Here is a 57671-nt window from a genome sequence, read left to right as displayed (position 1 = left end):
TCAAAAGGAACAGTTTGTGCCATTGCGTACATAATGTTAGATAAATCTTCAAATGAAACTGTGTCTTTTTCTTCTATATGTAATCGTGCGAAAAATTGTTTTTGAAAGTCTGTCATCGAAATCCCTCCGTTAAGCTTTTATAGGTAAATTGTAAACAATCTTGAATAGGATGTGAAATTAAAACTACGTTGAATATTTGAAATTAGATTAAAAATAATATGAGAGAGTGAGAGATTGCTACTTTACTAACGGTGGGACGAATATTATAATAATTCTGATAAACTATGCAAACGCTTTCTTGGAAGGGGATGGTGTACAGATGTTTAAAAGAATAACAATAGTCGGATTGTCAGTTGTTATGTTTTTACCTAGTATATATGAGGGGAGTAAAGCATATGCAGACACAGTTAACAATGGAACGTTAATGCAGTATTTTGAGTGGTATGCTCCGAATGATGGGAATCATTGGAATCGTTTGCGTACTGATGCTGAAAATTTAGCGGAAAAAGGAATTACATCTGTTTGGATACCACCTGCATATAAAGGAACTACGCAAAATGACGTAGGATATGGAGCATATGATTTATATGATCTGGGGGAATTCAATCAAAAGGGAACAGTGCGGACGAAATATGGGACGAAAGCACAATTGAAATCTGCAATTGACGCTTTACATAAGAAAAACATCGATGTATACGGTGATGTAGTTATGAATCATAAAGGTGGGGCTGATTATACAGAAACTGTCACAGCAGTTGAGGTAGACCCGAGCAATCGGAATATTGAAGTATCAGGTGATTATGAAATTAGTGCGTGGACGGGATTTAACTTTCCAAGGCGTGGAGATTCTTATTCTAATTTCAAATGGAAATGGTATCATTTTGACGGAACGGATTGGGATGAAGGAAGGAAATTAAACCGAATTTATAAATTTAGGGGCATAGGTAAAGCATGGGACTGGGAAGTGTCTAGCGAGAATGGGAATTATGATTATTTGATGTATGCGGATCTTGATTTTGATCATCCAGATGTTGCGAATGAAATGAAAAAATGGGGAACGTGGTATGCGAATGAATTAAATTTAGATGGTTTTCGTTTAGATGCTGTTAAACATATTGATCATGAATATTTGCGCGATTGGGTAAATCACGTTAGACAGCAAACAGGGAAAGAAATGTTTACAGTAGCTGAATATTGGCAAAATGATATCCAGACTTTAAATAATTATTTAGCGAAGGTTAATTATAATCAATCTGTGTTCGATGCACCACTTCATTATAATTTTCATTATGCTTCAACAGGAAATGGAAATTATGATATGAGAAATATTTTAAAAGGAACGGTAGTTGCGAATCATCCTACACTTGCGGTTACTCTAGTTGAAAATCATGATTCACAGCCTGGTCAGTCATTGGAATCTGTAGTGAGCCCTTGGTTCAAGCCGCTGGCATATGCATTTATTTTAACGCGTGCAGAGGGGTATCCTTCTGTTTTCTATGGTGATTACTATGGTACAAAAGGAAATAGTAACTATGAAATTCCAGCGTTAAAGGACAAAATTGATCCGATTTTGACGGCACGAAAAAACTTTGCATATGGTACGCAGCGTGATTATTTTGATCATCCAGATGTGATTGGCTGGACAAGAGAAGGTGATAGTGTACATGCTAATTCTGGTTTAGCGACGTTAATCTCTGATGGACCAGGAGGGACAAAGTGGATGGATGTTGGAAAGAATAACGCAGGGGAAGTATGGCACGATATTACGGGTAATCAAACAAATACTGTAACAATTAATAAGGATGGGTGGGGGCAGTTCCAAGTAAGTGGAGGATCAGTTTCTATATATGTTCAGCAGTAATTTGGTGATGAAAAAGAAGAGGTAGACTGAAATATAAGTCTTCCTCTCCTTTTATATTGCGCATATTAATTTTTTCTGAATCTTTATTGTAATAAAAGAGCTAGTCGACCTTTATTACAACAAGAGAGGCATTGGAATATATAATGTCACCCGTGGCTTCTCTTATTCGTACTCGAAGAACATCCCCTTGATTTAAAGATAGTAAATCAGTTCTGGCGGATGTAGCTCTTACCCCAGAACCACCACCAACTCGCGTTTCAATTGCGAATTGAATGGAATCGTTTATTGTAAGATTTAATATACTAGACGATACAGCTTCTATAATTTTTCCTCAGCAAATATAGGTCTAGTTTAAGTGATATTGAAGCGTATAGTTACGTACTACTTAAGTATGACACCTTTACTTCTCACGTAACATATAGTATGATGATTTCAATAAATTAGATTTCAATGACTATAATATAAATTAATGAGAGGTGCTTTTTGTGAGTGCGGTAGGTACTAAATAGGAAAAATTTAATGAAATAAGTCAGATAAGAACAGGGGATTTTTATGTATACCATACCCCTAACTTTGTCATGGATTTATTTCGATACCTATGAAGATACCTACAATACTTTATAAAGCGTGTAATAAGGGACTGCCATCTATTTTTTATGGCTTATTTCCTCATATGTTATTACACATGCCTTATAAATGTAAAAGCTGCGGTATCCCCGCAGCTTTTTTGTATATATTTTTAATGTATAAAAATGGTAATTGAATAATGTAGAACTCATTGGAATCTAATGGGTAGGTATCTTCATTTATGATAAAAATCAATCATAGTGAGGAGAAACAAAATGAATACGATGACTTTTGAAAAGTTACAATATAATGAATTAAAGGATATAGTGAAATCTTATTGTGTAAGTGGATTAGGTAAGGAATTATTAAACAAATTAGAGCCGAGTACGAGTCTAAAAGTAGTGAGAAATCGCTTGAATGAAACGACAGAAGCACGAGCTATATTAGATGCAGAAGGGCATGTTCCTTTCTTCGGTATTTCTAATATTGCTAGTACAATTCAAAAATTAGAAAAAGGGATGATTTTAGATCCAGAAGAATTAGTAAGTGTTTCAGACTTTTTACGTGGATGTAGAAAGATTAAAAAGTTTATGTTAGATAAAGAATTTTTTGCACCAGTATTAGCTTCTTATGCAAATTCAATGACTGAATTTAAAAGTATTGAAGAGGAAATTAACTTTTCAATTAAAGGAAATGGTATTGATGTAGCTGCAAGTAAAGAGCTAAAACGAATTCGAAATAATATCGATTCTGTAGATGGGAAAATAAAAGAACGTTTAACGAAGTTTTTAAATAGTAGTGCAAATAAGAAATTTATTCAGGAATTCTTTATTAGTAAAAAGGATGACCGTTATACGATTCCAATTAAATCTTCCTATAAAAACCAAGTTGCTGGAAGTATTATTGAAGCCTCGGCAAAAGGCTCTACTGTATTTATAGAACCGCATACGGTTACGAAATTGAATGCAGAATTAGCAGGTTTGAAAGCAGAAGAAGCTGTTGAAGAGTATCAGATTTTAGCGACTTTATCAGGAATGGTGTTAGAAAACATTTATAGTATAAAGATTAACATGGAGCTAATTAGTCAGTATGATATGGTATTTGCGAAGGCGAAGTTTAGTAAATCGATTGATGGAATAGAGCCGAAGTTAAACGATCATGGCTACATTCATTTAGTGAATTGTAAGCATCCGCTTTTAACAGGGCAAGTTGTACCGTTACATTTTAAAATTGGTCAAGAGTATCGTAGTTTAATTATTACAGGGCCGAATGCGGGCGGAAAGACAATTGTGTTAAAAACGATTGGATTGTTAACATTAGCTACAATGTCAGGCCTTCATATTGCAGGAGATAGAGGTACAGAAATCGCTATTTTCGAAAATGTATTCGTAGATATTGGTGATAATCAAAGTATTGAAAATGCATTAAGTACATTTTCGTCTCATATGAAAAACCTTTCTGAAATTATGAGAATGTCAAATAATAATACGTTACTATTATTTGATGAAATAGGGAGCGGTACAGAACCGAATGAAGGTGCAGCACTTGCAATATCTATTTTAGAAGAGTTGTACCTTGCGGGATGTATTACCGTTGCGAGTACGCATTACGGAGAAATTAAACGATTCTCAGAAATGCACGATGACTTTATGAATGCAGCGATGCAATTTAATAGTGAAACGTTAGAGCCGCTTTATAAATTAGTTATCGGAAAATCAGGAGAAAGTAATGCACTTTGGATTGCGAATAAAATGAGCGTAAAAGAACATGTACTGAAAAGGGCGAAAGAGTACATGGGAAATAAAGAGTACGCTTTAGAAAAAGTGAATGAAAGTAAAATTAGAAAACCGAAATTCGTACAAGAAAAAAGAGAATATCATTATGAGTACAAAATCGGCGATCGTGTGAATTTATTGGATTATGATGATTTTGGTATCATCTATAAGGAAAAAGATAATTTTTATAACGTTGTTGTATATTACAACGGTGAATTCGTTGAAGTGAATGTAAAACGTATTACTTTAGAGGTAGCAGCGAAGGAGTTATATCCAGAAGGATACGATTTAAATACACTATTTGTTGATTATAAAGAAAGAAAAATGCAACACGATATTGAGCGCGGATCGAAAAAAGCACTTCGTAAAATTCAAAAAGAAATAAGAAAGAATAGAGGATAAGTTAAAATGGTAACGATTAGACAAGAACAAAAAAACGATTATAGAAAAACAGAAGAAGTCGTAAAAGAAGCATTTTTAAAGGAAGAATTTAGTGATGAAACAGAACATGAACTTGTAAAACGTATTAGAGAATGTGATGCGTTTGTTCCGGAGTTATCAATTGTTGCGGTAGATGAAGATATAGTTGGTCACGTTATGTTATCGAAAATTACAATAGAACAAGGTGGAACTTCTGTGGAGTCATTGGCACTTGCGCCAGTTTCAGTTGCTAGGGGCCATCAGAAGAAAGGAATTGGTGGAAAACTAATCACGGCTGCTTTAGAAAAAGCGAAAGAACTTGGATACGGATCAGTTGTAGTGTTAGGACATCCAGAGTACTATCCGAAATTTGGTTTTAAGAAAGCGAGTAAGTGGAATATAAAAGCACCATTTGAAGTGCCTGAAGAGGTGTTTATGGTGATGGAATTAAGGGAGAATGCTCTTGAAGGTGTAGAAGGAGTTGTTCAGTATTCGAGTGCATTTGCTGAGTAGGAGTATCGGTTAAGGAATAATCATAAAAGATGCTATCTTTTTGTAGAGATATACAGAAAGATAGCTTTTTTTATTAAGCAAATTCACTTACGTATATTTTGCTCAATGAATAATTAAGATGGTAAAATTGATATAGAAATGTAAAAGGAGAGAAAAGGATGAAGAATAGAGAAACAGATAGCAATGAGAATGTAGTTACGTTATATGTTACAAGACACGGAAAAACAATATTAAATACGAATCATCGCGCGCAAGGCTGGGCAGACTCTCCGTTAGTGGAAAAAGGTGTTGAAGTTGCCTCTAATTTAGGAACAGGATTAAAAGATGTTCATTTTACGAATGCGTATAGTAGTGATAGCGGCCGAGCGATTGAAACTGCTAATTTAGTATTAAAATATAGTGAGCAATCAAAGTTAAAACTTGAGAAAAGAAAAAAATTACGAGAATTAAATTTTGGTATTTTTGAAGGTGAAAAACTTGAAAATATGTGGGATGTGGTTGGAAAAGCTGCGGGCGTTGCATCGCCAGAAGAACTTATGAAGTTTTCTATTCAAGAAGTGATTAATCTTATTAGAGCAGCAGACCCTACGAAACAGGCGGAAGATTGGGAATTATTTTCTACTCGTATAAAAGCAGAGATTGATAAGATTAGTGAAGAAGCTGCTGCAAATGGTGGCGGTAATGTTTTAGTTGTCGTTCATGGGCTCTTGATTACTACCTTAATCGAAATGTTAGACAGTAGCAAAACAAAACTTGGAGTAGAAAATGCTAGTGTGACGAAGATTGTATATCAAGATGGAACATACACAGTCGAGTCTGTTGGAGATATGAGTTACGTTGCAAAAGGGAAAGAAAGTGTGGAAATATAAAAATAAGAAAGGGAAGGTAGAGAAATCTAGCTTCCTTTTCATTTTGTGAATTACGGGATTAATAAAATCTTCCCTGTGCTTTTTCTGCTCTCTAATAATTTATGTGCAAGAGCACCATCTTGTAAGGCGAATGTAGTAGGATTCGCAATGTTTAATTTTCCAGTAGCGATCCAATCAAATAATTGAGTAGAGCGCTGCTTACGTTCTTCAAAAGTAGTAAGCACATTCCAAAGGTCTCCGCCAGTTAAAGTTTTCGAAGTATCCATAAGCATACGCGGATCAACGGGCGCAGGATTACCACCAGCCATTCCGTAAAATACGACAGTACCACCAGTTTTAGTTGCGCTAAAACTTGCCTCTAATGTAGAACCTACTGATTCATATACAACATTTACTCCATCACCGTTTGTTGTTTCAAGTACTTTCGCAGGCCATGCTTCAGTATATAAAAATACGTGATCAGCACCAGCTAACGTGGCTATCTGTGCTTTTTCTTTTGATGACGTTAGGCCGATTACTTTTCCGCCTAGTAGTTTAATGATTTGAATAAGAAGTTGCCCAACACCACCAGCTGCGGCATGTACTAAAGCTATATCACCTTGTTTTATTTCATAGCTATCTTTCGTTAAATAATGTGCTGTTAATCCTTGTAATAAGACAGAAGCGGCTGTTTCAAAAGAAATAAAATTTGGAAGTGTAATTGCTTTTTCAGATGGAACGGCAACTAATTCTGCATTTGAGAATGGAACGTCAGCAAATGCAATACGGTCTCCGGGATTGATAGTAGTAACGTTAGCTCCTACTTTTTCAACAATACCAGCACCTTCATAACCTAATATATAAGGAGGGTTACCAGCGAGATGATATTCACCGCGGCGTCTATAAATGTCGGCGAAATTTAAACCGATTGCTTTCGTGCGGACAAGAATTTCATTTGGATTTATGATTGGATTATTGAGTTCTTTATATTGTAGTACATCCGGATTTCCGAACTGTTCGAAACAAAGTGCTTTCATATGGAATACCTCCATTTTATTGTTTGTCGATGCTCTTTATCATACAATACAAATATCGATAGACAAAGAAGATTATTTCGATGAAATCAATCGGAAATATCGATTGAAAAGAGGGACGATAAATGGAGATAAAACAATTAATTACATTTAAAATAGCCGCGGACATTTTGAATTTTACGCAAACTGCGAAGAAATTAAACTTTGCTCAATCGAGCGTAACAGCACAAATTAAAACGTTAGAAGCTGAGCTAGGTACGCCGTTATTTGAAAGATTAGGAAAACGCCTTTTCTTAACTGAAGCGGGCAGAAAGTTTCAATTATATGCCGACAAGATGATTGCACTCAGTAACGAAGCGAAAATGGCTGTGAAAGATGATGAAGAAATAGCAGGTACGTTAATAATCGGTGCGCAAGAAAGCCAATGTACATATAGACTTCCTTCTATATTAAAGAGGTTTAAAGCACAATTTCCTCAAATAAAGCTTATATTTAAACCAGCGCATTCCAATAAAGATGCGAAGGAACAATTGATGGAGGGAAAAGTCGATCTTGCCTTTATTTTGGACGAATGTAAAACAGAAGATGTTTTACATGTGGAGCCCCTTATGAAAGAAGAATTAAAAGTAGTAGCTGCTCCAGGGCATCATTTACTCGAGCAAACTTCTGTTTCTACAAAAGATTTAGAAAGTGAGACGCTGTTGCTAACAGAGCTAGGGTGCTCGTACCGAACTTTATTTGAAGAGCTATTTCGTACAGAAGATGTGTATCCAGCAAATAAAATTGAGTTTGTTAGTGTAGAGGCAATTAAACAATGTGTTATTGCAGATTTAGGTATAGCCGTGTTGCCAGCAATAGTAGTAGAAAAAGATATACGAGAGGGAACGATAAAAGAGTTACATCTAGAAAATACTATCAATCCAATTTTTACGCAAATTGCTTGGCATAAAGATAAGTGGATGACAGCACCGTTACAGCAATTTATTGATGTGACGAGGGAGTTTTTTATAACAGATTAAGTGGAGAAATATTTATTTATATAAAAGAAAAAATGGCACTTTTGTATAAAGAACCGATGCTTGCATGTAACAAGTATCGGTTCTTTTATATTTTAAATAAAGAATGATATAAAATGTGTATTTCTCAACTTTTTTTCTTACAAGGATAAGTAAAATTCTTCGTATATTCCAATAATCATAAGGAAATTTACAACGTTTATTCATTTCTGTAAGATGCCTCTAGGAAGTATGAAAGGAGGGGCGTACATAGGGGGGATTGTCTTTATTAAACGTACTTATTTTGAGGGAGGAGATTGAAAATGTTTAAAAAGTTAATGAAAGTATGTGTATTAAGCGTGGCCAGTGTAGGGGTATTATTTAGTTTCCAAGGAAGTACATTTGCGGCTACTGATTTAAGTAGTTATTATGACGGGAAAAATCCGGCTACAACAAAAGTATACGGGGGAAGTACGACGTGTGATGCAGATGGATTTAATGCCAAATCTACAGCGGTGTATGAGGGTAGTAAAAAAGTAGGGACAGTGTATTTACGTTACAGTAATAAATGTCACGCAGCATGGTCTAAGCTTGTTTTAGATCAACCAGCACCTTCCGTTTCTGGAGGGATATATGCTTACGCTGTTATTAATAAATATAAAAACGGTGTATTTCAAAAATCAGTAGACTCTAATAGTGGTAATGGAGCAATTAAAACAGGGCAAACGAGTACGTATACAGGAATGGTATTTGATTTAACTGCTGATTTCGGATATACAGCTGATGCTGAAGCGGTTACGTTTAATAACGGTTATGGAAAAACAGGACGCTATTAAGAAGGAGTGGAATACTTTGAAACTTTTGAAAAAGCTAAGTGCATGTTTTTGTCTGTCGTTGCTCGTTTTAACTAGTATGTTTAGTACGACTGGTAATGATAAAGCGTATGCAGAAGATCATTCGTATGATGGGAAAAGTCCGTATTACAATAGCTGTGATCAATCAGCAGTAACGAAAGAAAAGAAGTGGATTGATTCCAATTCTTATGTGGAATTAAAATTTAGCACAACGTGTAAGACAGCATGGGCAAAAGTTACAGTAACTCGTGCAGCAGTATATAATAACGAAGCTGATGCAAGAATTGTAAGAAAAACAGATGGAAAGGCATACACTTGCGGAAGTGCTGGAGGAAATGGTGTTGTGAATAAAGGGCAAACATCATGTTTTACGCCAATGGTATATGATTTAGATCCAAGAAAGGCACAAGCGCAGGGGAAACATGCCATTCCGAATAGTGATGCATATAATTATGCGGAGACTATTTGGTATTGATGAGGATATGGAGATTGTAAGATAGAATATTTTAAGAGCATGTTTTGATTGGATTTCAAAACATGCTCGATTTGTATTCATTCTAATTTTTTTAGTAATTATGGACCATTGAATTAACTAAGGTCTGTATCAGGAGGAGTATATCCAAGATGACGAGCTATTGATACAATTTGTCCTTTATGATGAAACTCATGAGTCTCCGTATGAGTTAAAAGCCATAGCGGTGTTGTGCTCCAAGGTTCTTTTTGCCATTTCACTTCATTTGCTATGTTTTCAAGCCAACGATCATTGTATTCATCTAAAAAACGTTGTACAGTCTCATCTACTAATTTAAATCTAGCACGGACTTTCGCGACATCTGCATGCTCAATTTCGTAATCGCTAGCAAATGAAAAATCTGCTCTTTTTTGCTTGAATGCGAATGACCCAAGCCAGTATCGATAGCAATCGGCTACATGAATATGTGTCTTTATAATGCTACCGCTCCCGAAATTCGGAACAGTGCTATGTAATTTTTCTAATGGGATTTCTTCTAAAAATGTGAATAGAGTTTCTCTTGTAGAGCTAATAAGATTATATTGCTGTTTTAAAATATGTAACATGCAAGTACACTCCTCTTTTATTTACATAGTAAGTAATTCTATATTTACGAGGAGTGAACCTTTTTATTATTCTTAATAAGCATATTAGATGTATTTCTTATTTGTTTCTGATAGATTAAACAAGGTGAAACTTTAATAAGTTGAACATTATTAGTTCATAATAAATTGTACATCAAGAAGGGGAACGATAAAATGAATAGACTAGTGGGTTTAAAACAATTTGAAATAACGCGCGGGGCGTTACTTAAATTTATGGAAACGTTAGATGATAAAACTGCGGATACGCAGCCAGAGGGTTTTAACAATACAATTCGTTGGCATATCGGTCACGTGTTAACAGCAGCAGAAGTTTTCATGTTTGGAAAAGAATTTAAACAATTACCAACTGAATATCCAGGTATGTTTGGGTATGGATCACGACCATCTAAATGGAAAACAGAAGGACCATCGTTAGAAATGTTAACGGCTCAATTAAAAGAACAAGCAAAACGTATTAACGAAATTCCAGCAGAAGCATTTGAAAATAAACTGCCAGAGCCATTCCTAGGATTGGAAACAGTAGGAGAGCTATACGGTATGATGCTTTATCATGAAGCAGATCATATTGGTCAAATGAAAGCGATGGAACGCATTATTAAAGCTCTTTAGTCTTAATTGCATATAACAAGCAATACAGATGTAATGTTAAATAATATATACAAAAAAGGTAGATAAATTATTATCTACCTTTTTTGTATAACTTCTTGAAGGATTAGGGATTATCATCGTGATGCTGATGAAGAAAGATAAAAAACAATATATAGAGATAAGAGAATTTTATAATTTTTATGGTGTAATTATTAATTATAGTATTCCTAAATATGGAATATACGTATAATAATAGAGAAGAACTAGAAATAGGGGTGAATACTATGATTACATTAGAACAGAAGTTGGAACAATATACACATACATATGGACAGTTAAAGGGAGAACTAAAATGGAAAACGAGTGATTCTCGAACAGGAATGATGATTGCTGCTATGTATGCAGGTAGTGATAAATTGTTTGATCTCGGACGTTTTTTAGAAATTAGTAGTTATATTAAGAATCAGGTAGGGATGTTTTCATACTTAAAGTCTTATCATCGTTTTGTAGTGGCCGCAACATTAGATATTCACTTTACAGATTACAAGAAAGCTTTTAGGAAGTTTTTAGATTTATATGAAAAATTGGTCACTGGTGGCTTTAGCCGAAGTATATTTACTTATCTCGCAGCAGCTGTGCTTTTAACAGAAGAAGATGAACAGCATGGCGCGCACATTCAGCGTTCGATGCAAGTATATAAACGCATGAAAAAGGATCACCTCTTTCTTACAAGTACAAATGATTATCCGCTCGCGGTTTTATTAGCAGGACAATCAGAGGATGTAGAAACACTTATGGACCGAGTGGAACGCCTTTATCAGAAACTAGCGACAGCTGGCTTGCGTAAAGGGAATGATCTTCAATTTTTAAGTCATATTCTCTCACTAAAGAAGGATGTCAGGGAAGATCTATTAGTTGCAAAATGCACAAATATATGGAATTTGTTAAAGCAAGAAAAGGTAAAAGTAAAACAGATGCATTACCCAGCTATCGGGCTACTAGCGTTACTCGAGGACGGAGAAAAAGAGATTCATTCTATTCGAGCATTTATCGAAAAATTGCAGGGGGATAAATTATTCCGTTGGCATACAGATACAAATATTCTTATTGCTATTCAACTGTTCGTAAGTCAGAAAGGTGAGGAAAGTAAAGCTACCAACACAGGTTTACAAACAATGATAGAAGTCCTCATACAAGCACAACAGGCAGCCATGATGGCAACCATTGCCGCTTCATCTGCAGCAACATCTTCTGCTAGTAGTGGTTCATAATGTGCAACTGCTTATGCTCTTGTAAATTATAACTCCTTTGATTAGGACGGTTTAAAAAATATTTTTAAAAAAAGCCCATCACTCTCTAATGAGTGATGGGCTAACTGTTTTTACATAATCAGCATTATCTTTTTGATTCCTTTAAATGTTTGAGTTGCGTAACAATCATAATGCTAATAACAACGAGTAAAAACCATGAACTAATTTTGCTTAAGTGAACGAGATTCCATGCTTCCCGTTGATTTGGATATTGCCATGCTCCGAAAAATGTTGCGATATTCTCTGCAATCCAAATGAAGAAACCGATAAGGAAAAAGGAGAGAACGAGTGGCATTTTATATGTAACGCCTTGTAATGAAAATTGTACAAATGTGCGAGAGAAAACAATGAATAGTAGTAAAGTTAATAGCCATCTAAAGTCGTATGTAAAGTGGTGTGTGAAAAAATTGAAGTAAATCATAGCTCCTAACGGCACGGCAAAAATAGCTTTCGGCCAATGATGCATTTGTAAATGCAACCTTCTCCACGCTTGGCAAATGTAACTTGCGACACTAGCATACATAAAACCGCTGTAAAGCGGGACCCCAAAAATCTTTGAATATGCCTCTTCAGGATAACTCCATGAACCGAAATGAACTTTATATATTTCTAGAAAGAGTCCGATGAGGTGAAAGACAGTAATTACTTTTAATTCGTCTTTTGTCTCAAGTCCAGTCTTGTACATAATCCACTGCATAAGAAGGCATACGATGAGTATGAAATCATAACGATATAACCCTGGGATTGAAACAATTTTTGAAAGGGCTAGTGTTAAGAAAATAACGACTGGGAATAAGCAAGATAATGCTTGCTCGTAAGTGAAATGTAGTAGTTGTTTTATATAGAACATTGTGTCACCTTCGATGTTTTTGTTGGAAAAATCAAAATAATTAATAAGTATACTACAATTTTAAAAATAATCCAGTAGTCTATTTTGCATGTATTTGTAAGTTTTAGAAGGGAATTGTAATGAGTATTTTAATATTGTAGCAAAGTAAAAAAATAGTTTGCTATTTAAAAAAAGTGGGGATATAATATCTAAATGAAAATGATAATTATTATCAATAATAATTACAAATAAAAAATAATTATAAAAAACAACTGAATATAAAGGATGAAATGAAACATGTTACATAAGTCTACTGTACATGCTGGTAGTAACCGCTGGATACATATTAAGTTCATATGTTTCATGAGCTTAACAATTTTATGTTTAATTGGATCTATATTTTTAGCCATTTCATTTGGTGCAAAGGATATTCATTTACAAACGGTGTGGGCAGCGGTTTTGGATTACAATCCGAAATTAACGCAGCATCAAATTATTTATGAATTAAGGCTCCCGAGAGTGATTGGAGCAGCAGTTGTAGGAGCAGCTTTTGCAGTTGCTGGTGCTGTTATGCAAGGAGTAACACGAAATCCTTTAGCTGATGCAGGTGTACTCGGAATAAATGCAGGTGCGATGTTTGTAGTAGCACTTAGTTTTGCTTTTTTTCCGCATATGCCGTATTCCTATTTAATGATTGTTTCCTTTATTGGAGCTGTCTTAAGTACAGTACTTATTTTTGTTATTGGATCAGCAACATCAGGCGGATTAACACCAATGAGGTTAACGATTGCTGGAGCGGTTATGGCAGCGCTTTTACATTCATTAAGTTCAGGTGTTGCGATTTATTATGATTTAAGCCAAGATTTAGCGTTTTGGTACGCTGGTGGTGTTGCAGGCGTTAAGTGGGAACAATTGAAATTTTTAGTTCCTATTATTCTTATAACGATTGTTTTTGCAATAGTGTTAGGGCGATCTATTTCACTCATATCAATGGGGGATGATGTTGCTACAAATTTAGGAGTGAAAACGAACCGAACGAGAATACTAGGGATGATTATAGTAGTTATTCTGGCAGGTGTTTCTGTTTCGACTGTTGGTTCTATTGGATTTGTAGGACTAGTTATCCCGCACATTGCTAGAAAATTAGTTGGTGTTAATTATAGACTCATTATTCCTATGTCAGCATTATTAGGAGCTATGTTATTAGTTGTAGCTGATTTAGGGGCAAGAACAGTAAATCCTCCTAAGGAACTTGCGATAGGGATTATGGTAGCTCTTGTTGGAGTTCCGTTCTTCCTCTATATAGCACGTAAAGTTGGGAGGGAGTTATAAGTGAAGGATCTTTTTAACACGGATAAAAAGAGAGCTATTGCTGTAACTACAATCTTCGGATGTATAAGTATCGCTGTAATTTTAATTAGTTTAAATACAGGGACACTGAGTATAGCGCCACTTAAAGTAATTGAAACACTTTTTGGTTATGGTGATTTTGAGAGTGCAACCGTGCTATATGATTATCGTATGCCAAGAATTATAATCACAATGTTAGCCGGTATTGGCCTTGGGATTTCCGGTGCGATTTTGCAAGGATTATCACGTAATGCACTTGCAGACCCTGGTATTCTTGGACTGCATTCAGGTGCATCTTTCGGGCTAATTATATTCGTTACATTCTTTCATTCTATTAATGAAAGTGCATCCATTTTAATACCGTTATTTACATTTGGCGGAGGAGTATTAGCTGCATTTCTTATTATTTTACTTGCGAGTGATCGGTCAAAAGGTTTACTTCCCATTAGACTTATTCTCGTTGGTATTGCAGTTTCAGCTGGTTTTAGTGCAATTTCGTTATTTTTCTCTCTCAAGTTAAATGATGAGACTTATACATTTGCTTCTAGATGGCTAGTTGGTAACGTGTGGGGAAGGGATTGGATTCATGTCCTTGCATTATTACCTTGGATTTTCATACTAACCCCTTATGCGTGGCTAAAATCTAAAACGTTAAATGCATTGTCACTAGGTGATAGTGTAGCAGCAGGACTTGGTGTTTCTGTTCAAAAAGAACGGTTATTACTTTTAGCTACAGCGGTTGGATTATCTTGCGCAAGTGTATCGATGGCAGGGGGGATTGGTTTTATCGGTTTAGTTGCTCCGCATATCGCAAGGAAGTTAGTAGGTACTACATATCAACACTTTCTTCCTTTAGCTGGCATTATCGGAATGATTATTTTAGTACTAGCAGATACGATAGGTCGTTCTATATTTGAACCAAATTCTATTCCGGCTGGTGTAGTAGTGGCAGCTTTAGGAGCACCGTATTTTCTTTATTTACTTACAAAAACAAAATAAATACTTCAAAGAGGAGAACATATGAAAAAGAAACTTACTATTTTATTTAGCGTGATGTGTATTTTAGTATTAGCAGCATGCGGTCAAACGAAAGCTAATGAAGAGGCAACGAAAAAAAAGGAAAAAAGTAATGACCCAAAAATTGCTTCAATGTCTATTCATTTAACGAATAATTTACTTGCATTAGGAATTACACCAGTAGGTTCTGTTATTGGTGGAGATTTAAAAGATTTCTTACCGCATGCTAAAGAGAAGTTGAAAGATACGAAGAAGCTTGGTGTTGTAACAGATCCGAATATGGAAGCGTTACTTCAATTAAAGCCAACGGACATTTATGTTGATGAAAAATATGCTGGCAAAGATGTAGCGAAATACGAGAAAATTGCAAAAACACATTCTTTCAATTTAGATGAAGGTACGTGGAGAGATCATTTAAAACAAGTTGGTAAACTTGTAAACCGTGAGAAAGAAGCGGATAAATATATTCAAGATTACGAAGAGCAATCAAAACGAGTAAAAAGTTTAATAGATAAAGAGTTAGGTAATAACGAAAAAGTAATGGCAATTCGCGTTACTGCAAAAGAATTACGAGTATTTAGTACGAAAAGACCGATGGGACCAATTTTATTCCAAGACTTAGGATTACAACCTGCAAATGGTGTAGAGAAAATTGATGGAAACCGTCCTTTCGAAGTCATTTCACAAGAAGTATTACCTGACTTTGATGCAGATGCTATTTTCGTTGTCGTTAACAGAGATGATAAAGCGAAAGCTGCATTTAAACAACTACAAGAAACACCAATTTGGAAAGATTTAAAAGCTGTTAAAGGTAAGCACGTATATATTATTAATGACCAACCATGGCTTGACTATTCTGCTTTAGGTAACAAAATGGCAATGGATGAAGCGGAGAAAATGTTTACGAAATAATATCGATTCGTCGTTAGGAAGATCCTCTGAATTTTGAGGATCTTTTTTATTGTTAGAATAAATGAAAAATTATACAATGAATTTAATTTAATGTAGAGGAGATGTGCCAATGTCAGCGCTTATTGTAAGTGTCCCGTTTATAAAGCAGTTTATGGAACAAGGGGATAAATAGGCTAAAATAAGTATCCCCGCTATTAAAAAAAGGGGACTTTGAAATGACAATGAATCTTTTTCGAAATAAAACGATTAAATTATCAGCTATTAGAGAAGCTGATGCTAAAGTAATGGCTATGTGGCAAGAGGATAGTGAGTATTTAAGAAATGTAGATACAGATGTAGCATTCCCGCAATCTTTAAATGAAATAGCAAGTGATGGGCTATTAAAAGGACGGAGATCGAATAGTGTTTCTTTCATGGTAAGGACAGTTCAAGAAGATCGCTTAATTGGTTTTGTGGCGATTCATGGTATAGAGTGGAATAACGGAACAGGTTTATTAGCCATTGGTATAGGAGATGCGAATGGTAGAGGAAAGGGATATGGGAAAGAAGCAATACATCTTATTCTAAAGTATGCTTTCTATGAATTGAATTTACACCGCATCGGTCTTGATGTTATTTCGTATAATAAACTTGCCATTGCATTGTATAAAAAGATGGGTTTTCAGATGGAAGGCTGTATGAGAGAAGCGGTTCAAAGAGATGGGAAGTGTTTTGACCGTATGATTATGGGGATATTGCGGGATGAATGGATAGAGCTGCAAGGTTAGAAAGTACATTCAAAATTATATATGTAGTATGCAGGAGATATAATGGTAATTGGCGAAAATTTACAGTGTATTGATTGAACTTATAAGGAGTCATGTGAGATGAACTTAGAAAAAGCAAAACCAGTAAATGAAGAGGTCGCCGAATTAAAAGAACTAATTAAAGAGTTACACGGAAGTGTGCACCAACTTCAAAGTGAAGTGCAGCAACTAAGGCACGAAAGACCAGTTGTTGAAGTGAGAAAAGGTGTTCAATTATCACCAACAATTGTCGGACAAATTGGTGGTATGATTTTAGGTGGTTTAGCAATTATCGGTATATTTTGGTGATGAAAAAAGGTTTGCAGCACGATGCTGCAAACCTTTTTTATTTGACGATATAATTTCATGCAATACAACTTTTACATTAAATAACGTAAATATATATAAGCATGTGATAACAAGAGTGCAACAATAGTTAACGGTAAACCAATTTTTAAGAAGTCCATATACGAGAATCCATGTCCTTCACGTTTTGCAATACCAGCAACGACTACGTTTGCAGATGCTCCGATTAGCGTTCCATTTCCTCCTAAGCAAGCTCCAAGTGATAACGCCCACCATAGTACTTCGATTTGCGGAGAGTCGACAGATAGTCCGAGTCCTGTAGCTAAGTCTTGAATAAGCGGGATCATCGTTGCGACAAATGGGATGTTGTCGATTGTCGCAGATGCGATGCCAGATACCCATAAAATAAGTATAGCTGCGAATCCGATGTCACCGTTTGTTACGTCGATTACTTCTTTTGCAAGTGAAGAGATAAGTCCGATATCAATTAACCCGCCAACGAGAACGAATAGTCCGGCGAAGAAGAAAATGGTTACCCATTCAACGTGGGCAAATACATCTTCAATATCATGTTCTTTCACGCCGATTAACATAAGAAGTGTAGCGCCTGTCATCGCGATAACAGCAGCGTCTACATGAATAATCGAATGAAGTACGAAGCCTAAAATAGTTAGTCCTAAAATCGAAATGGATTTTAAAAGGAGGCTTTGATCTTTAATGTAATCTTTTTCGTTTAATGCCATTAGTTTTTCGATTTGTTCAGGTGTTGTTTTTAGTTTGTTACGATACATGAAGTAAATAATGCCAAGTGTCACAATAGAAATAATAATTACGATTGGAGCTAAGTTAAGTAAAAAGGCGTTAAAGTCTAAATGTTTGTTTGCTGATCCAATCATAATATTAGGTGGATCACCGATTAATGTTGCTGTTCCGCCTATATTTGAAAATAGTACTTCTGAAATCAAATAAGGCACAGGATTTACTTTTAAAATACGTGTAATGGATAATGTAACAGGAACGATTAATAAAACGGTTGTTACGTTGTCCAAAAATGCTGATCCGACAGCGGTTAATAGGGATAGTAATAATAAAATGCGAATCGGTTTTCCGCCAGCTGCTTTTGCCGCTTTAATGGCCACAAATTCAAAGACGCCTGATTGACTCGTAATATGTACGAGAATCATCATCCCAATTAAAAGGGTAATCGTTTCCCATTGAATATGTGATGTGAAAGCAGTATGTAAATCTACAACTCCAAAAATAATCATAATAGCAGCACCGAATAGTGCGATTACAGCACGATTCAATTTCTCAGAAATAATAAATCCGTACGTGATTAAAAATACGGCAATTGCAAAATAATATTGCCAATTTGCAACTTCATGTGCTGATTGTTCCAATCATGTCACCTTCTTTAAAGTATGTATTCAATTGTAGAAATGTATCTCGCTGCAATAATGCTGGATAAAATATATTGTAGCAAATTCAAAAAAGAAAGAAAACTATTTAACGAAGTGAAGGAAAAAATGTATTTTTTACATATCATATAAAAAATATAAAAAACACAGTGCAAATTATTAGGAAAAGTGAGCGTTGTCCTCTAATATAGAGATAGCAATTTACATTATTTTTGCGTAAAATGGTTTAAAGAGGTGAATTCCGATGGAAATAGTAAAAGATAGTTCTCTTATTCAAAATGAAATTGAACGTTTTGTAAATAAAGATGTATATATTCATTTAGAAACGACAAACGGAGCGTATGCATCACACATAAATGAAAAGATGATGACAGTTGGTGCTTTCATTCGAAATGCAATTATTCGCTTTGAACGCGGGAAGATAACTGGAACGAACCCATACCGCGTTGGTCTGAAAATGGAGCATGGTTGGGTATATGCTGAAGGTATTACGCACTGGGAAGTAGACAATCAAGAGCGTTTATTACTAGGTGGACATGATAATTTAGGTCGTCTAGCAGTTGCACTTGAGTTAAGCTTAACGCCATTTAAGTAAGAAGGAGGGAAACTTATGGAGAGACATGTACTTGTTGTATTTCCGCATCCAGATGATGAAGCATATGCTGCGGGAGGAACAATTCGCTTATTAACAGATCAAGGAGTACCTGTAACATATGCATGTGGTACTCTAGGACAAATGGGACGTAACATGGGTAAGAATGTATTCGCTAACCGTGAAACGATTCCAAATATCCGTGAGAAAGAATTGAAAGATGCTTGTGAAGCGATGGGCATTAAAGATTTAAGAATGCTTGGCTTCCATGATAAAATGTTAGAGTTTGAAGATGTTGATTTTGTTGCTGACAAAATTGAAGCAATAATTCAAGAAGTAAATCCATCTCGAATTATTACATTTTATCCAGAGCACGGTGTACATCCAGATCATAATGCATTTGGCCGCGCTGTCGTTCGCGCTGTATCACGTATGCCAAAAGAAGAGCGCCCAGTTATTCATGCTGTTGCGATTACGAAAAATCGTGAGGCAGTATTAGGAGAACCGGATGTTGTAAATAACATTAGTGAAGTATTTGATCATAAATTAACTGCACTAGGTGCTCACCGTTCACAAACAGAAGCAATGCTTGAAGACACGCATGCAAAAATAAAAAATAAAGATGCAGCAACATTAAAATGGCTGCAACTTGAACAATTTTGGACTTATAAATGGGAGTAGGCTAGAAGGATATCTTCTAGTTGCTCTTACATAGAAAAAGCGCCGTCACTTGTGATGGCGCTTTTTCTTGTTGACGACTATATATTTCTTAGGGTGCTTCAAAATTTTTAAATTAACGTGCAGTATAGCCTCCATCAACAAGAAGTGTTGTACCGTTAACAAAACTAGCATCATCACTTGCTAAAAATAAGACAGCTTTAGCGACTTCTTCTGGTGTTCCAAGTCTGCCTTGTGGATGAAGTGAAGCTAAATATTCTTTCTGTTGAGGATTAACACTACCAAGTAAAGGGGTGTCAATATAACCGGGGCACACCGCATTAATACGTATTCCATATTTAGCGTAGGCAGTACATAAATTTTGAGTTAATAGTTTCACACCACCTTTTGCAGAGGAGTATGCTGTTGGGGTAGGTAATGAAACAAAACTATGAATCGAACCAGCGTTAACGATGACACCACCTGTACCTTGTTTAAGGAATTGTTCAATCGAATATTTATCAGAAAGGAATACCCCAGACAAATTAATATCAATAGTTTTTTTCCACTTTTCATAGGATAATTCGTTTGCCGGTGCATCATCAGCAACGCCGGCATTGGCATACATAATATCTAATTTACCGTATGTACTTACTGTCTCATGAATTAGCTGTTTAATATCTGCCTCTTTTGTTACATCAGTTTTAATAAATAACGTATTATATCCATGTGCATTCAATTCATCTGATAGTTCTTTTCCACGTTCAGAAAAGTCAGCAATAACTACTTTTGCACCTTCTTCGATAAAAAGACGAACAGTAAATTCGCCAATTCCACTTGCACCACCAGTTATGATTGCTACTTTGTCTTTTAATTTCATATAAACCTCTCCATTCATCAATGAATTTAAGTCGAATTTTTAAATCTTGTTATTAAACTATCAATCTTAAATAGTAAGTAGATAGAAGAAAAAGCCCGCGTTTACTTAATCGTAAAAGCCCGATTGGTGAGGGCTGATAATCAGTGAGGGATGAACAAAACCCCCACTGATTAAAGTTTTACTTTATTGTACTTTTTGATACAGTGATGGACGAAAATATTAATTTGGTCAATTTTATCATTAGATTGAATATTTGGTAAAGAGCTCTCGAAAAGAGCGAGTGCAGATGCTGAAAAATTAAAATAAACATTCAGTATTATTTGTAGGGTAAAGAAGAAAGGGGAGAGATGCATAACGAAAAATACTATGCTAGTTAAATAGGAAAAAGCCTTGCAGGGGGGCAAGGCTTTAAACAGGGTATTAAAAATTATTGATTTATTAAGAATAACTTCTTCTTGTGAATAAACTAATTTTAGCATAATAACTCATATATATGTGTTACGAATTTGTGAATAAAAATTCGATGATAAAAGTATGAGTGAAAGGAAATAATGTATTTGAAATATGCATTATTACACAAAGTTCAGTTGAAATAGGGAGGGAAATAAAAAAGCGCAATGAGCGAGATAATTAAGAGACGAATTATACCAAAGATCAGTGGAACGCCTAATACTAGATTTCTTTTTGCATTTAATTCTTTAGAACTGATTTTTAATAATGTATATAAGAAGCGTATATTTTGAATTATTTAATAGAATAATATATATTTATATTGATTTAATGATTTTAGTTTTTTAAAAATGGGGAAATCGATATGAAGGTTAAATTTGCCGTAATAAAAGATGAGAACTTTGATTGTAGTTTATTGGAAACAAAATTATTGAAAACTTTTAAAGAAGTAGATTGTGAAGCAAATATTGTAAAGGTTGAGGATGAAATTTTTGAAAACAATGATATACAAACGTATTTATTAGAAATAACCATTAATGTTATTGGAAAAAATATCGGATTTAGATCCGTTTCAGCCAGTATATTTATTGTTCTAGAGAGTTTATCAATACAGCTATTTCGTATTCATATTAGTATACTTTAAGCAGTTCAAAAAGTGGATTCTTCAGAAAATCATACTGATTATATTGAGTTGTAAATATGAAAACAATAGAAATTATCGTAGGTGCTCCCGAATGTTGGATTGCACCTTGTTTGTTGTTAAATAAACAAGGGATACCTTTTCTAATTTTAATGTATCTCAGCGCTAATTTATAAATAGAAGAATGGAAACATGTGAGTAATTCAATTAGATTGTACAAATAATTTGGTACGCGGATATACGGAATGTATTCACAGGTAAGAGGGTTGTCTCATAATATATATAGATTTTTCTATTAAGATGAACAGAGGGTGTGAATAAATGGAAGATGTTTACGCTAAAATTGACAGTCTCAAGGCGGAGCAAAAAGAAATTATGAGAGACATTCGAAATTTAGAAACGCGTACCACTATTAATGAGAAAGACATAGCAACAATCAATAAGCAATTAGAAAAAATAAGTACAAACACAACTTGGATTTTGCGAATTATTATTAGTGCGATAGTAATGTCAGTTTTAGGATTGATATTAAAAGGAATGATTTAGTCTTGTAAGATAGGACGATATAAAAGAAAGAGGGGAGCTCCCTCTTTCTTTTGTGTAAATGAGAAGCTATAAATTTTCCGTTTCCTTTTCATCTGCATATTTTTCCTCTAAAGAGATTAATAGAGGAATGGATACAGTTACTAGAATGATTAAAGTGCTTATAAAAGATTTAGAAAGAGAAAAAGAACTGTCAATTAAAGGTGATAAAAACTTGAATGAAAGTATACTTGTTATTAAGGAAATTACTAAAAAGCTAAAAAGAGATATATTTTTATTCTTTATAGATGTTTCTATAAAGTCTTTAACACAGGTTATTACGACAAATATAGTTAATATGATAAGAGAAACAAAATAATGTGTTAAATTCGTCATACTAATAGTAGGGTCGTCTATTATGTAAGCAAGTAACTTAGATACTAATATTCCTCCAAACAATAAAATAATAAAAGCGAGTAATCCTTCTGATATATAAGTGCTGAAATTGTCTTTCTTGTTAAAGAGTTTATAGTTTAGAGTAGATTGGGTTATTTGAATTAGGAATAGGCTAATAATCCATACATAATATACAATTGGTAATTCTCCTGAGAATAGAGAAATTAGAAAGTTTAATACTGTTCTTAAAATTTCAATCATTACGAAAGTCCTCCTACTTGTTCAGCTTTATGACATTGGGAATATATAGGCTATCGTTTTATAATTAGGTTTATACATTCAAACTATTTCTAATTATTCCATAATAAGGTGTTTATATCAAGTTGTTATCTTCTATGGGTGTATTAGTTGTTCACTAATATAAAAAGAACCTTCGAACGTTAATACTAGAAAAATAAAAGTAATATGTAATATAATTGAAAAAGTATGTTTTAAAATTAATGTTAATATTACCCTCCTATAAGTATTAACATACGTAATTGAGGTGTTTTCTTTGTTGTTTTATGACCGGATTTCTATAATGGCCCCTCCTGTTCCGTAGCTTAGGAAAGTCTTTTTACTTCTGAGATTTTCAAAGTTATAGGAGGGTATGAAAAATGAAAAAAGTCTCAGTACCATCACTTTTGTTAATGATTGTTCTTGTCGCATTTCCGCAAATTAGTGAAACGATTTACACACCGTCTTTACCAGACATTTCAAAGGCGTTACATGTAAGTAATAATGAGGTGCAGTTAACACTTAGTGTGTATTTTGCTGGATTTGCTTTAGGTGTATTTTTTATTGGGTGGTTATCAGATATAATCGGTCGTCGCCGGGCGATGTTACTTGGAATTGTCGTATATGGCGCTGGGAGTTTCTTATGCTTTATTGCAAATTCCATTGAAGTTTTATTGCTAAGTCGTTTTATTCAAGCGTTTGGAGCAAGTGCAGGATCCGTGGTTACACAAACGATTCTTCGGGAAAGTGTAGATGGGCATAAACGCCATGTTATGTTTGCTCAAATTTCGGCAGTCATTGCTTTTACACCAGCGATAGGCCCGCTAGTTGGGGGCTTTCTTGATCAAATGTTTGGATTTAAAATAGTATTTTTAAGTTTAGTTGTTATGAGTGTCGGGATTTTTCTGTATACGTTTGTTTCTCTTCCAGAAACAAAAACAGACTCAGTGACAAATAAAATAAATGTCTTTTCAGTATTGAAAAGATTAATTACAAATCCGAAGGTAGTAACATATGGGCTATTCATTGGAGGAGCAAATGGTGTTTTATTTAGCTATTATGCAGAAGCACCGTTTATCTTTATTGAATACTTTCAGTTATCACCCAGTACGTATGGATTTTTAGGAATTGTTGTTGCGTCTGCTTCTATTGTTGGAGCGAAAGTTTCAAAATGTTTACTGGTTACTTATAAGCCAGAGAAAATTATATATATCGGTTGTCTTGTAATGACAGGTGGAGCAGTCGTTTTATCTATTATTACTTCAGTTGAATCAAATCCAAATATAATATATATGATTGGATTTTTAGTAGCGATGTTTATATTGCTATTAGGAATTGGAGTAGCGTTACCTAATTGTTTAAGTTTAGCATTAGTAGATTTTCAAGATGTTATTGGTACAGCTGGTGCATTGTTTAGCTTAGGGTACTATATAATTGTAACGGTGACAATTTTGGGAATGAGTCAGCTGCATACGGGCTCGTTACTGGTGATGCCACTTTATTTTCTGGTTATTGTAGTTATTATGATGGTGTTTACTAAAGTGTTTATTTTAGGTAAACAAACTTCAAAAGCAATTTAAATATGAAATGGTAAAAGGGTCTCATTAAAAATGAGACTCTTTTATATTTTATGCCTCAAAATTGGACTGGACTAAAGAAGTTAGTAATTTATTAATATATTAAATTTCTGATTGGTATATGAATCTAACGTTTGGGAAATCAAGTTATCAACTATGAAGATTGAAGTACATGAGATGTGAAACCGAGGAAGAAATGCCATCCTCGGTTATTTATATTGTAATAATATTCATACCGGAATCATATTGAATAGATGTATTTTATTGTTAATTTAGTTAAAAATTAAGCAGACTTATGTATAATAATTTATTGAAAAAATAATTGAATTTTTCAGATTAATGAATTAATATAAGGTAAGTAATTTTAATATTTATAGAATATTGGAAGATGAAAGGTTTTGAGAATTTTATTAGGAGCACAAAACGATTTTAGGATAGCTTTAAAGCTAGTGTAAAATGACGTTTGCTTCATCATTTTCAGGGCCGAAAGGAATTAGGGGAAAGCATCTTGTTTTAAAATGCGGCTATGAATCATCTAAGAGGGGGAAGTGAAGTGGCAAACAAAGAGTTGAAAAGAGGTTTAGAAGCACGTCATATTCAAATGATTGCTTTAGGCGGAACAATTGGTGTTGGTTTGTTTATGGGGTCAGCCAGCACAATTAAATGGACAGGTCCGTCAGTAATGCTTGCTTATGCAATTGCAGGTATTTTCATCTTCTTCATCATGCGTGCCATGGGAGAAATGTTATATATGGAGCCAAGTACAGGCTCATTTGCGACATTTGGTCATAAGTATATTCACCCGTTAGCTGGCTATATGACAGCTTGGAGTAACTGGTTCCAGTGGGTTATCGTTGGGATGTCAGAAATTATCGCGGTTGGAGCGTATATGCAATATTGGTTCCCGGATTTACCAGCTTGGATACCAGGTATAATTGCAATGGTTATTCTTGGTGCAGCTAACTTAATTTCAGTTAAGTCATTTGGTGAATTTGAATTTTGGTTCGCGATGATTAAAATCGTTACGATTCTATTAATGATTATTGCAGGATTTGGCCTTATCTTCTTCGGAATTGGTAACGGAGGAGAAGCGATTGGCATATCTAACCTTTGGTCAAATGGCGGTTTCTTTACAGGTGGTTTTTCAGGATTCTTCTTTGCATTATCACTTGTAGTTGGAGCGTATCAAGGTGTGGAATTAATCGGGATTACTGCTGGTGAAGCGAAAAATCCGAAGAAGACACTTACAAGAGCGATTCAAAGTACAATTTGGCGTATTTTAATATTCTATATTGGTGCTATTTTCGTTATTGTAACTGTGTATCCGTGGGATCAATTAAGTACAATTGGTAGCCCGTTCGTAGCGACTTTTGCGAAAGTTGGTATTACGGCAGCAGCTGGACTTATTAACTTCGTTGTTATTACAGCGGCAATGTCTGGTTGTAATAGTGGTATTTATAGTGCAGGACGTATGCTGTATACGTTAGGTGTAAATGGACAAGCACCGAAATATTTCACAAAACTTTCTGGAAATGGTGTACCTTTATTTGGTACGGTTGGTGTAATTATCGGTTTAGCGGTTGGTGTTGTATTAAGCTATATTGCACCGAAAAACTTATTCGTATATGTATATAGTGCGAGTGTACTTCCTGGTATGGTACCATGGTTCGTCATATTAATTAGTCAAATTAATTTTAGAAAAGAAAAGGGAGCAGAGATGAAAGATCATCCGTTCAAAATGCCGTTTGCTCCTGTGACAAACTATTTAACAATTGCCTTTTTAATTATGGTGTTAATCGGAATGTGGTTTAACGATGATACTCGTATTTCACTAGTTGTAGGCATTATTTTCTTAGCTATCGTTACAATTAGTTTCTATGCTTTCGGAATAGGGAAACGAGCTCCGTTAGACGTTCAAAATAATCAAGAGATTTCAAGTAAATAAAGATAGTAAAAAGTCCGATTTCTGATTTGGAAATCGGACTTTTTGTTATTAAAACTTTTCTAAAACGATTTTCCCAATAGTACTTCCGCTTTCAAGCAGTGCATGTGCTTTCTTTACGTTTTCAGCTTTAATTGGTGTTAATGTTTCGTTTAGAGTAGTCTTTAAAATGCCTTCATCTAATAGTTCGCTTACTTTATTTAATAGTTCGTGCTGCGTAATCATATCGCCAGTTTCATACATCGCTTTTGTGAACATAAACTCCCAAACGAGTGTAGCACTTTTACTTTTTAAAATACTCATCTCAAGAGGATGTTCATTTTCTACGATAGAGCAAATTTTTCCTTGTGGTTTAATGAGCTCACATATTGCTTGCCAATGTTGATCTGTATTGTTTAAGCAGAAAATATAATCTACATCTTTTAGCCCAAACTCTAATATTTGATCTTGTAAAGGTTGGTGATGGTTAATGATATAATCGGCACCGAATTTTTCAACCCAGTGTATCGTTTCAGTGCGGGATGCAGTTGTGATTACATTTAATCCAGCCCATTTCGCAAGTTGAATTGCAATCGAGCCAACACCACCAGCTCCGCCAATAATTAAAATGTTTTTGAATGTATTCTCATCTTTTTTATTATAATCAATGCCCAAACGTTCGAATAAACCTTCCCACGCCGTAATAGCTGTTAAAGGAATTGCTGCAGATTCCGCATTACTTAACGTTTTTGGTTTTTTACCAACGATTCTTTCATCAACTAAATGATATTCACTATATGTACCTTGCCTCGTAATGCTTCCAGCGTAAAACACTTCGTCGCCTTCTTTAAATAACGTACAACCTTCGCCAGTTTGCACGACAACACCACTAGCATCCCAGCCAAGTATTTTCGCCACATCTTCTTTTTTATCTTTCGGAGAGCGAACTTTTGTATCAACTGGATTAACGGAAATTGCGTTAATTTTAACGAGTATATCTCTTCCTGTAGCAACAGGTCTTTCAACTTCAATATCAATTAAACTGTTTTCCTCTTCAATAGGTAAGTATTCATGTAAACCAATTGCTTTCATCTCTAATCCCTCCATTAAAGTAAGAATCATTTACTTCTTTTATTATAGATGTTGAAATGCCATTATGTAAAAAAGTACACTCTTTTTTATTTATATTGCAATGAAAGTGTAGAAGGAGTTTGTTTCTAAAAAGCAGAATCATTTACTGTGTTACTTTATCGCAAACTAAATGTAAAGGTGGATACATAATGACAGTAAAGAAGCTTTATTTCGTCCCAGCAGGTCGTTGTATGTTAGATCACTCTTCTGTTAACAGTACATTAACACCAGGGAAATTATTAGACTTACCGGTTTGGTGTTATCTTTTGGAGACTGAAGAAGGACCTATTTTAGTAGATACAGGTATGCCAGAAAGTGCAGTTAATAATGAAGGTTTGTTTAACGGTACATTTGTCGAAGGACAGGTTTTACCAAAAATGACTGAAGAAGATAGAATCGTGAATATTTTAAAGCGCGTTGGTTATGAGCCGGAAGACCTTCTTTATATTATTAGTTCTCACTTGCATTTTGATCATGCAGGAGGAAATGGCGCTTTTATAAATACACCAATCATTGTACAGCGTGCTGAATATGAGGCGGCACAACATAGTGAAGAATATATGAAAGAATGTAAATTGCCCAATTTAAACTACAAAATCATTGAGGGGGATTATGAAGTCGTACCAGGAGTTCAATTATTGTATACACCAGGACATACTCCGGGGCATCAGTCGCTATTCATTGAGACAGAGAACTCTGGTCCAGTGTTATTAACAATCGATGCATCGTATACAAAAGAAAATTTTGAAGATGAAGTGCCATTTGCGGGATTTGATCCAGAATTAGCTTTATCTTCAATTAAACGTTTAAAAGAAGTTGTGATAAAAGAGAAGCCAATTGTTTTCTTTGGGCATGATATAGAGCAGGAAAAGGGATGTAAAGTGTTCCCTGAATATATATAGTGCAAAAAGTCATGAGCTCACTTGCTCATGACTTTTTCGTTTAGATAATTTTTTTAAATAAGTTATAAACTTTTTTGGAACTGTCTTCATTTAATTGATAGTACGTAAGGTTTACATCATCAAGAGTATCTTGCTGAGCGATCATTACTTCACTACTGTGATGATCAACTACCCAAATGAAATATTTTTTATAAGTTCCATCCTCGAAAGTAATCCACATATCACAATCTATTAAATCTGATCCTTCTTCATCTAATGTTAATTTTCCTTTTTTGGCGGTATCCATACTGTTAATGAATGTTTTTAATTCATCTGTTTTTGTGAGAAAGATATCTTTTTTTGTTTTAATTGACTCGACATGTATATCTTTTATTTCCTGCTTTCCTAAAAAGACAGGGGGCTCATTTGGGTCTCTTTGAGTTGAAATGATAGTAGCCTTCTTCTTTGGCTTATTTGCTGTATAGAAGTCTTGAATAGATTTCCCAAAGTTGAAAAACCATACGATACCAAATATAATCAATACGCTACCGAGCAGTAAAATGATTTTCTTAATAGAATATTCTCCTCTCTATTACTTCGTATAAAGAGCTTTTCTATTAATATATGATAGGTAAGCGTAAAGTATTATAGTTGAACTTGGTTATTCTGCACAGTTTTAACAGGGCGATCTACGAGTAAATTGTAAGTTAGCCCAATTAGTACGAAAATGCCACCGACAACTTTTCCCATTGATAGTTCGTGTGACAAGATGAAATCAATGATAGTCCCCGCAAATAATTGTCCGATAAAGATGAGTAACGTTAAATAAAATGCTGATATTTTAGGCGTAATATAGTTCGATAACGAGATGACGATAACGCCTACTAATCCGCCTAAGTAAACAGCGATAGGAATAGATTGCAACGTATGGCTAGGAATATAAAATGAATCTGAACTGAAAATTAAAAATAACATAGAGAAAAATAATCCAGTAATATAATTAAAAAACGTGCCTTCCCAATTTCCAATCTTCGCTGCTAAATTCGCGTTAATAATTCTAGCAACAACGATAGAAACACCAGCTAAAATAGCGATAGTAATATATAACATTTTCTTGCCTCCATTAATAAATTGTCATGATTATAATTCCGGAAGAGATGAAACATAATCCAATTAGTTTTTTCTTTTCAAACTTTGCAACTTTCATTCCTAATAAGCCGAAATGGTCAATAACGATGGAAGCGATAGATTGACCGAGTAAACTTAATGCGATCGTAATAGAGGCACCAAGGACGGAGAAACTTATATTATTAAAAAGAACAGTGAATACTCCAATCGCACCAGCGCTATATAAAAAAAGTGGAATGCTTTTATCAAAATAAATTTTATTTTTGTTAATGATTAAAATGAAGATAACTGCAATTAAACCGACAAGGTGGATGACAACGCTCGCTGTGTACTTGCCAATTAACTCAGATAAAATCCCATTCAATGGAAGCATAACGGCGATGAGCACACCAATAAAGACAGAAAGAAAGTTATACAATGTAATATCCCCTTTGTATTTCATATTTGTAATGACTGTATCACGTTGAAATTGTGTATTACTATGACATATGTCATAGTGGAAGGAGAAAATTTTGATTACAATGGGGAGTAGTTGTAAAGGCGGGGGAACTATGAAGAAAGTATGTAATTCAATTAAATTAGCAAATTATATGAAACAAAATAATATTGATTCATTTTTTAGTCATGATATGAAACCGTATATGGAACTCATATTTTTTAAAAAGAATGAGTTTATTTGTAGAGAAAATGAAGAGATAGATTGTTTATTTTTCTTCGTTGAAGGAAAAGCGAAAGCGTTTAATACATTAAGTAACGGGAAATCTGTATTGCTATGTTTTTATGATAGTTTGCAGCTGTTAGGAGATGTGGAGTTAATTCATTCTCAAAAGACTGCTTCAAACGTACAAGTAATGGCAGATTCATATTGTGTTGGTTTACCTTTAGGAAAAGTGAGAAATCAACTATTTCATGATGCGAAATTTTTACGATGTATTTGTGGATCGTTAGCACATAAGTTAAATCGACTTTCAAAAAATAGTACAATTAATTTACTATATCCACTTGAAAATAGACTTGCGAGTTACATGTTAGCAGCAGGGGAACGAGCGGTGCAGCACGGAAATCGAATTGTATTTAGTGGGAATTTAACAGAGACAGCTGAATTGTTAGGAACGAGTTATCGACACCTATTACGTACATTAAATGTTTTTTGTGATAAAGAGATTATAAAAAAGAACAATGGTTGCTTTGAAGTAGTGAATGTTGATGTTTTGAGGGAATTGGCGGCAGATGTTTATAAATAGGAGGAGATAATAAATGATTACACCTATATTTAGAATTTTTGATGTTGAAAAAGCAAAGCTATTTTACTTAGATTTTTTAGGGTTTAAAATGGATTGGGAACATCGGTATGAGGAACATATGCCATTATATATACAAATTTCGTTACATGATGCTGTAATACATTTATCAGAACATCATGGGGATGCTTCGCCAGGCGGTGCGATTCGCGTGAAAATAGAGGGGTTAAAAAGTTATTATACTAGTTTATCAAGTAAAGATTATGCCTATGCAAAACCTGATATAGAGAGCACACCGTGGGATACAATGGAATTAACTGTGATTGATCCGTTTTTTAATAGAATTATATTTTATGAGGAGAGGGTCTAGGATTAGCACTACTAAGCCTTTATTAGATTGACCTGGTGAGTTAATGGCTTGGCGAATAAAATAATGAACTACTCGTGGAAATATGGAGCAAAAAAATAGATCAGTAGCAGCGACTACTGATCATCCATATGTACATGAATTAGGAGAGGTCAAACATTTATTAACTTTATTATAATAGATTTTTATAAGAATAAAAACTGAAAATTCTAATTTTATGTTGAGAAAGTTTTTTGTATCGAAATATATAAAAGAATAGGGGTTTTTAGTAAAAGGAAATATGATATTTATATTTTAATAAATTATGATATAGTTTATTAAGAATAGATTACATAAAATGTTATTTTGTTGCATATTTAGGAAGGGGGGATTGTTGTGAAGTTTGATGATCAACGCCTACTAGGAGTACGATTAGGTTCTATACTTGTAACAGAGGAGAATCAATATTTAGTAATTAAGAAAAAAGATCATTATGCACTTTTAAATATACATAATTTAGAATGCACACATGTTGAAGTGCAGCTAGAACATATTGAAGAAATGTTGCAGGAAGATTTCCAAGAAAGTATAACGGAGATTATCGCACCAGAACATATAAAAATTGTTGCGAAAAATATAATATAAGTAAAGAAGCTGGAAGGAACAGCTTCTTTCTTTTCATTATAAGGATAACGTTTTTAACACTTCACCAATAATCCCTTCCATTTGATGAACACCTAAGTCAGTGTTAGTCATTATAACAGCACCATTACCTCGGTATGGATAGCATATCATCATACATTGAAATCCCACGCCCCATCCAAGTGAATGCATTTGTAAGTCTTCGTTAGAATCATCTAGAAAGATACCTAATCCAGTCCATTTTGAACAACCTTGAGGAGAAAGCATATCTTGTACTAATTTTTGAGCAAGTTTTAGTTTGCCCTTTCCTTGTAAGGAATGAATGATTTCGATAACTAAAGCTGATAAGTCTGTTGGTGTTGTCCAAATACCTGAAGCGGCTGCGAATGGATAAAATGGATATTTTTCATCTGTGACAATCCCATCCTTATTATGCCTACAAGCAAAGGCCTCCATTTTATTTATATCTTCAGGAGGGAATAGCATACTATTTTTCAGTTGCAGTGGCTGAAAGATATATTCTTCAAGTAAAAGGTTAAATGGTTTTCCAGTTATATCTTCAAGTAGTAATTCGATAATACAAAAGTTTGCATCAGAGTAGTGAAATTCATTTTCTGATTTATAAGTTATTTCTATCGGTACTGAACAATATGATGTTTTACCAGCAAGGATTTCGGACATGCTTGGTCGCCCTTGTGCAAGTGTATAATGCTCAAAACTATTAGGAGGATCAATAATTCCAGATTGGTGACTTAATAAATTTCGTAATGTAACTTTTGTCTGTGAGGTAAATAGATTGGTAGGTATGTTCCAAGATGTAAGTCTATCATTTACGTCTTCATCTAAATGTATGATTTCTTGATCTGATAACGTTAGTACGAGCATTGTAGTGATGAATTTACTAATTGAACAAGAGTTGAATATAGAATTCGTAGTGATAGTTCTAGTTGTTCCAGATTCAAGTGTTCCAAAAGCAGCGACTTTGTCTAGTGTACCATCACGTATAACGGCAAGGCTTAAACCTGCAACGGAATATTGGTTCATTTTCTCGTATATATTGTTACTTTTTAAGTTCATAGTGACTCCTTTCTTTAAAAAGACAGAATGTTAGTTCTATTGTACAGTAATAAATAGAGAGAATGAGAGAAAAAGAAAAAACTTCATCTTTTATCGATGAAGTTCTTTTAGTTAATTCGAAGTGAATGCTTTAAAAAATTTGTCTCGGTACATGTACATTAACCATGAGGCTGTTAGTAAGGAAATAATGCTTACTTTGTTTTTAATTGGCGCATTGAAAACAAGCCAGCCAACGATATCAAATAATAAATGTAGTGCAATTGAAAGAACTACAAATTGTAGTAACGTATTTAAAAATCTTTTCATAAAGTGTCCCCTTAAAATAAAAAGTTTTATCAACAGTGTTGTATAATTACTATTATACATTAAATGTGTTTCATGGTAAAATTTACATAAGATAGTGAAATAAAACAAATGAAAGCTAATAGGGGGGATAGTCATGGGATTTTGGATGATCATACCGATAGCGGTCTTTGGGTTTATTTATATTGTTGAGAAATTAAATAAAATCGAAAAGAAAACGGATGCACGTTTAAAGAGGATGGAAGATAGATTACAGCTAATTACGAAAGAAATGGGAATTATAGATAGAGAACCTGAAATTAATAAAGAGTTACGCCAGCTTATGGAAGAAGGAAAAACAGTTACAGCAGTTAAGAGAGTAAGAGAGGCTTTTGGGTTTTCTTTACTAGAAGCGAAGCAATATGTTGATAAATTATAAAAAAGATCATCCATTTGGGTGATCTTTTTTCAATGCACCATGCGTGTATTTACATAAGCAGCGATTATAACGTGGCCAATTATAATGATAGGAAATAAGATTTTGACATTAGGAGTAGTGAAGACACTACCAATTGTGGCAATAGCACCGGCAGTTAAATTATAAAGACCAACTATTTTTGATAACTTACCTTTATCTGGCACACGGCGTTCGTTGAATCCTGATAAGAGCCAAGTGTATTGTTTAACTCCGATGAAATAGGCTAGTGCAAATGAAATAATTGCTACTATGAATAATGATGGGGAAGCGAAGAGGGCCATTGAAAACACCTCCGTTAAAGGGTTATAAATAAATTATAGTATGAATGTTATAATTTAACAAAATATAAGTGTAATAGAAAACAGAGTATTTATCATGAAGGGAGATTAAGTATGAATATTGTGGAATTCCAGAGATATGTATCAAATTTCAGTAAAGAAAAAGGATTTCAAGATACAACAATTGAAGAGCGTATAATGTATGCAATGACGGAATTAGGTGAACTAGCGGAAGTCATATTAAAGCGTGATAAAATGCAAGATGCAAAAAAAGAAATTGGGTTAGAAATATTTGATGTAATTTGGAATGTATGTGATTTAGCAAATAAATTAAATATTGATTTAGAGAAGGCGTTTGAAGAAAAAATGAAAATTAATAAAAATCGTGAATGGTAAGTAGAATTTTAATTTGTAAAAATGGGTGATATGAATGAAAAAGAAGCTTTTTATAGGAGGAATCTTTACCTTAATTAGTGTAATAAGTGTTATCGCTTACTTAGTTTTTCAAGGCATATTCATTCCGAATCAAATAAGTGCTGATAAGTATGAAATAAAAGGTGTAGATGTCGCATCGTATCAAGGGGATATAGATTGGAGAGAGTTGGAAAAGCAAAATATGAAGTTTGCGTTTATAAAGGCTACTGAAGGAAGCTCGTTTGTGGATGAGTACTTTTCAAAAAATTGGACGAGTGCAAATAAGACAGGTATGCGCATCGGAGCGTATCATTTTTTTAGTTTCGATAGTAAGGGTGAAACACAAGCAGAGCAATTTATACGAACTGTTCCAAAATATAAACAAGCACTGCCCCCCGTAATTGATGTTGAGTTTTACGCTAACAAAAAAGATAATCCGCCTAAGCGTGAAGATGTTACGAAAGAGTTGTCGGTCATGATTGAAATGCTAGAAAAACATTATGGTAAGAAAGTAATATTGTATGCAACACAAGAAGCGTATGATTTATATATAAAGGGTGCGTATCTAAAATGTGATATATGGATTCGTAGTGTTCTTACAAAACCAAGTTTATCTGATGAGAGAAACTGGACGTTTTGGCAATACACGAACCGCGGGAAATTAAGCGGTTATAATGGAAAAGAAAAGTATATTGATTTAAATGTGTTTTATGGGAATGAGGAAGAGTTTGAGAATTATGGAATGGAAGATTAAGTTTTAAAGTGTACAAAATTTTGTACACTTTTTTTGTTAATTACATAAAAATATGCAAATGAAGATGGAACAAACATTTGAGATGAATTGTCTAATATAGGTAATAACTATTTAGCTTGAAAGAAAGGGTTGATAACATGAAAAAGAATACGTTGTTAAAAGTAGGATTATGTGTAAGTTTACTAGGAACAACTCAATTTGTTAGCACAATTTCTTCTGTACAAGCATCACAAAAGGTAGAGCAAAAAGTAATAAAAAATGAGAAGGGAACCATTTCAATATCTCAGTTAAACAAAAAGGTATGGGTTCATACGGAGTTAGGTTATTTTAATGGAGAAGCAGTTCCTTCGAACGGTCTAGTTCTTAATACTTCTAAAGGGTTAGTACTTGTTGATTCTTCTTGGGATGACAAATTAACGAAGGAACTAATAGAAATGGTAGAAAAGAAATTTCAGAAGCGCGTAACGGATGTCATTATTACACATGCGCACGCTGATCGAATTGGCGGAATAAAAACGTTGAAAGAAAGAGGCATTAAAGCGCATAGTACAGCATTAACTGCAGAACTAGCAAAGAAAAGTGGATATGAAGAGCCGCTTGGAGATTTACAAACAATTACGAGTTTGAAGTTTGGCAATACAAAAGTAGAAACGCTCCATCCAGGGAAAGGACATACAGAAGATAATATTGTTGTTTGGTTGCCACAATATAAAATTTTAGCTGGAGGCTGTTTAGTGAAATCTGCGGAAGCAAAAGATTTAGGAAATGTTGCGGATGCATACGTAAATGAATGGTCTACATCGATTGAGAATGTGCTGAAGCGATATGGAAATATAAATTCGGTAGTACCTGGTCATGGAGAAGTAGGAGACAGAGGATTACTTTTACATACATTGGATTTATTAAAATAAGAAATTGTAGAAATACAAAAGAGAGGAGAAATAATTTTCTCCTTTCTTTCTTCTAACTATATTTAAATGCTGAATCTGTCGATTACGCCAGCATGTATTACTGAGATTTTAATTCCAAGTATACAAATACTAGAACTGTCATAATTGCTATAACAACATAAGTAGCATCAAGCATTATAAGTGTTTTTAAAGTTTCAGTCATTCTAATTCACCCCTGTTATAAAAATATAACATGATCTTTTTATTGATTAGATAAGAGATCATAAAGATAAAATGTATATGAAATTTCTTAAGTAGTTTCTATATAAATATATCATATAAATAATGTAAGTAATGTTAAGATAGTGTAAATGTATTGTAAATAAAAGGCTTTACAATAAAGGCTTTAATAAAAAATGATAGTTCCTTAAAATAAAAAATACGCTATTCTTTCTATTGAATGATAGAAAGAATAGCGTTTTTGTATGTCTATTTTCATATGTGATGAATTGCAACTATTTGTATAAGGATTCAAAAAATTTTCGTTGTATATATTTCTCCAAATTAATTATTTAGCTATTTAAAAGTATCGAAAGATGTGTGCACACTAATGTATATTTTTTAGTGTCAATAAAAATATTATGTCAACAATATGAACTGTCACAAATCTTTATATATTATTGTGATTGATATCACATCACTTTTTTTCAATGGGTATTATGCTTAAGGTGTAATGAATGATTGGGAGAGGGTGGGATGATATGTTTTGTTATCAATGTGAACAAACGCCAACAGGCGGATGTAAAGTAATGGGTGTTTGTGGTAAGAATGAAACGATTGCGAGTTTACAAGATACGATTGTGTTTGGGCTAAAAGGAATTGCAGCTTATCGCACACATGCTGCTCAGCTAGGGTATACGGATGCATTTGTAGATGCTACAACACAAGAAGCTTTATATATGACATTAACAAATTCTAATTTTAACGAACAAGAGCATATTGATATGGCTATGAAAGTTGGGAAATCAGCTTTACGGGTGATGGAGTTATTGGATGAGGCACATACGAATCATTTTGGTGTGCCAGAGCCTGTACAAATTACACAAAATCGTGTAGAAGGTAAAGCAATTGTAGTTACGGGTCATAATTTATTTGCATTAGAAGAACTATTAAAGCAAACAGAAGGAAAAGACATTAATATTTATACGCATTCTGAAATGCTACCAGCACACGGATACCCGCAGCTGAAAAAATATAAACATTTAAAAGGAAACATCGGTAAGGCATGGTATGATCAAAGACGCCTTTTTGAAAAATTTACGGGTGCCATATTAGCTACAACGAACTGTGTTATGCCAATTAAAGGCTCGTACTCTGATCGATTCTTTTCATATGACATTGCAGGTTTAGAAGGTGTACAAAAAATTGAAAATGATGATTTTACACCATTAATTCAAAAAACGCTAGAACTTCCAGAAGTACATATGGAGTCGGATGAACAGTTAGTGACAGGGTTTCATCATAATACAGTATTATCATTAGCTCCAGAAATTATTGATGCAGTAAAAGAAGGGAAAATAAAGCGTTTCTTTGTTATCGCCGGTTGTGATGCACCGGGAAAAGGCGGAGAATATTATCGTGAATTAGCAACGTCACTTCCGCCAGAAACGGTTATTTTAACAACTTCTTGCGGGAAATTCCGCTTTAATGATGTGGATTACGGTGTTGTACCTGGTACGGAAATTCCGCGTTATATTGATTTAGGACAGTGCAATAATTCAATTTCTACAGTGAAAATAGCGGCTGCTTTAGCTAATGCTTTTCAATGTGAAGTGAATGAATTGCCAGTAAGTATTGTCCTATCATGGTTTGAACAAAAAGCGGTTGCCATTTTACTAGGGCTATTTAGTCTTGGGATTCAAGATATTCGCATCGGTCCAAAGGCTCCTGAATTTATTTCACCTGGCGTGCTTGATGTATTACAAGAAACATTTGGTTTAAAACTAATTACAAATGCAGCAGAAGACATGGCTATGATGTTATCGTAACGGAAAAGATGTTTTCACTTAATTGTAGTTTTATAAATCATTTGTATGTGTGTGAGTAAACGTACATACAAATGATTATTAATAAAGAAAATCTGCTATATCTATAAATTTTATAATTTTATAAAGCTTTTAAAGTGTAACACCACATGCCCATCACCTTAAGATTTTAAGTATCCCCAAAACGAAATTTCTACATGAATATCTATAATTTTACCTCTTTTTCATTTGATTTGAAAATAAGCTTTCTATTTTTAAAAACCAACGATACCACCTCAAATTATATGAATAAAATCCATTCATTTATTAGGAAAATGGATTGAAAATAATAAGGTAGACTAAAAAGTAAAATATTATTTATGATAATCATTCTTTTATAAAATTTAAATTGGAAATAGCCCTACTCATTTTCAAAATGGAGGGGCTTTTTTTACTGTAAAATCAATATCTGCAGCTTATTTTTGTTGAAAAAATTCTCATTCTTATTTTGATAGTGATATGGGTACATATACATGCCCATCAATCTTTTATTATGAAGTAGCCCTTGAATATATTGTTTTTTATTGACAGACATAAAAATGATTCATTTGCTGTATTGATAATTTATAGACGTTATAATAAAATGTTTATGTATATGCAAACTTAATTTATTTTTGTTTGGTTTTATTGGGAGGTTAGGCAGTGTTAATAACAATAAAATAATGGATATATCACCTGCAAAAAGAATGAAACCAATACGGAGAAGATGATTTCGTTAAAAATTCGAAAAATAAGCATTATTAGCTCTTGAAGAAAAATGACTAGAAAAATTACAAGCATATGGAAAATAGGGTTATACAAAAAGTCCTAAAGGGGGACGGAATTATGGAGAAAAGAAAGTATTCAGTAACACCACAAGATCGAATGAATTATGTATTAGGTCTTTATTCTGCAGATCAACAAATTAATGCAGTTCTTTATTTTCCTGTAGGTATATCCAAGGAAATACTTGAAGAATCAGTAAGGATAACGTTGCAATTGCAACCAGTTTTGAACAGCCAGTTTGTAGAAAATGATATTCCTTACTGGGAGGAACATTCATCTGACACTAACTCATCTATTTGCTTTTTTGCAGAAGGAAATAATCAAGAACTTGAAATAATGGCAATAGATTTTATTAAAGAACCTGGTGATCGTATACAGGGGCCTATGGTTCAAACGAAATTATTACGGGGCACTACAACAGATATGTTAGTTGTGAAATTATCTCATCTATGTTCAGATGGTGCAGGAGTCAAGGAATATATTAAATTGCTTGGAACAATATATACGCACCTTTCATTGGGACGGTCTAAGAAGCAAATTATAAAGGAATTTGATGAGGGAAATGAGAGTTGTCGAGATCAATCACATGTATTCAAATACGCTGGAATATCGGACATAAAAAGTGCGTATCGTCCTAACCAAGAACAACAGGCATCGTTATGGTCTTTTCCATCTCAACCTAACAAAAATAAATTTCCCCAAATGTCCGTACGGCGATTGAGCCATGAGCAAACTCTACGTTTAACCCAATGGACAAAAGCACAACAGGCTACCTTGAATGATGTAATCATGACTGCATACTTCCGAGTTTTATCACATTTCACTGTGTATGCAGAACCTCGCACTGCAGAAAAAATGATTGGCTTGACAATTGATTTACGTCGATATCTGCCTAATAATACAACTGGTGCTATTTGCAACTTATCCGGTATGGAAATGCCAGTGATTAAAATGGAAGACGATGAAACATTTAAGCAGACTCTTGTTCGAGTTAAACAATCAATGGATAAAATAAAGTCTCAAAATCCAGGTCTTTCTTCAGCAGCAGGAATGGAGCTACTGGCAGAAATGAAGCTATCTACAGTGAAGGAAATGTATAATCAGCAATATGAACAGGCTGTACAGATGGGGATGGCGTTGCCATTACTGACAAATTTGGGAGTGATCGCTGAGGAACCTATTCAGTTTGGTCAAATTCAAGCTGAGGATGGGTATATGGCATCACCTATTATGTATGCACCATTCTTTTCAATGGGAGTAAGCTCTTATAATGGAAGACTTACATTTACGATTGGTTATCATGCGCCGGATACATCAAAAGAAAAGGTAGAAAAATTTTTAGATAGTGTTGTTAATCAACTATCAGAAATAAAATAAAAGAGAATATAGAGAACAAATTTCTAACAGAATTGTATTTTAGGGGCTCGTATCATGTACGGATAATCTCTGGGAATTTTCTCTGACCGTACTTGCCTTTATGCTTTATATGCAATGGGAATGGTAGTGAGAAACAATTTGTATCGTGAAAAAACAAGATATATCGGTATGAAAACAATAAAGCAGTGCTGATTTAAATTACACTTTGAATCAGCGCTGTTTTACTAGTTTGATGGCCCTTACAACAAAAAAAGGAGACTGTATCCGGTTAGGGTAAAGCGGATTTTTAATTTTTTTGAAAATAAAGTTGACATCCACAACTACTTAGTCATACAATGTAGTTGTAATAAGTAATACTGAATAGTGTAGCTTTACTCAAAAGCTATTCGGTAAAAATTCGCCTTAGTACTCTGTAATACTGAATATAAGTCAGACAGAATAGGGGGTAAAGGAGGATCAGGACATGGAAAATTTAACTGAAATGCTGAAAGGTTCACTGGAAGGGTGTGTACTGGAAATCATTAGTCGCCGTGAAACGTATGGCTATGAGATTACCCGCCATCTGAATGATCTTGGGTTTACCGAAGTTGTGGAAGGTACGGTGTATACCATCCTTGTACGATTAGAGAAGAAAAAGCTTGTGAATATTGAAAAGAAACCATCAGATATGGGACCGCCTCGTAAGTTTTATTCATTAAATGAAGAGGGCCGCCAAGAGCTTGAATTGTTTTGGAAAAAATGGGATTTTGTAACGTCAAAAATTAACGTCTTGAAGTCAAAATAGGTTCATAAGATAAAATGTTCCGGCCGATACTTTGGGAATTTCTTGTTCGGTTTTATAAAAAAGGAGGAAAATAAGATGTTAGAAATGTTTAAAAAGTTAATTGGTGATAAAAAAGAGTACAAAATGATGATGGCACGAGTTGAGGCTCTGCCAGAGGACTACCAGTTTGTATTTAAGAAAATTCAAAACTACATGTGGAATTTCTCAGCGGGTAACGGGATGGATATGTTACACATACAGTATGAATTAATCGATTTGTTCGAAGCGGGTGCAGCGGAAGGAAGACAAGTGCTTGACATTACTGGGGATGACGTGGCTTCCTTTGCTGACGAACTAGTGGCAAACGCTAAAACTTACGTCTCCAAGTATCGTGAAGATTTGAATGAAAGTATTATGAAGAAATTGAGAAAAAAATAAATGGAATAAGTAATAACGACTGATTAGCTGGTTACACATATGAATTGCATCATAGCTATTCAGTTATATTTTTAACTCGGTACTAAGTAATACAGAATATCAGTGATACTAAATAGGTAGAGGTAAATAAATTATCTTCGCAAAACATTTTATAGGGAGGAAAAAAGTATGAGTAATGCAGCGATTTCTGTAAAAAGCTTGAAAAAATCCTTTAAAGACAAGGGAGTTTTAAAAGGGGTAGATTTTGAGGTGCAGCGTGGAGAAATTTTCGCGTTGCTAGGCTCAAATGGAGCGGGAAAGACGACAACGGTCAATATCCTTTCGACGCTAATGAAGCAAGATGATGGTGAAGTGAGTATTTGCGGTTTTGACGTCCAGCGACAACCAGATTATGTTCGTCAAAGCATCAGTTTGACAGGACAGTTCGCAGCTTTAGACGGCATGCTTACTGGAAGGGAAAACTTGATAATGATCGCTAAGTTACGTGGTGTTTCCAATCCCGCACAAGTTGCTGATAATCTACTTGCAAGATTTAGTCTGACTGATGCGGCCAACCAGAGGGCAGATCAGTATTCAGGAGGGATGAAGCGCCGGCTTGATATCGCAATGAGTTTGATTGGGGCGCCAGCAGTTATTTTTCTCGACGAACCAACGACCGGACTTGATCCAGAAGCGCGGATCGAAGTGTGGGATACAGTAAAGGAACTTGCCGGTAGCGGTACAACTATTTTGCTTACGACTCAGTACTTGGAGGAAGCAGAACAACTGGCAGACCGTATCGCTATTTTGCATGGCGGAAAAATTATTACGACAGGTACTCTTGCTGAACTGAAAGAGATGTTCCCACCGGCAAAAGTGGAGTATATCGAAAAGCAACCGACATTGGAAGAAATATTCCTTGCGATTATTGGCAAAAAGGAGGAGATGTAAATGAAAAGTAAAACAGGTGTATTACTAGGTCGTTTAATGCGTAACATTATGCGCAGTCCGGATACAATTATTACAGTAGCGATTACACCGATTATGATGATGCTATTATTTGTCTACGTGTTTGGCGGCGCAATAAAAACTGGAACGGAAAACTACGTTAATTATTTATTGCCGGGAATTTTGCTAATGGCTATCGCATCCGGTGTAGCTTACACTTCCGTGCGACTCTTTACGGATGTAAAGAGTGGGCTGATGGCACGTTTCATTACGATGCCTATTAAGCGCTCATCGATATTGTGGGCTCACGTTCTAACCTCTCTGGTTGCTAATGTACTTACTATCGTGGTGGTTATTCTTGTTGCACTCTTAATGGGTTTCCGTTCCAGTGCTAATATTCTAGATTGGCTCGCGGTAGCTGGGATACTTGGGATGTTTACGCTGGCGCTAACATGGCTAGCTATCATTCCAGGATTGAAAGCGAGGTCTATGGAAGGTGCGACTGCTTACTCGTACCCGCTAGTTTTTCTTCCATTTATTAGTTCGGCCTTTGTGCCTACCGAAACGATGCCAAAAATTGTTCGTGCGTTTGCAGAGAATCAGCCTGTAACTTCAATCGTGAATGCGATTCGTGCTCTTTTATATGAAGGAACTGTTGGAAACGATATTTGGATTGCGCTTGCTTGGTGCGTAGGTATAATGGTCATCTCTTACTTTTTCGCCAGTAAAGCATTTAAACGTCAGTTAGGGTAAGAAACGTGATAAACGAAACCTTCAGGAATAATATATATTTAGAAAAGCACGGGAGATTTTCCGTGCTTTTATTATTTATCATGCTCTCATTGTAGTAAATGAAATGGTATTTAAAAATAGGATAATTATCCAGTGATAAAGCTTAATATTTGAGGCTCACTGCTTATGGAATGTATAAGCACACTCGTTTTTGTAAATCTGCTAATACTTCATCGGGTATTTCTTTGATTTTAATATCCTTCCCTAGAAAAAGCAGCCAATTTATTATTTCCGTCACTTCATCGGGATTGTTAACATTGATAAAAGTTTTTAAAATGGCTGTGGATTGGTAAGGATTAGTATAAGGTATTGAAATTTTTAAAGGATGGTATTTTTTGAACTGGGCAATTGCTGTCGGACCAAGTTCAAGTACAAGGTTAATTGCTTCAGCCTTCTTACTTAGTTTTTCTAAAATCTTTTTCTTATTGAGCCTTTTATTCGTCGTGTATGGTTCGATATTGATGAGAGCATCGACAGGAAACATTAACTTCTTTTCTTCTTTTAAGTCAAATCCTTCAATGATCCAATGGCTTTTTTCTTGATAAAGGTGTAATAGATAAATTGGATAAGACTTAATTTCTTCATCTTCTTTAATGGTAATCAATAAATGGTTATCCAAAAGAAGGATTTGAATGAGTTTTTCTAACATAGGATGGGGGAGATCAGAAAGCTCAAGTAGATCGGGATTATGAGGATTAGTTCCTTGGAACAGCAAGAGTTGATTTAAAAGAACGAGGTCATCCTGCTGGGTTTCTGAGATGAGTCCTAGTAGTTTTTCGGCTAAAGATTGACGACTCTTTAGGTAGGGAAGTTGTTGATTCCTCGTAGCCATAAAGGCAATAAAAAGAGCTTTCACTTCATTATCAGTAAAGCGAACAACGGGCAGGATAGAATTATGCATAACAAAATATCCACCCGTTCTCCCAACTTCAGCGACAAGTGGCATTCCCATAGCTTCAATTTCTCTAATGTCTCTAATAGCTGTCGACCGTGATATGTTAAATTCTCGTATGATTTCAGAAATTGTAAAGTGGGAGCGGTTGTTGATATACCGCATAATTGTATTAATCCGTTCAACTTTTTTCATTTTGGTCTCCTAAACAGTATCATTTTTTGACATGGTTTAAAGATATTATAAACGTATCAGATGAAAAGATAAATCGTTTGATTAATAAAAAAAGAGGCAGGTTTTGCATATGAAAAATTATTCTATAGAAGAAAAAGATAGCTTTATTGTATTAGGTATTGGAACTGAAATTAAGAGTGAATACACAGACTTTGCTGGAATAAATAAAGAAAAGGACGACTTTTGGTCGGCTGTTAAAGAAGATGGAAGGCTGGACACTTTAAAAGCTTTAGCGACAAATGAATACATTTTTTCTGTGAGCGAAGCGGTGAATAACAAGATGATGTATTATGCTGGTGTCATGACAGAAGCACAAATAGAAGAAGAATCTAGAGTGATCCAGTTTCCAAAGGGAGAATACTTAGTAGTGAAAGGGGAAGACAAAACGGCTGAAGAGCTAAGTAATAAGCTGACTGGCATCGCCTTCGGTCAAGCTTTAAGAGAAGCAACGGATTTTGCTTATGTTGGTGGGCCAAATACAACGGTTGAGATGGGGCAAAGAAACGGCTTAGTATTTGGTGAAATGTGGATTCCAGTTGTTAGGAAGTAAAGTGATAAAAGGTACGAATATGGAAAGTAGAGGCTAACAATATTGAATTGTTGGCCTTTTTGACATAAATAAATTATTCATATGCTACTACACATTATGTTCTGATAAAATGGAATAAAAGGAAATTAATGTAAGGTGGTGGCGGTTTGAATAAAAAAAGGATATTTGAGCTATTCATAGTAGCGTTTGTTTTTCTATTCCTTCATGTAAGCACATATACCAATGAAAAATTTAACGATAAATTGGGTTCCTTTACTTTCGTTGTTCTATTTCTTATGGTTTATATTTACGCTGTATTTATAGAACGGTATTTTGATGATATACAAAAGTGGGTTCGAAATATCACAATTTGTTTTGCTTTGTTAGTAGTTGCTGTAGTATCACTATGGATAGGTTACTTTTAAATCCTTACTTAAGAGAATGAGAAGTATGTAATTACAATACATTGAATCCGATTATATTACTTAGCTGCATCGGTTTATATTAATCTTTTCTCTCCCCAATCAGGATAAAATGTACAATAGGAAATTTTATGTAAGATAAAGAAGGAAGGTTTATGGTCAGCTTGAGTACTTTGCTAGCTTTTGCGCTTGTTTCACTTAGTATGGTTTGTTCACCTGGGCCTAATTTAATTTATCTTATTTCTCGTCCCATTACGCAGGGGCGTATGGCAGGATTTATTTTTTTTATTGAGCATCATGCTTGGATTTGTAATTCATATAATCGCAACAATGTTCGGACTTACAGTTTTATTCCTTGCAGTACCCGCTGTCTACGAGGCAGGTGCTGCTTACTTGCTCTGGCTCGCCTGGAATTCGATAAAACCTGTTGCTACATCTATTATGGAACCGCGTATGATTTCTAATGAGCCACCAAGGAAATTATTTCTGATGGGACTCATGACGAATCTTCTGAATCCAAAGATTGCTATTTTGTATGTATCACTTCTACCTCAATTTGAAGATCCAGAGAAGGGATCGTTGCTTTTTCAAGGTGCAGTTTTGGGGCTTACGCAAATCACTGTTAGCTTTATAGTTAACCTTGTAATTGTATGTACAGCAAGTAAAATTGCAAAATGGTTTGGCACACGCCCGACGTGGCTACGAGTACAGCGTTGGCTTATGGCAAGTGTTTTAACGGGGCTTTGCTGTACGTCTTGCTTTTGAACGTCGACAGTAAGAGCCTCTTTACCTTCAGTTTCTATAATATAACCTAATAAATATTAATATAAGTTATGTATAACAGATATTTACCTTATAAAATAAGGGGGGCATATTATGACTGAGACAAACGAATCTTCAGGAGTCAATTTGAAAAAAGATGTGAAGTTTTCTATTATAATTCCTGCACACAATGAAGAAAAGTACATTAGAAAATGTTTAGATTCAATTGCAAAGGCATCAGAGGCATATAAAGAGCAAACGGAAGTTATAGTTGTTTTAAATCGTTGCACAGATAAAACAGAGGAAATAGCAAAATCTTATAATTGTGTTACATTGAAAAATAACGATAAAAACTTATCTAAAATTCGAAATGCAGGGGCTAAAATAGCTAATGGAGAAATAATCGTCACTATAGACGCTGATACCATAATGACAGAGTCTATGTTGTCTAATGTAGATAAATATTTAGCTTCAGGTACATACATTGGTGGTGGGGTAAATGGAAAGTTTGAAAGAATATCTTTAGGAATATTTCTCTCCGCAATGTTAATAATCATCCCCTTACTTTTTAAGTACGGAGCTATATCTGTAGGGATTTTTTGGTGCTATAGAAAAGACTTTATGGCAATTAACGGATTTAATGAAAACATGCTTATGGCAGAAGATGCAGATTTCGCTAAACGGTTAAAAGAATGGGGAAAGAAAAATAATAAGAAATTCGGTACTATTAAAAATGGAATGATAACTTCATGCAGAAGATTCGATACATATGGAGACTGGACTTTACTTAAAAATCCAAAAGTAATTTTAGCTTATCTAAAAGGAAATGATAGAAAATACGCAGATAAGACATATTATGATAACCAAGAAAGATAAAAATGGAGAAAAGCGGCAGAGGATAGCTAGTACTTTTTTAGATATAATGAGAATCCAACTTAATTTAATAGATATTATAAGAAAACCATCAATTTGATGGTTTTTATTTTTGAAATAAATATGTATTTTTTTATAAAAATATTTTTTGACCCCCATAAAACTTTGTACTCCTCCGAATATGTATAGTGAAGAAAAATGAGTAGGAAAGAATATAGAAGTATTAATAAAATTACTAGATTAAGTGGGCATCCAAAATAAAAGGATGAAATTACCAATGGTATAGAGGAGAGTTATTCAAGGATTGCAGATAAAATAGAAAAAGAATAAACAAAACGAACGGTAGAAAATAAGAAAGTAGATAAAAATATAAACTTAACTTTAGTGCCGAGAGAAAAGGAAAATCATTAAGAAAGCGTTAGGAAAAGTTAGAATCGAAAAATATAACTAACAGCAAGAAGACAAGCCCAAAGAAAAGTACCAAGAAAATCTGGTTAAATGGTCACTTGTGTAGTGACCATTTTGCTATTTGAAGGAGGCTGGGAGATTACAAGTGTTGAGTTTAGTAATGAAGATCTTAAGAAAACCGAAAATAGAAGATATCGTATGTAACATACAAAACAACGAAGAAGATAAAGAAGCGTTTATCGTACAGTATCAGCCTTTTATTAGAAAATCAATCTCATCTGTCTGCCGTCGATATATTACAGAACAGGATGATGAATATAGCATTGGATTGTTTGCGTTTAACGAAGCAATTGAACAGTATTCATATACAAAAGGAAAGTCCTTTTTAGCGTTTGCTGATCTTCTTATAAAAAGAGATGTAATTGACTATATACGTAAGGAGTCTAAACATAACTTTGTCTTTTTAAAAGAAGATGAGCAAGAGGAAATGTTAGAAATGCAAGTGTCGCTTACGGAGTATATGAAAGAGATGGAAAATAGTAACCGTAAGGAGGAAATTCTTCATTTTCAAAGTGTGCTAGCTGAGTTTAAAATCACATTCTCAGAGCTTGCTAAAGAATCTCCTAAGCATCGTGATACACGTGAGCACTTAATAGAAATTGTGAAAATAATTATAAAAGAAGAGGAAATGATGGAAGAGCTGTTCCGAAAGAAAAAGTTACCGCTTAAACAGATTGAACCGCGTGTTAGGGTAAGTCGTAAAACGTTGGAACGACATAGAAAATACATTATTGCAATGTGTATTATTTTTGCAAACAACTATACATATATTCTGGATTACATAAGAGGGGAAAAGCATGATGAATAAAGGAATTGTGATGGATATAAAAAAGCATAGCGTAGTTGTTTTAACACCAAATGGAGAGTTTATTACGTGTAAAAGAAAAGGGGATTCTTGCATAATCGGGGAGGAAATCTCGTTTGATGAGCAAGAACAAAAAGCATCGCATTTTTCGATTCCTTCCTTTTTAAAGCCTGCATCAATACTTGTTGCTTGTTTTCTATTTGCAGTGCTGTTTTTCTACAACCAACCAGAAGAAAAAGTATTTGCTTACGTCTCAGTTGATATAAATCCAAGTTTAGAGGTGAGCGTAACAAAGGATTTTCGTGTTATAGATTTGCAGGCTTGTAATGATGATGGAAGGCGTATTTTAAAAGAATTGAAGCAATGGGAAAATAAACAATTACAAGAAGTAATACGTACTATTATAAAGCAAAGTCAAGAGGATAAGTATTTAACGAATGATAAGCAAGTTATGCTAACAGCTGTTGCAAAGGACAAGGCACTAGAACCACAGTTGGAAAAGGCAATGAAAGAATTAAAGAAAGAATATGAGCTAAAACATATTACAGTTGAATATCAAAGTAGCACAATGCAAGTACGAGAGAATGCTAGAAAAGCTGGAATTGGCACAGGTGTTTATATAAAGCAAGAGAATGAGAAGAACAAATCGCTTACGCCTCCTGCCACGCCGTCTAATCCGGTGGAAAACGAAGAAGAGGTGCAATCACAGCCGGAGTCATCTCATGATGCATCACTGGATTTGTCTCCTGTAAAAGAAAAAAAATATGAAAAGCAAGAGCAGAAAGAACAAAAGAAAACAGAGGAACAGCCATCGAAGCAAATAAAAGAAAACAATGAAAGAGGATCTCAGCAAGAAAATAGAGGGAATCAACAGGAGAATAACAGTAGAGAAGCTCAACAAGGAAATAATGGGAATCAGCAAGGGAACAACGGAAGAGGATCTCAACAAGGGAATAATGGAAGAGGATCTCAACAAGGAAATAATGGAAATGGGCAAGGGAACAACGGAAGAGGATCTCAACAGGGAAATAACGGAAACGAGCAAGGGAACAATGGAAGAGGATCTCAACAGGGAAATAACGGAAACGAGCAAGGGAACAATGGAAGAGGATCTCAACAGGGGAATAATGGAAACGAGCAAAGGAACAATGGAAATGGGCAAGGGAACAATGGAAGAGGGTCCCAGAAAGAAAATGACGGAAACGAGCAAGGGAACAATGGTAGGGGGTCTCAACAAGAAAATAGAGGCCACCAGCAAGGGAATGAAAAGAAGAATCAATAGAATATGGAATTGAGAGATTCATTTCAAAGCTAAAAGGATTTCTCTCGCTATTGTGGGCAGTAAAACTTCCATCTCAAAATTTGGCTGGGGCAAAGAAGTTAGGTGGGAGTTGGGCTGCTTGTAAATGCCCAATTGGTGAGGGCTGATTAAAGTTGCACTTTATTATTCTATAGTTCTATTAAGAAGGAGTATGTGAAAAATATAATGGAGAAAAACATTCAACAAGAGAAAGATAAAGAAAAACCTGTTTTTTATGATCCGAAAGGAAGGAGAAACATAGCCTTTATTTGGTTTCTATGTATCTCAATAGTTAGTGTAGGTGTTGTATTTTATTTTTTCTTTCAAAGTATTTTTTCAACACCAGAAATTCCAAATATGAATACCGCTGTACAACAAGATACTAAACTGGTACCAATTAATCAAAAACTTAGTGATCAGCAGTTAAAGAAGGAAGAATTTAACCTAAATACCGAAACGAAGGATAATAAAAATTTGGTGAATCCGCCGAAGGATAGTAAACATCCTAAAGAAGTGTATGGTTTTTATGTAAACTGGGATGAAAATAGTACCGCTTCTCTAAAAGAAAATATCGATTCATTAACTACGTTAGTACCAGAGTGGTAGCATTTAAAAGCAGATTTAACGATTAGAAGTGAGATAAAACCTGAGATAGTAAAGTTGGCAGAAAAGAATCAAGTGAAGATTATGCCTTTGCTTACTAACTATACTGAGGAAGCTTCTGGTCCTGATAGTGGGCTAATTCATAAGTTACTGAGTTCCTCAAACGATGTAAAGACAAAGTTTATTAATGATTTAGTAAGCCAAGTTAAAAAAAATCAGTTTTCAGGTATTAATATTGACTTTGAGGCCGTACCTGAAAGTGATAGAGAAAGCTTAACAAATTTTATGAAAGAACTTACTACGGAATTTCATGAACATGATTTGCTCGTTACACAAGATGTTCCAGCTAATGATAAGGCTTTTGATTATAGTGCGTTAGCAAAAATAATAGATCGAATGATTGTAATGATGTACGATGAGCACTATGAAGCCGGGGAACCAGGACCAATTGCTTCAAATAAATGGTTCCAACACACATTAAAAGAACTGAATATTCCGTCTAATAAGCTTATAGTTGCTTTCGGTAACTATGGATATGATTGGCAAGTAAATAGTAAAGAAGCTGCGAAGTCTTTAACTTTCTCAGAAGTTATGGCAATAGCTCATGATTCAAATATGAAAATTCAATGGGATAAGATGAGTGGAAACCCTTATTTTAGGTATAAAACAGAAGGGAAAGAACATACTGCTTGGTTCTTAGACGGTGTAACTCTTTATAATCAAGTGAAAATCGCAATGGACAATAATGCAAAGGGATTTGCGTTATGGAGACTAGGAGCAGAAGACCCTACAATATGGAAAGTTTTAAAAAATCCGATTGAGGCACAAAAAAATCCTAATGTATTACATAAAATCAATAGTTTAGATGAAGTAAATTATTCTGGACAAGGTGAAATTTTACAGATTGAGAATGAAAGAAAAAATGGATTGAGAGATTTTAAAGTAGGCAAAGATGGTTACCTTACAGATGAAGTATATCAATCCTTACCATCTGCATATGAAGTGCAACGATATGGAAAACCAAATGGGAAACAAGTAGTATTAACATTTGATGATGGACCAGACCCGAAATATACGCCAGAAATTTTAGATATATTAAAAGAGAATAAAATAAAAGCTGCTTTTTTTGTACTTGGTGAAAACGCACAACTAAATACTAGTATTGTAAAAAGAATATACGATGAAGGGCATGAAATTGGCAATCATACTTTCAAGCATCCTAACATAGCTGATACGTCTTTACTGCGAACGAAAGTAGAACTTAATACGACGCAACGTTTAATTCAGGAAGTAACTGGACATTCTACGGTTTTATTTAGACCACCATATGAAGCGGATGCTAACCCGGATTCATCAAATGAAATATTGCCTATTTTACGTGCACAAAATATGAACTATACAATGGTAGCGGAAAAAGTTGATCCCGAAGACTGGGCAACACCATCAACAAATGAATTAGTAAAGCGTGCTCTTAATCCCATTTATAAGGGAGAGGGAAATATTATTCTTCTCCATGATGCGGGAGGGAATCGTACACATACAGTAGAGGCGCTCCCAATCATTATTAAAGATCTAAAAAAGCATGGATATAGTTTTGTAACAATTTCAGATTTAATGAATAAAGAACGAGATGAAATTATGCCTCCTGTTTCTTCTGAGGGGAAGCAATATTTACTTTACAATAAAGCTGTCTTTTCAGGGGCAGGATACTTTAAGCATATATTAACAACTATTTTTTATATTGCTATTGGATTAGGGATTTTTCGATTTTTATTCTTAATTTATTTTGCATGGAAGCAGAAAAGAAAAACGTTATCTCGCTATATTAATTCGTCCTATCAACCTTTTGTTAGTGTTGTCATAGCAGCATATAATGAAGAAAAGGTGATAGCTAAGACGATTCGCTCAATTTTGGATAGTAATTATAGAGAATTTGAAGTTATTGTTGTGGATGACGGATCGACAGATGGTACGTCAAAAGTAATGAAAGAAACATTTTATAAACACCCTAAAGTTCGTTTCATTCAGAAAGAAAACGGCGGGAAATCATCGGCAATGAACCTAGGGTTTCAACAATCGCGAGGAGAAATCATTGTCACTTTAGATGCGGATACTATTATTGCGCAAGATGCTATTTCTTTAATGGTTAGACACTTTGAAGATCAGAATGTAGCTGCAGTTTCAGGTAATGTCAAAGTGGGGAATAGACGGAATTTGTTAACTACTTGGCAACATGTTGAGTATATTACAGGGTTTAATTTAGAACGTAGAGCTTTTGATGAGTTAAATTGTATTACAGTCGTTCCAGGAGCTATTGGGGCGTGGCGCAAGAAGAATGTAGTTGAATCTGGATATTTAAGCGAAGATACATTAGCAGAAGATACGGATCTTACTATTACATTTTTACGTCAAGGGCATAGAATTGTATATGAAGAAAAAGCGCATGCTTTTACGGAATCACCTGAGGATGTGAAAAGTCTCATTAAACAGCGCTATCGTTGGTCATATGGTACACTTCAATGTCTTTGGAAACATCGAAAAGCGTTGTGTAATTCAAAACATAAAACATTAGGATTTATTGCACTGCCTAATATGTGGTTATTCCAATATGTTCTGCAATTCATTGCTCCTTTTGCAGATATATTAATGATTATAGGACTATTTAGTAGTAATCCGCTAAAAGTTTTAGGATTTTATCTTGTATTCTTTTTAATGGATCTTCTCGCTTCTCTGTTCGCATTTAAATTAGAGGAAGAGAACCCAAAACCATTGGCATGGTTAATTTTACAACGTTTTATTTATCGTCAATTTATGACCTATGTTGTCATTAAATCTATATTCTCATCGCTTCGAGGAGTAGCGGTAGGGTGGAATAAACTAAAGAGACTGGGGAGTGTTAAACATTCCACGGAACATAAGGAGGCATCATAAAAGAGCAGACTATTTGCTCTTTTTCATTAGTTTTAGTTAGTTGAATGTAGAGTTGTAGCATAAAAACTGCTGCTTCTATAATGAGATTCCTATTCATTATGAATAGTGAGACATTATGTTAAGCTAATCCTTTAGTTTCGGATTAAAGTTTTTTTATATTTTTTTAAAATGACGGACACAAAAACGCATATACCTTCGAATTATATATATGGATAACATAAATATGTATATAAAAGGGGAGAAATAAGATGAAAGAAAAAAAAGAAATGTTTCAAGAAATCGCTGAGGTGTTAAAGGTATTGGCGCATCCAGTTCGTCTATCTTTAGTAAAAATAATGCTTGCAAAAGGTCCTACTAATGTAACAACAATGTATGGGGATTTACAAATGCCTCAAAGTACAATTAGTCAACATTTATCTAAACTAAAAGCTGCTAAAATGGTTACAGGTACTCGGAAAGGATTAGAAATTTATTATGAGGTAACTGACAATCGCACAAAATCAATATTAGCATGTTTAGTTTAAATGATGACTTCTATTTCAAAATAAAAAGCGCTATTCTTTTCTATGATTTTACAGAGAGAATAGCGTTTTTTATTTTTAAGGAGTATCTTTTTATATGCCTATAGAATGGAGTGAAAGGTTTATGGGTTTAAATGTACCTACTGTTACCTTAGGTTCTAATGCGTCTAATAATGAAAAAATTCTCGGTTTAGGGGTGCTTCTTTATAGCTTACGTACAATTGAGATTAGAAAAAGTAGAGCGAGCGCTTAATGAGGCGGAAGTAGTGTTTATATGCGAAACTTTATAGAAATCTCATTTTTCTAATTGTATCTTTTTAGATTGATGGATGTGGGGTCACGTCCATCAATCTAAGAAAACAAGTTAGCTAAAAAATGATGAAAATAAACTTTATAGAAATAAAAAATATGAACGTAGAGGATTAAACAAAGTATATAGTGCTTTTTTAGTCATGTAATCTTTTAATCTGATGATCTTTTCCCCATTCAAACAGATCATTCATTATTTGCATTAAAGATTTTCCGTATTCACTTATGGTGTACTCAACCTTTGGTGGTACTTCTTGATATACGGTACGATAGATAATCCCATCAGCTTCAAGTTGCCGAAGTTGTTGTGTAAGAACCTTTTGTGTAATGTTTGGGATTTCTCGTTTAATTTCATTTGTTCGCATTTTTCCATCCGACAAAATACATAAAATATGAACTTTCCATTTTCCACCGATTACATCGAGTGTTGTTGCAATTGGGCAATTATCATTTTGATTCATATAACACCTCCACAGGTACTTTAAGGTTCCTATAGCACTTTAAAGTACGTACTTTTCAATTATATGTGACTCATTCATACTAATACGTAAAGGGTTGAATAATTTATAAAGGGGATGAAAAAAGATGAAAACACTTGTAATTGTAGCACATCCTGATATTGAAAAATCAAAAATTAATAAAAGATGGATTGAAGAACTTGAGAAATATTCGGATGAAATTACGGTGCATGAATTGTATAAAGTGGCACCGAATTGGGAGTTTAATATTGAAGAAGAGCAAAAGTTATTAGTAGAACATGACAGATATATATTTCAATTTCCGCTTTACTGGTACAGCTCACCACCATTATTAAAAAAATGGTTCGATGATGTATTAACATATGGATTTGCGTACGGATCTAAAGGAGATAAAGTGAAGGGGAAAGAATTTGGTGTAGCTATTTCTATAGGTGGATTAGAAAAAGACTATGAAAATAGTGGGATTACAATGGATGAGTTGACGAAACCATTCCAAGCTACATGCTTATATACAGGTATGGAATTTATACCTTCCTTTTATTTATATGGTGCAGAATATAAACTAAGTGATGAAGAGATTGATAAAAGTGCACCTGAGTATGTGCAATATGTGATGAACAAGAAGTATTCTAATATATAATGAAAAATAGCCATTTACTTGTGAAGTAAATGGCTATTTTATATTTTCCTTATATTCACTAAGTGTAATCTTTAGTAAATTAATAGTTAATCTGGTAAAATAAAAAACCTAACATATATAAAGGGGAGTTTTACTTGAGAACGATGCGACAATTATTACAAAAGAGAGCAATGCAATCACCAAATTTGGAAGCGCTTGTAGGGGGGGAGAAAAGATATTCGTTTCAGCAATATAATGAACGAGTAAATCAGCTTGCACATTATTTGTTACATAATGGTGTGCAAAGAGGAGATCGTATAGGAATACTATGCAAAAATAATCACCCATTTCCAAGCGTTATGATGGCAAGTTTAAAAATTGGAGCGGTATTTATTCCGCTAAATCATCAGCTGACTGTTTATGAATTAGAAACGATTGTAAAAGAAGCGAAATTAAAAGTGTTAGTTATTGATGAAGAATTTAGTGAAGTGTTATTAAAGGTTGATGCTGTTAAAGAAATTCCTTATGTAATTCAAACGACAAAAAAAGACTTTGGTTCATTTGAATTAGAGTTGCAAAAACAGCCAACGACAGAACCGAACGTAGAAGTTCATGAAGAAGACGATGCCATTTACTTGTTTACTTCAGGAACGACTGGACAGGCGAAAGCATGTGTAATTGGACATAAAAACTTACATCACTATTTTGCTGAAATTGCGGGACAAAGAGAAATCCCAGCAGGTGAACGCTTTTTATCTGTGCATCCATTGTTCCATATGAGTGGCGTGCTTTCTATTTTAAATTGTATTTATCATGGCGTTACGATGATTTTCTTAGCTGATTCGAATCCTACTCTTATTTGGGATAAGATTGAAGAAGAGAAAATTACTACGATGCTTGCGTTCCCAGCTGTTTATAGTTACATGCTTGATGAATTAAATAAAAAAGAACGTAATATTTCAACCTTTAAAGTAGCACAAAGCGGTGGTACAAAAGTGCCAGAAACACTCATTCAAAAATATATGGAAAAAGGAATATATATGGTGCAAGGTTATGGTAGTACAGAAGGTTGGGTTGTAACCTCATGGCATCCAATGATGGGAAAAGAAAAGATGTCTTCTGTAGGAAAAACCTTGAAAAATGTAGAGGTGAAAATTGTTCATCCGGAAACAGGACATGAACTAACAACAAATGAAGTTGGAGAGATTCATGTGAAAAGTCCATACATGTTTAAAGGGTATTGGAATAATAAAAAGGCGACAAAGAAGGTAGTAAAAGATAACTGGTTTAACATGGGTGATGCTGGCATGATAGATGACGATGGATTCCTGCATATTATGGGAAGATATAAAGACGTTATTATACGCGGTGGTGACAATGTATATCCAGATCAAGTAGAAGATGTTATTCATGAAATACATGGTGTTTTAGAAGTTGCAGTAGTTGGAGTTCTAGATGACTTTTGGGGAGAGGTTCCAAGAGCTTTCATTGTGAAGGATAGCGAAACAATATTAACAGAAGAAAGTATTATTCAGTATTGTAAACAGAAATTAGCCAGTTACAAAATACCAGAAGTGGTATTCATAGATGAGTTACCGAAAAACGCTTTAGGAAAAGTGTTGAAGAGGGAATTACGAGATGTAGTTCTTGTGAAATAGAAAATTATGAAACGATGGAGAACCCAGTTATGTATAAAGCATGACTGGGTTTTTATGTATCAAAAACATAATAATTTACTAGATTTTGTATTTTGTGTAAGATAATAAAGAATATTCAATTAATAATTCGAGGGATGAAATTAAATGAAGCTACCGTTATTAGAAGTAGAGACGGATAGACTCATTATCCGTCCATTTCAAAAAGATGATTACGAAAGTTGGTTAGATGGATTTAATAAGAGACTGCCATCGCAGTATAAATATGACAATGGCTATCAAGTTATGGCATCATCAACAAAAGAATGGTTCACGGAATGGATAAGGGGTTTTGATGAAGCAGCGCATCGAGATGAGATGTATGTATTAGGTATTTTTCGTAAAGAAGATGGGGCTAATATTGGAAAGCTAGAACTAATAAAAATTTTACGTATGGACTATCAATGGGCAATGATGGGCTATTCTATTCATAATCAATATTGGAGAAATGGATATGGGGTGGAAAGTGTAAACGCTACGTTACCGTTATTTTTTAATAGCCTTGATTTTCATAGAATCGAATTACATATACGTGTTGATAATGAGCCATCAGTGCGTCTTGCGGAAAGAGCAGGTTTTTCATTTGAATGCAAGAGAGAGGCGTTTTCATTAGAGAATGGTAAGTGGATGGATTTTCTTATTTATTATAAAAATAAGGAGATGAATATATGAGAGTGGTTATTACGGATAGAAATTGTAGATTGGAGGTGCAGTGGTGAAGTACGATCTTACAGTCATCAAAAACTTATTTGGCCCGTCTAAAAAAATATTAAATGGCTTACCAAAGGCAGTAACGATTGAAGAAATAGAAGAAGATGTTTTGTATAACGTACAAACATATAAAGAAAAGATAGGTAGATTTGAAGAGGTTTGTTTTAATTGGGAGTTAAAAAGAGCAAGTATTGTATTAAACAAAAGGTTTAGTAGTTATAACTCAAGTGTGAAAGAGTTACTTGATGCCGGTTTTTCTTTGTATGCCGCAAAGATAGAAGTATGTAGAGAATTGAACAATGTAGAAGAGCTTGAAAGACAATATACATATCGATCAATAGCAGAAGGAACGTTATTGGAAAAAGAATTTAAATACATTTGGGAACAATGTATGTCGGGTTCAGGGAATCAAACTTCAATTT

Annotated in this window: 63 protein-coding genes and 2 pseudogenes (2 of these 65 running past the window's edge); 48 read left to right on the top strand and 17 right to left on the bottom strand. The window is 34.4% G+C overall.

Features of this window, described 5'->3' with window-relative positions; genetic code table 11:
* Positions 1–116, bottom strand: the start of a protein-coding gene (locus MHI26_RS17550) for an arylamine N-acetyltransferase family protein (RefSeq protein ID WP_061666701.1). It extends 676 nt beyond the left edge of the window; 116 of the gene's 792 nt are visible here — the first part of the coding sequence; it begins with the start codon at positions 114–116; its stop codon lies beyond the left edge, outside the window.
* A 203-nt stretch (positions 117–319) separates the two neighbouring features.
* Between MHI26_RS17550 and amyS the strand changes: the two genes are divergently transcribed.
* A complete protein-coding gene (gene amyS, locus MHI26_RS17545) occupies positions 320–1861 on the top strand; it encodes an alpha-amylase (protein WP_061666702.1) in 1542 nt (513 codons plus the stop codon).
* A 100-nt stretch (positions 1862–1961) separates the two neighbouring features.
* Here amyS and betA read toward each other — a convergent pair.
* Positions 1962–2186, bottom strand: a pseudogene (gene betA / locus MHI26_RS17540) (collagen-like exosporium glycoprotein BetA); the annotation flags it as partial.
* Between the two features lie 517 nt (positions 2187–2703).
* Here betA and MHI26_RS17535 point away from each other — a divergent pair.
* The 3 genes from MHI26_RS17535 to MHI26_RS17525 all read left to right on the top strand — a co-directional run bounded on the left by MHI26_RS17535 (position 2704) and on the right by MHI26_RS17525 (position 6005).
* Positions 2704–4605, top strand: coding sequence for an endonuclease MutS2 (locus MHI26_RS17535; RefSeq protein ID WP_061666703.1), 1902 nt, complete (start codon positions 2704–2706; stop codon positions 4603–4605).
* 6 nt (positions 4606–4611) lie between these two features.
* Positions 4612–5136 (top strand): GNAT family N-acetyltransferase, encoded by a 525-nt coding sequence (locus MHI26_RS17530; RefSeq protein ID WP_000256468.1) that lies wholly within the window; start codon positions 4612–4614, stop codon positions 5134–5136.
* A 158-nt stretch (positions 5137–5294) separates the two neighbouring features.
* Entirely contained in the window at positions 5295–6005 is a 711-nt protein-coding gene (locus tag MHI26_RS17525) for a histidine phosphatase family protein (protein WP_000797117.1), read from the top strand.
* A 50-nt stretch (positions 6006–6055) separates the two neighbouring features.
* On the opposite strand, the gene MHI26_RS17520 is transcribed toward MHI26_RS17525, so the two are convergent.
* The gene (locus MHI26_RS17520; protein WP_000645248.1) at positions 6056–7021 is read right to left on the bottom strand and encodes a quinone oxidoreductase family protein; all 966 of its coding nucleotides are present in this window, start codon (positions 7019–7021) and stop codon (positions 6056–6058) included.
* Between the two features lie 122 nt (positions 7022–7143).
* On the opposite strand from MHI26_RS17520, the gene MHI26_RS17515 reads away from it, so the two are divergent.
* The 3 genes from MHI26_RS17515 (at position 7144) to MHI26_RS17505 (ending at position 9342) form a co-directional block, all read left to right on the top strand.
* Positions 7144–8037 carry a LysR family transcriptional regulator gene (locus tag MHI26_RS17515; protein ID WP_000403845.1) on the top strand — a complete coding sequence of 298 codons (894 nt, stop codon included), beginning with the start codon at positions 7144–7146 and terminating at the stop codon, positions 8035–8037.
* A 299-nt stretch (positions 8038–8336) separates the two neighbouring features.
* Positions 8337–8849, top strand: coding sequence for a DUF2690 domain-containing protein (locus MHI26_RS17510; RefSeq protein ID WP_000473755.1), 513 nt, complete (start codon positions 8337–8339; stop codon positions 8847–8849).
* A 16-nt stretch (positions 8850–8865) separates the two neighbouring features.
* Positions 8866–9342 carry a DUF2690 domain-containing protein gene (locus MHI26_RS17505; RefSeq protein ID WP_000771040.1) on the top strand — a complete coding sequence of 159 codons (477 nt, stop codon included), beginning with the start codon at positions 8866–8868 and terminating at the stop codon, positions 9340–9342.
* A 113-nt stretch (positions 9343–9455) separates the two neighbouring features.
* Here the strand turns inward: MHI26_RS17505 and MHI26_RS17500 are convergent, their stop codons facing one another.
* Complete coding sequence (locus MHI26_RS17500) at positions 9456–9944, bottom strand: DinB family protein (protein WP_000902415.1); 489 nt, start codon at positions 9942–9944, stop codon at positions 9456–9458.
* A gap of 192 nt (positions 9945–10136) precedes the next feature.
* Between MHI26_RS17500 and MHI26_RS17495 the strand changes: the two genes are divergently transcribed.
* Both MHI26_RS17495 and MHI26_RS17490 read left to right on the top strand, forming a co-directional pair.
* Positions 10137–10592: a DinB family protein gene (locus MHI26_RS17495; protein ID WP_061666704.1), complete on the top strand. Its 456-nt coding sequence runs from the start codon at positions 10137–10139 to the stop codon at positions 10590–10592.
* A 212-nt stretch (positions 10593–10804) separates the two neighbouring features.
* Positions 10805–11842: a DUF4003 domain-containing protein gene (locus MHI26_RS17490; protein WP_003307539.1), complete on the top strand. Its 1038-nt coding sequence runs from the start codon at positions 10805–10807 to the stop codon at positions 11840–11842.
* A 124-nt stretch (positions 11843–11966) separates the two neighbouring features.
* Here MHI26_RS17490 and MHI26_RS17485 read toward each other — a convergent pair whose 3' ends face one another.
* The gene (locus tag MHI26_RS17485; RefSeq protein ID WP_000499389.1) at positions 11967–12731 is read right to left on the bottom strand and encodes a DUF817 domain-containing protein; all 765 of its coding nucleotides are present in this window, start codon (positions 12729–12731) and stop codon (positions 11967–11969) included.
* A gap of 276 nt (positions 12732–13007) precedes the next feature.
* Between MHI26_RS17485 and MHI26_RS17480 the strand changes: the two genes are divergently transcribed.
* The 5 genes from MHI26_RS17480 to MHI26_RS17460 all read left to right on the top strand — a co-directional run bounded on the left by MHI26_RS17480 (position 13008) and on the right by MHI26_RS17460 (position 17083).
* On the top strand, positions 13008–14042 hold the full coding sequence (locus MHI26_RS17480) for a FecCD family ABC transporter permease (protein ID WP_000902737.1): 1035 nt from the start codon (positions 13008–13010) through the stop codon (positions 14040–14042).
* Positions 14043–15059: a FecCD family ABC transporter permease gene (locus MHI26_RS17475; protein WP_000653810.1), complete on the top strand. Its 1017-nt coding sequence runs from the start codon at positions 14043–14045 to the stop codon at positions 15057–15059. It abuts the gene before it with no gap.
* 21 nt (positions 15060–15080) lie between these two features.
* The gene (locus MHI26_RS17470) at positions 15081–15989 is read left to right on the top strand and encodes an iron-hydroxamate ABC transporter substrate-binding protein (RefSeq protein WP_061666705.1); all 909 of its coding nucleotides are present in this window, start codon (positions 15081–15083) and stop codon (positions 15987–15989) included.
* A gap of 215 nt (positions 15990–16204) precedes the next feature.
* A complete protein-coding gene (locus MHI26_RS17465; protein ID WP_061666706.1) occupies positions 16205–16756 on the top strand; it encodes a GNAT family N-acetyltransferase in 552 nt (183 codons plus the stop codon).
* A 99-nt stretch (positions 16757–16855) separates the two neighbouring features.
* Positions 16856–17083 carry a hypothetical protein gene (locus MHI26_RS17460; RefSeq protein ID WP_001047304.1) on the top strand — a complete coding sequence of 76 codons (228 nt, stop codon included), beginning with the start codon at positions 16856–16858 and terminating at the stop codon, positions 17081–17083.
* A 71-nt stretch (positions 17084–17154) separates the two neighbouring features.
* Here the strand turns inward: MHI26_RS17460 and MHI26_RS17455 are convergent, their stop codons facing one another.
* Entirely contained in the window at positions 17155–18480 is a 1326-nt protein-coding gene (locus tag MHI26_RS17455) for an ArsB/NhaD family transporter (protein WP_000437984.1), read from the bottom strand.
* Positions 18481–18742: 262 nt separating this feature from the next.
* Here MHI26_RS17455 and MHI26_RS17450 point away from each other — a divergent pair, with 262 nt between their 5' ends.
* On the top strand, positions 18743–19093 hold the full coding sequence (locus MHI26_RS17450) for a YojF family protein (RefSeq protein ID WP_000407047.1): 351 nt from the start codon (positions 18743–18745) through the stop codon (positions 19091–19093).
* A gap of 15 nt (positions 19094–19108) precedes the next feature.
* Positions 19109–19771 (top strand): bacillithiol biosynthesis deacetylase BshB2, encoded by a 663-nt coding sequence (gene bshB2 / locus MHI26_RS17445; protein WP_061666707.1) that lies wholly within the window; start codon positions 19109–19111, stop codon positions 19769–19771.
* Positions 19772–19883: 112 nt separating this feature from the next.
* Here the strand turns inward: bshB2 and MHI26_RS17440 are convergent, their stop codons facing one another.
* Positions 19884–20627, bottom strand: coding sequence for an SDR family NAD(P)-dependent oxidoreductase (locus tag MHI26_RS17440; RefSeq protein WP_061666708.1), 744 nt, complete (start codon positions 20625–20627; stop codon positions 19884–19886).
* A gap of 814 nt (positions 20628–21441) precedes the next feature.
* Between MHI26_RS17440 and MHI26_RS17435 the strand changes: the two genes are divergently transcribed.
* Both MHI26_RS17435 and MHI26_RS17430 read left to right on the top strand, forming a co-directional pair.
* Positions 21442–21720, top strand: a complete 279-nt coding sequence (locus tag MHI26_RS17435; RefSeq protein WP_061665809.1) for a hypothetical protein — start codon at positions 21442–21444, stop codon at positions 21718–21720.
* Between the two features lie 318 nt (positions 21721–22038).
* A complete protein-coding gene (locus tag MHI26_RS17430; protein WP_000390463.1) occupies positions 22039–22263 on the top strand; it encodes a hemolysin XhlA family protein in 225 nt (74 codons plus the stop codon).
* Between the two features lie 66 nt (positions 22264–22329).
* Here MHI26_RS17430 and MHI26_RS17425 read toward each other — a convergent pair whose 3' ends face one another.
* Positions 22330–22896 (bottom strand): DUF5823 family protein, encoded by a 567-nt coding sequence (locus tag MHI26_RS17425; protein WP_000570031.1) that lies wholly within the window; start codon positions 22894–22896, stop codon positions 22330–22332.
* A 395-nt stretch (positions 22897–23291) separates the two neighbouring features.
* Between MHI26_RS17425 and MHI26_RS17420 the strand changes: the two genes are divergently transcribed.
* Entirely contained in the window at positions 23292–24491 is a 1200-nt protein-coding gene (locus tag MHI26_RS17420) for a multidrug effflux MFS transporter (RefSeq protein ID WP_061665808.1), read from the top strand.
* 550 nt (positions 24492–25041) lie between these two features.
* Positions 25042–26433, top strand: a complete 1392-nt coding sequence (locus tag MHI26_RS17415; RefSeq protein WP_001284411.1) for an amino acid permease — start codon at positions 25042–25044, stop codon at positions 26431–26433.
* A 48-nt stretch (positions 26434–26481) separates the two neighbouring features.
* Here the strand turns inward: MHI26_RS17415 and MHI26_RS17410 are convergent, their stop codons facing one another.
* Positions 26482–27501 (bottom strand): zinc-binding alcohol dehydrogenase family protein, encoded by a 1020-nt coding sequence (locus tag MHI26_RS17410; RefSeq protein ID WP_000643748.1) that lies wholly within the window; start codon positions 27499–27501, stop codon positions 26482–26484.
* A 188-nt stretch (positions 27502–27689) separates the two neighbouring features.
* Here MHI26_RS17410 and aiiA point away from each other — a divergent pair, with 188 nt between their 5' ends.
* Positions 27690–28442 carry a quorum-quenching N-acyl homoserine lactonase AiiA gene (gene aiiA / locus MHI26_RS17405; protein WP_000216613.1) on the top strand — a complete coding sequence of 251 codons (753 nt, stop codon included), beginning with the start codon at positions 27690–27692 and terminating at the stop codon, positions 28440–28442.
* A gap of 40 nt (positions 28443–28482) precedes the next feature.
* Here the strand turns inward: aiiA and MHI26_RS17400 are convergent, their stop codons facing one another.
* The 3 genes from MHI26_RS17400 to MHI26_RS17390 form a co-directional block, all read right to left on the bottom strand.
* Positions 28483–28977 (bottom strand): hypothetical protein, encoded by a 495-nt coding sequence (locus tag MHI26_RS17400; protein WP_061666682.1) that lies wholly within the window; start codon positions 28975–28977, stop codon positions 28483–28485.
* Positions 28978–29066: 89 nt separating this feature from the next.
* Entirely contained in the window at positions 29067–29531 is a 465-nt protein-coding gene (locus MHI26_RS17395; protein WP_000965801.1) for a DMT family transporter, read from the bottom strand.
* Between the two features lie 13 nt (positions 29532–29544).
* Positions 29545–29991: a DMT family transporter gene (locus tag MHI26_RS17390; RefSeq protein WP_002096403.1), complete on the bottom strand. Its 447-nt coding sequence runs from the start codon at positions 29989–29991 to the stop codon at positions 29545–29547.
* A gap of 109 nt (positions 29992–30100) precedes the next feature.
* Between MHI26_RS17390 and MHI26_RS17385 the strand changes: the two genes are divergently transcribed.
* The 3 genes from MHI26_RS17385 to MHI26_RS17375 all read left to right on the top strand — a co-directional run bounded on the left by MHI26_RS17385 (position 30101) and on the right by MHI26_RS17375 (position 31781).
* On the top strand, positions 30101–30793 hold the full coding sequence (locus tag MHI26_RS17385) for a cyclic nucleotide-binding domain-containing protein (protein WP_042973379.1): 693 nt from the start codon (positions 30101–30103) through the stop codon (positions 30791–30793).
* Positions 30794–30806: 13 nt separating this feature from the next.
* Positions 30807–31160 (top strand): glyoxalase superfamily protein, encoded by a 354-nt coding sequence (locus tag MHI26_RS17380; RefSeq protein WP_000632415.1) that lies wholly within the window; start codon positions 30807–30809, stop codon positions 31158–31160.
* A 372-nt stretch (positions 31161–31532) separates the two neighbouring features.
* Entirely contained in the window at positions 31533–31781 is a 249-nt protein-coding gene (locus MHI26_RS17375) for a hypothetical protein (protein WP_000666937.1), read from the top strand.
* Between the two features lie 36 nt (positions 31782–31817).
* Here MHI26_RS17375 and MHI26_RS17370 read toward each other — a convergent pair whose 3' ends face one another.
* Positions 31818–32855 carry a serine hydrolase domain-containing protein gene (locus MHI26_RS17370; protein WP_061666681.1) on the bottom strand — a complete coding sequence of 346 codons (1038 nt, stop codon included), beginning with the start codon at positions 32853–32855 and terminating at the stop codon, positions 31818–31820.
* A gap of 111 nt (positions 32856–32966) precedes the next feature.
* Positions 32967–33161, bottom strand: coding sequence for a hypothetical protein (locus MHI26_RS17365; protein ID WP_000819648.1), 195 nt, complete (start codon positions 33159–33161; stop codon positions 32967–32969).
* A 133-nt stretch (positions 33162–33294) separates the two neighbouring features.
* Between MHI26_RS17365 and MHI26_RS17360 the strand changes: the two genes are divergently transcribed.
* Positions 33295–33576 (top strand): hypothetical protein, encoded by a 282-nt coding sequence (locus tag MHI26_RS17360; RefSeq protein WP_000508172.1) that lies wholly within the window; start codon positions 33295–33297, stop codon positions 33574–33576.
* A gap of 29 nt (positions 33577–33605) precedes the next feature.
* On the opposite strand, the gene MHI26_RS17355 is transcribed toward MHI26_RS17360, so the two are convergent.
* Positions 33606–33896: a DUF3784 domain-containing protein gene (locus MHI26_RS17355; RefSeq protein ID WP_061666680.1), complete on the bottom strand. Its 291-nt coding sequence runs from the start codon at positions 33894–33896 to the stop codon at positions 33606–33608.
* A 111-nt stretch (positions 33897–34007) separates the two neighbouring features.
* On the opposite strand from MHI26_RS17355, the gene MHI26_RS17350 reads away from it, so the two are divergent.
* The 9 genes from MHI26_RS17350 to MHI26_RS17310 all read left to right on the top strand — a co-directional run bounded on the left by MHI26_RS17350 (position 34008) and on the right by MHI26_RS17310 (position 43058).
* Positions 34008–34289: a MazG nucleotide pyrophosphohydrolase domain-containing protein gene (locus MHI26_RS17350; RefSeq protein ID WP_061666679.1), complete on the top strand. Its 282-nt coding sequence runs from the start codon at positions 34008–34010 to the stop codon at positions 34287–34289.
* Positions 34290–34323: 34 nt separating this feature from the next.
* The gene (locus tag MHI26_RS17345) at positions 34324–35061 is read left to right on the top strand and encodes a glycoside hydrolase family 25 protein (protein ID WP_061666678.1); all 738 of its coding nucleotides are present in this window, start codon (positions 34324–34326) and stop codon (positions 35059–35061) included.
* A gap of 137 nt (positions 35062–35198) precedes the next feature.
* Entirely contained in the window at positions 35199–35972 is a 774-nt protein-coding gene (bla2, locus tag MHI26_RS17340; RefSeq protein ID WP_000742484.1) for a BcII family subclass B1 metallo-beta-lactamase, read from the top strand.
* Between the two features lie 740 nt (positions 35973–36712).
* Entirely contained in the window at positions 36713–37999 is a 1287-nt protein-coding gene (gene hcp / locus MHI26_RS17335; RefSeq protein WP_042973382.1) for a hydroxylamine reductase, read from the top strand.
* 861 nt (positions 38000–38860) lie between these two features.
* Entirely contained in the window at positions 38861–40177 is a 1317-nt protein-coding gene (locus MHI26_RS17330; protein ID WP_061666677.1) for a condensation domain-containing protein, read from the top strand.
* A 463-nt stretch (positions 40178–40640) separates the two neighbouring features.
* Entirely contained in the window at positions 40641–40961 is a 321-nt protein-coding gene (locus tag MHI26_RS17325) for a PadR family transcriptional regulator (RefSeq protein WP_061666676.1), read from the top strand.
* A gap of 75 nt (positions 40962–41036) precedes the next feature.
* Positions 41037–41378, top strand: a complete 342-nt coding sequence (locus tag MHI26_RS17320) for a DUF1048 domain-containing protein (RefSeq protein WP_000891986.1) — start codon at positions 41037–41039, stop codon at positions 41376–41378.
* A gap of 168 nt (positions 41379–41546) precedes the next feature.
* On the top strand, positions 41547–42308 hold the full coding sequence (locus MHI26_RS17315; RefSeq protein ID WP_000063332.1) for an ABC transporter ATP-binding protein: 762 nt from the start codon (positions 41547–41549) through the stop codon (positions 42306–42308).
* Positions 42309–43058 (top strand): ABC transporter permease, encoded by a 750-nt coding sequence (locus tag MHI26_RS17310; protein ID WP_000837816.1) that lies wholly within the window; start codon positions 42309–42311, stop codon positions 43056–43058. It abuts the gene before it with no gap.
* Positions 43059–43221: 163 nt separating this feature from the next.
* Here the strand turns inward: MHI26_RS17310 and MHI26_RS17305 are convergent, their stop codons facing one another.
* Entirely contained in the window at positions 43222–44184 is a 963-nt protein-coding gene (locus tag MHI26_RS17305; RefSeq protein ID WP_061666675.1) for a helix-turn-helix transcriptional regulator, read from the bottom strand.
* 109 nt (positions 44185–44293) lie between these two features.
* Between MHI26_RS17305 and MHI26_RS17300 the strand changes: the two genes are divergently transcribed.
* The 10 genes and pseudogenes from MHI26_RS17300 to MHI26_RS17255 all read left to right on the top strand — a co-directional run bounded on the left by MHI26_RS17300 (position 44294) and on the right by MHI26_RS17255 (position 53690).
* Positions 44294–44773 (top strand): GyrI-like domain-containing protein, encoded by a 480-nt coding sequence (locus MHI26_RS17300; RefSeq protein ID WP_003307553.1) that lies wholly within the window; start codon positions 44294–44296, stop codon positions 44771–44773.
* A gap of 146 nt (positions 44774–44919) precedes the next feature.
* Complete coding sequence (locus MHI26_RS17295) at positions 44920–45177, top strand: DUF3963 domain-containing protein (RefSeq protein WP_001036171.1); 258 nt, start codon at positions 44920–44922, stop codon at positions 45175–45177.
* A gap of 152 nt (positions 45178–45329) precedes the next feature.
* A pseudogene (locus MHI26_RS17290) lies at positions 45330–45952 on the top strand (LysE family translocator).
* 98 nt (positions 45953–46050) lie between these two features.
* A complete protein-coding gene (locus MHI26_RS17285; RefSeq protein ID WP_023522589.1) occupies positions 46051–46812 on the top strand; it encodes a glycosyltransferase in 762 nt (253 codons plus the stop codon).
* A gap of 550 nt (positions 46813–47362) precedes the next feature.
* Positions 47363–48085, top strand: a complete 723-nt coding sequence (sigI, locus tag MHI26_RS17280; RefSeq protein ID WP_002101143.1) for an RNA polymerase sigma factor SigI — start codon at positions 47363–47365, stop codon at positions 48083–48085.
* The gene (locus MHI26_RS17275; RefSeq protein WP_061666674.1) at positions 48075–49364 is read left to right on the top strand and encodes an anti-sigma factor domain-containing protein; all 1290 of its coding nucleotides are present in this window, start codon (positions 48075–48077) and stop codon (positions 49362–49364) included. The genes sigI and MHI26_RS17275 overlap by 11 nt, the downstream gene beginning before the upstream one ends.
* A 192-nt stretch (positions 49365–49556) precedes the next feature.
* Positions 49557–49988 (top strand): hypothetical protein, encoded by a 432-nt coding sequence (locus tag MHI26_RS17270; protein WP_340808766.1) that lies wholly within the window; start codon positions 49557–49559, stop codon positions 49986–49988.
* A gap of 81 nt (positions 49989–50069) precedes the next feature.
* Positions 50070–52916: a glycosyltransferase gene (locus tag MHI26_RS17265; RefSeq protein WP_255290256.1), complete on the top strand. Its 2847-nt coding sequence runs from the start codon at positions 50070–50072 to the stop codon at positions 52914–52916.
* Positions 52917–53164: 248 nt separating this feature from the next.
* On the top strand, positions 53165–53440 hold the full coding sequence (locus MHI26_RS17260) for an ArsR/SmtB family transcription factor (protein WP_000660066.1): 276 nt from the start codon (positions 53165–53167) through the stop codon (positions 53438–53440).
* 94 nt (positions 53441–53534) lie between these two features.
* Entirely contained in the window at positions 53535–53690 is a 156-nt protein-coding gene (locus MHI26_RS17255) for a hypothetical protein (protein WP_170959179.1), read from the top strand.
* A 193-nt stretch (positions 53691–53883) separates the two neighbouring features.
* Here MHI26_RS17255 and MHI26_RS17250 read toward each other — a convergent pair whose 3' ends face one another.
* Entirely contained in the window at positions 53884–54207 is a 324-nt protein-coding gene (locus tag MHI26_RS17250) for a winged helix-turn-helix transcriptional regulator (RefSeq protein WP_001072980.1), read from the bottom strand.
* Positions 54208–54331: 124 nt separating this feature from the next.
* On the opposite strand from MHI26_RS17250, the gene MHI26_RS17245 reads away from it, so the two are divergent.
* From MHI26_RS17245 to MHI26_RS17230, 4 genes are all read left to right on the top strand, one after another.
* Positions 54332–54865 carry an NAD(P)H-dependent oxidoreductase gene (locus MHI26_RS17245; protein ID WP_000855231.1) on the top strand — a complete coding sequence of 178 codons (534 nt, stop codon included), beginning with the start codon at positions 54332–54334 and terminating at the stop codon, positions 54863–54865.
* Between the two features lie 134 nt (positions 54866–54999).
* Positions 55000–56502: a class I adenylate-forming enzyme family protein gene (locus MHI26_RS17240; protein ID WP_061666673.1), complete on the top strand. Its 1503-nt coding sequence runs from the start codon at positions 55000–55002 to the stop codon at positions 56500–56502.
* Between the two features lie 144 nt (positions 56503–56646).
* Positions 56647–57210, top strand: a complete 564-nt coding sequence (locus tag MHI26_RS17235; protein ID WP_061666672.1) for a GNAT family N-acetyltransferase — start codon at positions 56647–56649, stop codon at positions 57208–57210.
* A 43-nt stretch (positions 57211–57253) separates the two neighbouring features.
* A protein-coding gene (locus MHI26_RS17230) for a GNAT family N-acetyltransferase (protein ID WP_061666671.1) crosses the window boundary here: on the top strand, positions 57254–57671 show its 5' portion. The gene runs 359 nt beyond the window's last position; only the first 418 of its 777 coding nucleotides appear in the window; its start codon is at positions 57254–57256; the stop codon falls past the right edge of the window.

The organism is Bacillus sp. FSL K6-1218, from assembly GCF_038006445.1.
Lineage (GTDB): Bacteria > Bacillota > Bacilli > Bacillales > Bacillaceae_G > Bacillus_A > Bacillus_A thuringiensis_S.
This window is presented reverse-complemented; position numbering and strand designations above follow the sequence as displayed.

What these genes read in the sequence shown, in the direction of transcription:
- MHI26_RS17465 (WP_061666706.1), top strand. Translation starts at nt 16,205, where the DNA reads ATGACAATGAATCTTTTTCGAAATAAAACGATTAAATTATCAGCTATT.
- MHI26_RS17360 (WP_000508172.1), top strand. Translation starts at nt 33,295, where the DNA reads ATGGGATTTTGGATGATCATACCGATAGCGGTCTTTGGGTTTATTTAT.
- MHI26_RS17410 (WP_000643748.1), bottom strand. Translation starts at nt 27,501, where the DNA reads ATGAAAGCAATTGGTTTACATGAATACTTACCTATTGAAGAGGAAAAC.
- MHI26_RS17275 (WP_061666674.1), top strand. Translation starts at nt 48,075, where the DNA reads ATGATGAATAAAGGAATTGTGATGGATATAAAAAAGCATAGCGTAGTT.
- MHI26_RS17355 (WP_061666680.1), bottom strand. Translation starts at nt 33,896, where the DNA reads ATGGCCCTCTTCGCTTCCCCATCATTATTCATAGTAGCAATTATTTCA.
- MHI26_RS17485 (WP_000499389.1), bottom strand. Translation starts at nt 12,731, where the DNA reads ATGTTCTATATAAAACAACTACTACATTTCACTTACGAGCAAGCATTA.
- MHI26_RS17320 (WP_000891986.1), top strand. Translation starts at nt 41,037, where the DNA reads ATGTTAGAAATGTTTAAAAAGTTAATTGGTGATAAAAAAGAGTACAAA.
- MHI26_RS17435 (WP_061665809.1), top strand. Translation starts at nt 21,442, where the DNA reads ATGAAGGTTAAATTTGCCGTAATAAAAGATGAGAACTTTGATTGTAGT.
- MHI26_RS17365 (WP_000819648.1), bottom strand. Translation starts at nt 33,161, where the DNA reads ATGAAAAGATTTTTAAATACGTTACTACAATTTGTAGTTCTTTCAATT.
- amyS (WP_061666702.1), top strand. Translation starts at nt 320, where the DNA reads ATGTTTAAAAGAATAACAATAGTCGGATTGTCAGTTGTTATGTTTTTA.
- MHI26_RS17440 (WP_061666708.1), bottom strand. Translation starts at nt 20,627, where the DNA reads ATGAAATTAAAAGACAAAGTAGCAATCATAACTGGTGGTGCAAGTGGA.
- MHI26_RS17535 (WP_061666703.1), top strand. Translation starts at nt 2,704, where the DNA reads ATGAATACGATGACTTTTGAAAAGTTACAATATAATGAATTAAAGGAT.
- hcp (WP_042973382.1), top strand. Translation starts at nt 36,713, where the DNA reads ATGTTTTGTTATCAATGTGAACAAACGCCAACAGGCGGATGTAAAGTA.
- MHI26_RS17255 (WP_170959179.1), top strand. Translation starts at nt 53,535, where the DNA reads ATGCCTATAGAATGGAGTGAAAGGTTTATGGGTTTAAATGTACCTACT.
- MHI26_RS17330 (WP_061666677.1), top strand. Translation starts at nt 38,861, where the DNA reads ATGGAGAAAAGAAAGTATTCAGTAACACCACAAGATCGAATGAATTAT.
- MHI26_RS17530 (WP_000256468.1), top strand. Translation starts at nt 4,612, where the DNA reads ATGGTAACGATTAGACAAGAACAAAAAAACGATTATAGAAAAACAGAA.
- MHI26_RS17315 (WP_000063332.1), top strand. Translation starts at nt 41,547, where the DNA reads ATGAGTAATGCAGCGATTTCTGTAAAAAGCTTGAAAAAATCCTTTAAA.
- MHI26_RS17235 (WP_061666672.1), top strand. Translation starts at nt 56,647, where the DNA reads ATGAAGCTACCGTTATTAGAAGTAGAGACGGATAGACTCATTATCCGT.
- MHI26_RS17390 (WP_002096403.1), bottom strand. Translation starts at nt 29,991, where the DNA reads ATGAAATACAAAGGGGATATTACATTGTATAACTTTCTTTCTGTCTTT.
- MHI26_RS17380 (WP_000632415.1), top strand. Translation starts at nt 30,807, where the DNA reads ATGATTACACCTATATTTAGAATTTTTGATGTTGAAAAAGCAAAGCTA.
- MHI26_RS17300 (WP_003307553.1), top strand. Translation starts at nt 44,294, where the DNA reads ATGAAAAATTATTCTATAGAAGAAAAAGATAGCTTTATTGTATTAGGT.
- MHI26_RS17250 (WP_001072980.1), bottom strand. Translation starts at nt 54,207, where the DNA reads ATGAATCAAAATGATAATTGCCCAATTGCAACAACACTCGATGTAATC.
- MHI26_RS17495 (WP_061666704.1), top strand. Translation starts at nt 10,137, where the DNA reads ATGAATAGACTAGTGGGTTTAAAACAATTTGAAATAACGCGCGGGGCG.
- MHI26_RS17310 (WP_000837816.1), top strand. Translation starts at nt 42,309, where the DNA reads ATGAAAAGTAAAACAGGTGTATTACTAGGTCGTTTAATGCGTAACATT.
- MHI26_RS17325 (WP_061666676.1), top strand. Translation starts at nt 40,641, where the DNA reads ATGGAAAATTTAACTGAAATGCTGAAAGGTTCACTGGAAGGGTGTGTA.
- MHI26_RS17395 (WP_000965801.1), bottom strand. Translation starts at nt 29,531, where the DNA reads ATGTTATATATTACTATCGCTATTTTAGCTGGTGTTTCTATCGTTGTT.
- MHI26_RS17460 (WP_001047304.1), top strand. Translation starts at nt 16,856, where the DNA reads ATGAACTTAGAAAAAGCAAAACCAGTAAATGAAGAGGTCGCCGAATTA.
- MHI26_RS17305 (WP_061666675.1), bottom strand. Translation starts at nt 44,184, where the DNA reads ATGAAAAAAGTTGAACGGATTAATACAATTATGCGGTATATCAACAAC.
- MHI26_RS17260 (WP_000660066.1), top strand. Translation starts at nt 53,165, where the DNA reads ATGAAAGAAAAAAAAGAAATGTTTCAAGAAATCGCTGAGGTGTTAAAG.
- MHI26_RS17425 (WP_000570031.1), bottom strand. Translation starts at nt 22,896, where the DNA reads ATGATTGAAATTTTAAGAACAGTATTAAACTTTCTAATTTCTCTATTC.
- MHI26_RS17450 (WP_000407047.1), top strand. Translation starts at nt 18,743, where the DNA reads ATGGAAATAGTAAAAGATAGTTCTCTTATTCAAAATGAAATTGAACGT.
- MHI26_RS17490 (WP_003307539.1), top strand. Translation starts at nt 10,805, where the DNA reads ATGGAATATACGTATAATAATAGAGAAGAACTAGAAATAGGGGTGAAT.
- MHI26_RS17470 (WP_061666705.1), top strand. Translation starts at nt 15,081, where the DNA reads ATGAAAAAGAAACTTACTATTTTATTTAGCGTGATGTGTATTTTAGTA.
- MHI26_RS17245 (WP_000855231.1), top strand. Translation starts at nt 54,332, where the DNA reads ATGAAAACACTTGTAATTGTAGCACATCCTGATATTGAAAAATCAAAA.
- MHI26_RS17385 (WP_042973379.1), top strand. Translation starts at nt 30,101, where the DNA reads ATGAAGAAAGTATGTAATTCAATTAAATTAGCAAATTATATGAAACAA.
- MHI26_RS17520 (WP_000645248.1), bottom strand. Translation starts at nt 7,021, where the DNA reads ATGAAAGCACTTTGTTTCGAACAGTTCGGAAATCCGGATGTACTACAA.
- bshB2 (WP_061666707.1), top strand. Translation starts at nt 19,109, where the DNA reads ATGGAGAGACATGTACTTGTTGTATTTCCGCATCCAGATGATGAAGCA.
- aiiA (WP_000216613.1), top strand. Translation starts at nt 27,690, where the DNA reads ATGACAGTAAAGAAGCTTTATTTCGTCCCAGCAGGTCGTTGTATGTTA.
- MHI26_RS17510 (WP_000473755.1), top strand. Translation starts at nt 8,337, where the DNA reads ATGTTTAAAAAGTTAATGAAAGTATGTGTATTAAGCGTGGCCAGTGTA.
- MHI26_RS17515 (WP_000403845.1), top strand. Translation starts at nt 7,144, where the DNA reads ATGGAGATAAAACAATTAATTACATTTAAAATAGCCGCGGACATTTTG.
- MHI26_RS17525 (WP_000797117.1), top strand. Translation starts at nt 5,295, where the DNA reads ATGAAGAATAGAGAAACAGATAGCAATGAGAATGTAGTTACGTTATAT.
- MHI26_RS17370 (WP_061666681.1), bottom strand. Translation starts at nt 32,855, where the DNA reads ATGAACTTAAAAAGTAACAATATATACGAGAAAATGAACCAATATTCC.
- bla2 (WP_000742484.1), top strand. Translation starts at nt 35,199, where the DNA reads ATGAAAAAGAATACGTTGTTAAAAGTAGGATTATGTGTAAGTTTACTA.
- MHI26_RS17430 (WP_000390463.1), top strand. Translation starts at nt 22,039, where the DNA reads ATGGAAGATGTTTACGCTAAAATTGACAGTCTCAAGGCGGAGCAAAAA.
- MHI26_RS17350 (WP_061666679.1), top strand. Translation starts at nt 34,008, where the DNA reads ATGAATATTGTGGAATTCCAGAGATATGTATCAAATTTCAGTAAAGAA.
- MHI26_RS17420 (WP_061665808.1), top strand. Translation starts at nt 23,292, where the DNA reads ATGAAAAAAGTCTCAGTACCATCACTTTTGTTAATGATTGTTCTTGTC.
- MHI26_RS17265 (WP_255290256.1), top strand. Translation starts at nt 50,070, where the DNA reads ATGCCTTTGCTTACTAACTATACTGAGGAAGCTTCTGGTCCTGATAGT.
- MHI26_RS17345 (WP_061666678.1), top strand. Translation starts at nt 34,324, where the DNA reads ATGAAAAAGAAGCTTTTTATAGGAGGAATCTTTACCTTAATTAGTGTA.
- MHI26_RS17285 (WP_023522589.1), top strand. Translation starts at nt 46,051, where the DNA reads ATGACTGAGACAAACGAATCTTCAGGAGTCAATTTGAAAAAAGATGTG.
- MHI26_RS17480 (WP_000902737.1), top strand. Translation starts at nt 13,008, where the DNA reads ATGTTACATAAGTCTACTGTACATGCTGGTAGTAACCGCTGGATACAT.
- MHI26_RS17500 (WP_000902415.1), bottom strand. Translation starts at nt 9,944, where the DNA reads ATGTTACATATTTTAAAACAGCAATATAATCTTATTAGCTCTACAAGA.